Consider the following 40,664-nt stretch of genomic DNA (forward strand, 5'->3'; position numbering starts at 1 on the left):
GGTCAACGCTGCATTGCTGTCGGCCAGTATCCTTGGCGCCAAGTACCCGCAGTACCACGCGGCGTTGAAGCAGTTCCGCACGGAACAGACCGACACCGTGCTGGACAACCCAGACCCGCGCCAGGCTTGAGGCTCAACCCATGAAGATCGGTGTAATCGGTGGCGGCCAGCTGGGCCGCATGCTGGCCCTGGCGGGCACCCCGCTGGGCATGAACTTCGCCTTCCTCGACCCGGCGCCGGACGCTTGCGCCGCGCCCCTGGGCGAGCACCTGCGTGCCGACTACGGCGACCAGGACCACCTGCGCCAGTTGGCCGACGAAGTCGACCTGGTCACCTTCGAGTTCGAAAGCGTCCCGGCCGAGACCGTGGCCTTCCTCTCGCAGTTCGTGCCGGTGTACCCCAGCGCCGAAGCGCTGCGCATCGCCCGTGACCGCCTGTTCGAAAAGAGCATGTTCCGCGATCTGGGCATTCCCACCCCGGCCTTCGCCGACATCCTCTCGCAGGCAGGCCTGGAGGCGGCGGTGGCCAGCATCGGCCTGCCAGCCGTACTGAAAACCCGCACCCTGGGTTACGACGGCAAGGGCCAGAAGGTGCTGCGCACGCCAGAAGACGTGGTCGGTACCTTCGCCGAGCTGGGCAGCGTGCCATGCCTGCTGGAAGGCTTCGTGCCGTTCACTGGCGAGGTGTCGCTGGTGGCTGTACGTGCCCGCGATGGCGAAACCCGCTTCTACCCGCTGGTGCACAATACGCACGAAAGCGGCATCCTGCGCCTGTCGGTGGCCAGCCAGGCACACCCGCTGCAGGCCCTGGCCGAAGACTACGTCGGCCGTGTGTTGCAGAAGCTGGATTACGTTGGCGTGATGGCCTTCGAGTTCTTCGAGGTGGACGGCGGCCTGAAGGCCAACGAAATCGCCCCGCGCGTGCACAACTCCGGGCACTGGACCATCGAAGGCGCCGAGTGCAGCCAGTTCGAGAACCACCTGCGGGCCGTTGCCGGCCTGCCGCTGGGCTCGACCGCCAAGGTGGGCGAGAGCGCGATGCTCAACTTCATCGGTGAAGTGCCGGCCGTGGACAAGGTCGTCGCCATCGCCGACTGCCACCTGCACCACTATGGCAAGGCCTTCAAGGTTGGCCGCAAGGTTGGCCATGCCACCCTGCGCTGCCAGGACATGGCCACCCTTGAACGCAAGATTGCCGAAGTAGAGGCACTGATCAGCAACTGATCGGGCTGCAAATCGAACTTCTGCAAGCGGCTTGCCCTCTGAACATGGCAACAAGCCAAAGGCCGTCTAGGCTTTGGCTTGTTCCATATTCACTGCAGAGGGATTGCCATGGGCATCATTGGAACCATCTTCATCGGCCTCATCGTCGGCCTGCTGGCCCGCTTCATCAAGCCGGGCGACGACAGCATGGGCTGGATCATGACCATCCTGCTGGGTATTGCCGGCTCCCTGTTGGCCACCTATGGCGGCCAGGCGCTGGGCATTTACCAGGCTGGGCAGGCAGCAGGCTTCCTTGGCGCCTTGATTGGTGCGGTCATCCTTCTGGTGATCTACGGATTCATCAAGAAACGCTGAATACTGGTTAGAATGCCCGGCAATTCATCCGAGTTGCCGAGCATTTCCATGCGTGCCTTTTTCCTTGTCCCCCTGCTGTTGGCCAGCGCCCTGGCCCATGCTGAACTGCCTGAAACCGACTGGCTGGAGCTGATGCCCAAGTCGGACCAGAAGGCGCTCGAGCAAATGCCCGAAATCGACCACAACTCGCCAGAAGCCATGGGCACCTTTACCGACAAGGGTGGCCTCAAGCAGAGCAAGGGCTTGCCGGCGGTGATGTACTCGACCAAGACCGTGGCGGCCATGAACGGCAAAGACATCCGCTTGGGCGGTTACCCGGTGCCGCTGGAAAGCGATGCCAAGGGCAACAGCACGCTGTTTTTCCTGGTGCCGTACCCAGGTGCATGCATCCATGTGCCGCCACCGCCGCCGAACCAGTTGGTGCTGGTGCGCTACCCGAAAGGGTTGAAGATCGATGACATCTACACACCGCTGTGGGTCAGCGGCAAGCTGAAGGTGGAAAAGGTCAGCAACGACCTGGCCGATGCGGCCTATGCACTGGATGCGGGGAAGGTGAGGGTGGTGGAAGACGCAGACCTCTGATTATCTGCACGGGCCCCTTCGCGGGTAAACCCGCGAAGGGGCCCGAAAAACCACGGCAAAACTCAGATCATTTCACAACCGATCTGCAGTCCCAGCGAATGACTTGCCCCCGGCTTCAGTTCCACCAGGTCATCCCACACATTCGCCGTTTCGATGCACAGCATTCGCTGCCAGCCATCGTCGGCCATATCTGCCAGCTCCCGCGCCCGCTCGGTCCAGGGGTTCCAGATCACCGCCGAACGTGATCCATTGCTGGTCAAGGTAACTCGCCGGTTCCAATGCGGGTCGACAATGCTCAGTCGCGATGGAGTGTCGAGGTAAATCCGGTCAGTCTCCCCGGTAAACGCCAGTGCTCCCAGCTGCTGGCGCTGTTCCCAGTCCGCCAGGGTTTCGATATAACCCAGCCCCTCGACCCCTTCGACCCGTGCCTGGCGTACATCGCTGACGGCAAAGTAGCTGTGCAGGGCTTGGCTGATAGTAACGGAGGTATTGCCCATGTTGCGGCTGGTCAGGTTCAGCTTCAGCGCCTCGCCCAGCTCCACCACCAGCTTCAACTCGACGTCATGAGGCCAGCCGGGCAGGTCGCCCTGCGCTTCAGGCAGTTCGAATTCAATGCGCAGGCCGCCGCCCACCTCCTCGATGCCCAGCAACTGCCAGTCACGCGAGCGCGCCAGCCCGTGAGCAGGTGCCTGCTCAGCGTGGTACATGGCCTGCACGGCCTCGGGGTTGCGTTGCAGGTTGCCAAACCACGGCCAGCACACCGGTACCCCGGCGCGTACCGACTTGCCCTGGCGGAAGATGGCCTGGTCGCTCAGCCACAGCAGCGGTGGTTCGCCCACCCGCTGGTAGCTGAGGATCTGTGCGCCCTGCTGGGCGATCAGGAGTTCGGCGCGGTCGCTGCTGATACGCCAGCAGTTGAGTTCGCCATGTTGCTCGGTTACGACCTGGAAGGTAGCCATTGCGTTCATCTCATTGATTGCCAGTGGGCCTTGGACCCGGGCACATGCAATGAGTTTACCGCCGGCGTGGCTCAGCGACGAGGCACGGAGCGGGTGCGGCCACTGCCGTCGATGGCGACGAAGACGAATGCCGCTTCGGTGACCTTGCGCCATTCGCTGGACAGCGGGTCGTCGCTCCACACTTCGACCATCATCTGGATCGAGCTGCGGCCGATTTCCAGGGTCTGGGTGTAGAACGACAGCTGCGCGCCTACTGCCACCGGTACCAGGAAGGCCATGCGGTCGATGGCCACGGTGGCCACGCGGCCGCCAGCAACACGGCTGGCCATGGCGGTGCCGGCCAAATCCATTTGGGCAACCAGCCAGCCGCCGAAGATGTCGCCAAACCCGTTGGTCTCGCGCGGCAGTGCGGTGATCTGCAAGGCCAGGTCGCCTTGCGGGATCGGATCTTCTTGTTCGAGCTCAATCATGCGATGGGGCCTCTGACCCGTGACGCTTTCGTTGGTGTGGCGCAAAGGCCGGGTAAACGATTCAGCTTGAAACATACTACGCCGATTTCGTTTCACTGGGCGGCCGTAGGGAAACTCTGCGAAACCGCCTGACATAAAGACCGGAGTTTTCGCACAACATCCCACGCTAGCAGCAACCTTTTCCTACGAACTGCCAGTATATAGAGCATAACGGCCAGCGACGACCGTGCATTCATGAATATCTGTAGGGATTTTGTATCGCTTTCGGCGCAGCTCGGCAATTTGCTATCTTCGCTTGTCTCCCAATCCAGAAGCCGCGTGCCAAGCGGCCTGCATGCCCTACAAAGAGAACAACGAGCGATGACTTCCGTGCCGAGCAGTATCGAGCAGCCCTCGCGGCCGCTGACCCGCAGTGACTACAAGACCCTCTCACTGTCCGCCCTGGGCGGCGCGCTGGAGTTCTACGACTTCATTATTTTCGTGTTCTTCGCCACGGTGGTGGGCAAGTTGTTCTTCCCGGCCGACATGCCGGAGTGGCTGCGCCTGATGCAAACGTTCGGCATCTTCGCCGCTGGCTACCTGGCGCGGCCGTTGGGCGGCATCATCATGGCCCATTTCGGCGACCTGCTCGGGCGCAAGAAGATGTTCACCCTGAGCATTTTCATGATGGCCGTGCCGACCCTGATCATGGGCCTGCTGCCGACGTATGCACAAATCGGCATGTGGGCACCTATCCTGCTGTTGCTGATGCGCGTGATCCAAGGCGCGGCGATCGGCGGCGAGGTGCCGGGTGCCTGGGTGTTCGTCTCCGAGCATGTGCCAGCGCGCAACACCGGCTATGCCTGCGGCACCCTGACGGCAGGCCTGACCGCTGGCATTCTGCTTGGCTCGTTGGTAGCGACCCTGATCAACAGTGTGTACAGCGTGGAAGAAGTGGCCGATTACGCCTGGCGTATCCCGTTCCTGCTGGGTGGCGTGTTCGGCCTGTTCTCGGTCTACCTGCGCCGCTGGCTGCACGAAACCCCGGTGTTCGCCGAAATGCAGCAACGCAAGGCACTGGCCGAGGAGCTGCCACTGCGCGCCGTGCTGCGTGACCACCGTGGCCCGATCATCCTGTCGATGTTGCTGACCTGGATGCTGTCGGCCGGGATCGTGGTGGTCATCCTGATGACCCCGGCGCTGCTGCAGAGCTTCTACCACATCAGCCCGACCGACTCGCTCAAGGCCAACAGCCTGGCCATTGTGTTGCTCAGCTTTGGCTGCATCGGCGCCGGCAGCCTGGCCGACCGCTTTGGTGCGGGCAGGGTGTTCGTGATCGGCAGCCTGCTGCTGCTGGCCAGCTCCTGGACCTTCTACCACAGCCTGCCAACCCGGCCCGAGCTGCTGTTCCCGCTGTATGCCGTGACCGGCCTGTGCGTGGGCGTGATTGGCGCGGTGCCTTATGTAATGGTCAAGGCATTCCCGGCGGCGGTGCGCTTCAGCGGGCTGTCGTTCTCGTACAACGTGGCCTACGCGATCTTCGGCGGTTTGACGCCGATGGTGGTGACCGCGCTGCTGAAGGTGAGCCCGATGGCGCCTGCCTACTATGTGGCAGGCTTGTGCGCCGTTGGTCTGGCTGTGGGGCTGTACCTGCTCGCCAACAAGCGCTGATCTGCGCTGGGGCTGACTCTCGTTTGCTGCAACATGTTGAAAGACGTGAACAAGGACAGAGGAATAAGTAACGCAGTGACCGACGGCTAGATCGTCAGCCTGAGCCATACAGAGAAGGAGAATCTGTATGGCTCAAAACACACTTCATGACAGTTCCACGGGTGATGTTGTCATCACCCCTGGCTCCTCAGGTTCCAGTAGCGGCGGGGGCGGCTTCTTCAGCATTGGCGGCGGCGGTGGCTTCGGTGGTGGCTTTGGCGGTTCCAGCCGACGTCGCAAGAAGAAGCGTGCCAGAGCGCGTGCTGCTGCCTTGGCGCAAGCAAGAGCCCAGGAGCAGGCTCGCCAAGCGGCAGCCGCAAGGGCTCATGCCGAAATGCTGGCTGCATTACATAGGCAGCAAGTGGAGGCTCATAGCCAGGCACGTGAAGTTCGGCGCGTGCAGCTTGATGCGCATTTCGCTGGCCAGGCGCAAGGCTTGGCACAGGCGCTACAGCAGGAGATCAACGCAGCGCGCAAACGCCCGGAATACGACGGCAGTGAGCGTTGGCAGCTTTACCAGATCACCAAAGCGCAAAACGAAACCAAAGGGCTTATAGCCGCCAAGCAGCTTGAGTTGGCGAATCGGCAGGCGTTGGCCGGGGCTTTTGCTGGCCATGATGCTGATGCAGGTACATACGCCGCCCGACTGGCCGGGCTGGCGACCGCGCAACACATGCAGCAACTGCATCAGGGCTGGGAAACAGCGTACGTAGCGGCCTCAGAGGCTCGTTTGCTGCAGGAGGCAATTGCCCAGCTGTCGCAGCGCTCAGCCGAGCTGGCTGTGGAACATGCCCAACAGGAACAGCTCTGGCGCGCCAGGGAGGCGGAATGGGAGCGTCAGCGGCAATACGCTGAGCTGCGCGAATCCAGAATTCGCTACAAGCAGCAGGTTGACGAAGACCGGCGCCTTGTTCGGCTGAAGGAGGCCGCCACGCTGACCGTGCCAGTAGCGGCTGCGTCGGCTGGGGGCGTGTTGCTTGGTCAGGCAGGCGCGCAGGTTGCGGCTGAGCTGGCAACGGCTATCGAGCAGGCGATTGCTAGCGCGGCCAAGGAAGTGCTGAGGGTTGCAGCTATCCGCCTTGGTCAGGCGGTCGGTCTCTCGGCCACGGCCATGCTGTATTCGCCGGCGCTGGGGAATGGCGAACTGACCGAAGCCCAGCGCAGGCGTCACTTCGAAGGTTTGGGCATACATGCAGACCTGCTGGGCATTGCGCCAGGGCAGGATCTTCAGGCTATCGCCGATGCGGGTGGGTCGGCCCGCATGGGTCAGCGCATCAAGATCGAGCGTCTTCCAGGTGGCAGTGCGATAGCGGTGGCCGCCACAGGCGCCGGAATCGCCCCGGAGGTCCGGGTCAGGAATGCCGTTTACGACCCCGTCACCGATACCTACCGAGTCGAGGCACAGACGCCCGACGGGAAAACCATCGTTCTGGGTAACGCTACCCCGGTGGCGGAAAGCCCGTCCAACGGCCGGATGCTCGCGCTTGAGCCACAAGCTGCAGAGGTTGGCGCTGGCGTGGACCTTCGCTTCGATGACTGCATCGTCTGTATCCCTGGTCAACTGCCCCAGTACTTTTCATTCGTAGTTTCGCCGGCGGGTACTGGTGTTGTCAGCGGTAATGGCCAAGTCGCTGGCGCTGACTGGTGGCCCGCGAATGGCGCTGCCGCTGGCGTAGCAATGCCGGTGCAGGTTGGTAACCAGCTACGCGGCCGCTTGTTCACCGGCATGCCGGCATTCGAAAGCGCGGTATGGCGGGCCATTGCGGCGGAGCAGGGGTTGCTCGGTCAATTCGATGAGGTGAATCAGCGTCGAATCATCAGGGGTTTTCCACCCGTGGCCCCGCGAGCAAGTTGGAGCGGCGCGCGACACGAGTTTGAGCTTCGTCATGTTGGAGCTGTTGATGTTGGCTCTGGGTTGTACAACCTTGACCAGCTAAGAATCCACACACCAGCGGACACTCTAGGCGTGCCGGCAGTGGTCCTGCCGTTCGAGCCGTGGTTCGCCGCCAGTCTGGCCCTTGAGTTCGATGCTGGCATTGTTCAGGGCCAACCATCACGCACCTGGACGCCGTTGGTGGCCCCAGGCGCGGAGCTGCTCGGCCCGACACCCTTGCCGGAGGGGCCGTTACTGCCGGGCATTCTGCCAGGCGATACCTTGGATCCTGTGGGGCCAAGTCTTGAAATACTTCCTGGCGAGAATCCGGACGAGACAGGGGCCATAATTCCTGGATTCGGTGGTGATGTAGATCTGCCGGAGCCTGGGCTGGTTAATAATGAACCTGCAGAAGTCGGAGAAACTGGGAATTATAATGACTTGGAGCGTCGCAGCATAAGGGATGACATGGACGTGGACCACATTCCATCTCAATCCGCATTGAAACGATGGTTACAGAAAAATTTTCCAGACCTGCAACTGTATGAAATATACCAAATACTAAGGCGTGCACCTGCTGTCGTTATTCCTACAGAAGTGCATCGAAAGTACAGCGAAACGTACGGCGGGCGTAACACCAAAGCTAAACAAGCTCTAGATGCCAAAGATCCCTTGTCAGCTATTGGCAGTAATGTTGAAGCACTAAAGAAAGGTTTAATAGAAAATGGAATTTCGCCTGAACGTGTTGAGGGTATCAAGGTGGAGCTTACAGAATTGCTCAAAAAACTGATTAATAAAAGGTGACGCATGAAAAGGATTGTAGCAGTTGAGCCTTGGCTGGAAAGCGTTAACAGGACTTATGCTGATTTAGTTGAGAATGGGCTTGATCCGAATCTGCGACGTATCAAGCTTTACCCGGGGGCGGAGGATTTTTACCTAGAGCCGGAGCCGGGTGTTAGTTTTGAGTTTGATTCAGACAGCAAAATGTTAAAAGCGGTGGCTATAACTATCATAAGGCGAGTGGATTTGGCGCCTGAATTTAAAGATTTTTTATCTGAGCCCTACGGTTGCTTAGATAAGAGCGCTGTTAGAGCTGCTTGGGGTAGTCCTCTAAGAACGAGCGAGCCGTTGGTAATGCCGGAACCGATAGGTAAGACGGGTGGGTGGGATATGTATCGACTCTCCGGTGCGGGCTTTGGGTATATTGATTTGATTTATTCGTACACTAAGGATTTTGTTGTGTCCGGTCTGGTTTTAAGGGGCACGGAAGATGAAGCTTGAAAGTCGACTGCAAGATCACGACGAGCAAAGTTTCTTATCGCTAGTCACTACGCTATGGAACGTTGAGACTCAGAGGTCTGAGCACAACGCTCTCATCGATCATTTCGACCAGATAGTCGGCCACCCCGCCGGTAGTGACCTTTTGTTCTACTCAAACGCCGATGCCGTCGGCGCTATAAACTCGCCAGAGCATATCGTTGCAACAATCAAATCGTGGCACCAGAGAAATGGCCTTCCGGCCTTCAAGGGGCAGCATTTACAGCCGCGAAGAGAGCTTCGAAGCATGGCGAGCGAACAGCGTGCCAGCCAGTCTTCCACTCGCAACCTGGAGAAAGTGCGCAAGTTGGTGGCGCAGGTTCATGCCGCTGAGCAGCAGGCAACGCTGCAGCTTGCTGCACTTGAGCAACAGCTAACCATTGACCCAGTGGCCAGCACGCCGGAACAGCAACTGGCTTTCAGCCTTGCTACGCTGCGTGCTCTGGAATCCATTCAGCACCAAGCTGCGCAGGCAGTGTTTCAACTTGAGCGGTTGCACATGTCGGTCAAGTTCGCACTCGACGCTGCCGTGCGTGATGCTACCAGCCCCTTCCTGGACGCAGCGATTCAGGCCGTGGCGCTGCAAGAAATGAATGCCGGTAGCCAGCGTCATGCTGCGGCCTTGGCCGGCGCAAGGGCGTCATTCCGTGTTGTACGCTCGCGGTGTGACACTGATAGAACACCTGGAAGCACGTATTGCCCAGTTGGCCAAAGCGACCGGGGCTGGCCCAGGGCATGGGCCTTTGACGTTGGTAGCGGCAGCTGATGCCTCAAACCTGCACCCGGCATTGCTGATGGCGCAGGGCTTGAACGGTGACGTTGCCCAACAGCAACGCCATCTGATCAAGACCGTGCGCTCGGCGGTGGCAGAGCTGGAGTGGCAGGCGACCTCCTTGCAAGGTGACCACCCCGGTACGTATGCGGATTTAATCGAGTTTGTGCAGGGAACCCCGAGCGATGACCCGCGTTTCGGGCTGACGGTGCCACTTGCTGAAATACTCGACGAAGATCGGCAGGATTGGGCCGATCTGGCCGCTGAACGGGCAGAGGTGGATCTGCCCATGCGTCTGTGCTCGATGGTGCGTGGTGCCCGCTCCGGCAGCACCAAAGGTGTAAAACCCTTTACCCGTTACTGTCATGTGCTGATGACCTCGACGCAGGGCCCCATCGTGCCTTCGCGCGTGCGGGTGCGGGAAGCTGGTTGGGATGCGGGTCGGCGGGCTTTCGCATTCACTAGCGAGACCGGGGCGCCTGTTACCGTTCTGTGGCAGAAGGGCAGCGCGCCCTATCCGCCGATAGACATCTCCCGGCCGCCGAGCATTAGCTATCTGCACATGCCCAATGTGCCTATCATAGAGCGCTTCATGGACCTGACGCAGGTTCAATTCGATGACTACATCGTGGTGTTTCCGCCGCAGGCTGGGCTGGCACCGGTATACGTCATGTTCAGGGATCGCCGCGAGCTTTAGCGCCGCCAGTTTCCCAGCGATATCAAGTCAGGCCATCCCGGATAACCGATGATGGCCTTTCATCCAATTGTCACAATGAAGTCATATCGTGTTCATGCGGCCTGCCGATACTTGGGCCCGTTCCATCCAACACCCCAATATTCCTGCTAGGAGCAAGGCATGAAACTGAAGCGTTTGATGGCGGCCCTCACCTTTGCCGCCGCTGGCGTTGCAACCGCCAACGCGGTAGCCGCTGTCGATCCTGCGATCCCGACCTACACCAAGACCACCGGTGTATCGGGCAACCTCTCCAGCGTTGGTTCCGATACCCTGGCGAACCTGATGACGCTGTGGGCCGAGGCCTACAAGAAGGAATATCCGAACGTAAACATCCAGATCCAGGCAGCCGGCTCCTCCACCGCGCCACCCGCGCTGACCGAAGGCACCGCCAACCTCGGCCCGATGAGCCGCAAGATGAAAGACGTCGAGCTGCAGGCCTTCGAGCAGAAGTACGGCTACAAGCCGACCGCAATCCCGGTCGCCGTCGATGCCCTGGCCGTGTTCGTGCACAAAGACAACCCGATCAAGGGCCTGACCATGGCTCAGGTCGACGCCATCTTCTCCTCCACCCGCCTGTGCGGTGGCAAGGCCGAGATCAAGACCTGGGGTGACGTCGGTGTGACCGGCGACCTGGCCAACAAGCCAATCCAGCTGTTCGGCCGCAACTCGGTCTCGGGCACCTACGGCTACTTCAAGGAAGAAGCCCTGTGCAAAGGCGACTTCAAGCCTAACGTCAACGAGCAGCCTGGCTCGGCTTCGGTCGTGCAGTCGATCAGCTCTTCGCTGAACGGCATCGGTTACTCGGGCATTGGTTACAAGACTGCCAGCGTCAAGACCGTGGCCCTGGCCAAGAAGGAAGGCGGCGAGTTCGTCGAAGACAACGAAACCAACGCCCTGAATGGCAGCTACCCGCTGTCGCGCTTCCTGTACGTTTACGTCAACAAGGCGCCGAACAAGCCTCTGGCTCCGCTGGAAGCCGAGTTCGTCAAGCTGGTGCTGTCGCAAGCTGGCCAGCAGGTCGTGGTGAAGGATGGCTACATTCCGCTGCCGGCCAAAGTCGTCGACAAGACCCTGGCTGACCTGGGCCTGTCCCACGCGGGTAACGTTGCAAAGAAGTAAGTAATTAAGAAGAGGCCGGAGCCACTGCCCGGCCTCTTCCACGAATTTCCAGTCCGAAGCCAGGTTCCCTGTGCGGCGGGCTTTCGCGCGTCACCACTTTGTAATGTTTTTGTCACACGGGACCGCTAGGGTGTGCGCATGAATGATCTGGCCAATTCCAACATGACCCAAAACTCCCAGCCCGTGCGCATTGATTTCAATACGCCCGAGTTGCAACGCAAGCGCCGCATGCGCGCGCTCAAGGACCGCCTGACCCGCTGGTATGTGCTGGTCGGCGGTCTTGCCGTACTGGCGGCAATCACCCTGATCTTCTTCTACCTGGCGTACGTGGTACTGCCACTGTTCCAGGGCGCCCAGCTGACCAGCAAGAAAGCCCTGGAGCCGACCTGGCTGCAGCAGGATGCCGGCAACCCGCTGATGATCGCGCTTGAAGAGCAGAACCTGGTGGGGATGCGGGTTTCGGACAAAGGCCAGGCATTGTTCTTCGATACCAAAACCGGCAACGCGCTCAAGCGGGTCGACCTGCCGGTGCCGGCAGACACCCAGGTCACGTCGATCAGTACCGACCAGCCGGGCAGCCCGCTGGTGGTGCTTGGCTTGTCCAATGGCCAGGCGCTGGTGTTCCACCACACCTACAAGATCACCTATCCCGACAACAAGAAAACCATCGCCCCCGGCATCGACTACCCGTACGGCGAGCAGCCGTTCGTGCTCGACGAACAGGGCCGCGCGCTGGAGCACGTGAGCGTCAACGTCAATGGCGACACCTTGCTGCTGGCCGGTTCCACTGGCGCGCACCTGCAGGTGGTCGAGCTGACTCGCACGGAAAACATGATGACCGAAGAGGTCACCACCGAGCAGAACCGTATCGCCCTGCCGCAGATGACCGAAACGGTGAAGAACATCTTCATCGACCCGCGCCAGCAGTGGTTGTACGTGATCAACGGTCGCGCCACGGCTGACGTGTTCAGCCTGCGCGACAAGAGCCTCAACGGCCGTTACAAGTTGTCTGAAAGCGCCGACACTGAAATTACCGCCACGGCCCAACTGGTCGGTGGCATTTCGCTGATCATCGGTGACTCCAAGGGCGGCCTGGCCCAGTGGTTCATGGCCCGCGACCCGGATGGCGAATCGCGCTTCAAGCAGATTCGTACCTTCCAGATGGGCAAGGCGCCTATCGTGCAGATCGATGCCGAAGAGCGCCGCAAGGGCTTCATCGCCCTCGACGCCGACGGCAAGCTGGGCGTGTTCCACAGCACCGCGCACCGTACCTTGCTGGTCGAGCCGGCTGCCGAAGGCCCTGGCATCCTGGCCCTGTCGCCACGCGCCAACCGCATCATCATCGAAGAAGGCGGTAAGCTGCTGCCGCTGAGCCTGCGCAACCCGCACCCGGAGGTTTCCTTCAGTGCGCTGTGGGGCAAGGTGTGGTACGAGAACTACGACGAACCCAAGTACGTCTGGCAATCGACCGCTTCGAACACCGACTTCGAGCCCAAGCTCAGCCTGTCGCCGCTGACCTTCGGTACCCTCAAGGCCGCGTTCTACGCGATGATCCTGGCCGCCCCGCTGGCCATTGCCGCTGCCATCTACACCGCCTACTTCATGGCCCCTGGCATGCGCCGCAAGGTCAAGCCGGTGATCGAGCTGATGGAAGCGATGCCGACGGTGATCCTCGGCTTCTTCGCCGGCCTGTTCCTGGCCCCATACCTGGAAGGCCACTTGCCGGGTGTGTTCAGCCTGTTCCTGCTGATGCCGTTTGGCATCCTGCTGGCCGGCTTCGTCTGGAGCCGCCTGCCGGAGTCGATCCGCCTGCGTGTGCCGGATGGCTGGGAAGCGGCGATCCTGATCCCGGTCATCCTGTTCACCGGCTGGTTCGCCCTGACCATGAGCCCGCACCTGGAAAGCTGGTTCTTCGGCGGTGACATGCGCCTGTGGATCACCAACGACCTAGGTATCACCTACGACCAGCGCAACGCCCTGGTAGTGGGCATCGCCATGGGCTTCGCGGTCATTCCGAACATCTATTCCATTGCCGAAGATGCGGTGTTCAGCGTGCCACGCAGCCTGACCCTCGGCTCGCTGGCACTGGGCGCGACGCCCTGGCAGACCCTGACCCGCGTGGTCATCCTCACCGCCAGCCCAGGCATCTTCTCGGCGTTGATGATCGGCATGGGCCGGGCAGTGGGCGAGACCATGATCGTGCTGATGGCCACCGGCAACACCCCGGTGATGGAAATGAACCTGTTCGAAGGCATGCGCACCCTGGCCGCCAACGTGGCCGTGGAAATGCCGGAATCGGAAGTCGGTGGCAGCCACTATCGCGTGCTGTTCCTGGCCGCCCTGGTGCTGCTGATGTTCACCTTCATCATGAACACCTTGGCCGAGCTGATTCGCCAGCGTCTGCGCAAGAAATACTCGTCGCTTTGATAGAAAGGTAGCGATCCGTGAAAAAGGATTCCCTCAAAGGCTGGTTCAAGAGCGGCGCCCCAGGCGTCTGGATGAGCGGCGGCGCGGTGGCCATGGCGGTGATCATGACCGTCGGCCTGCTGGCGGTGATCGCCGTGCGCGGCCTGGGCCACTTCTGGCCGGCCGATCTTGTCCAGGCCACCTACAAGGTGCCGGGCCAGGCTGATCACATCGTTATCGGCGAAGTGGTGCAAAAGGAAGAGGTGCCGCGTGCCCGCCTCAAGGGCGCCGGCCTGCCGGTACCGGACCAAGGCCCGGAGTTCATGACCCGCGAGCTGATCAAGGTGGGTAACCGCGACCTCAACGGCAGCGACTTCACCTGGGTGGTTGGCGATTGGTTGGTCGACGAACAGCGCCCGGCCGACCTGATGGCCCTGGAGCGCCGCGAGTGGGGTAACTTCTACGGCTACCTGGTCAGCGTCAAGGAACAAGGCCGCGTGGTTGCCGAAGGCCCTGCAGCCTGGACCGAGCTGCAAGCCCGTCTCAAGCGTGCCAACCAGCTTAATGGCGAGCTGCAGCAACTGGAAAAGAAGGACATCGGTGCCATCAACCATGGCCTCGAACGCCTACGCCTGCAGGCCCGCAAGCTGGAACTGGACGGCAAGCTGGACGCTGCCGCCCAGGCCGACATGGACGCCGACCGCGCCGAGCTGAACAGCCGCTACAAGGCCATCGAAGACCGCCTGACCGGCCTGCACCAAGCCTTCGCCCGCGACAGCCTGGTGGCGCGCGATGGCAATGGCCGTGAAGTGGAAATCAACCTGAGCAAGGTGGTGCACGCCATCCAGCCGAACGGCATGTCCGGTTTCACCAAGCTGGGCACCTACTTTGCCAAGGTCTGGGAGTTCCTCAGCGACGACCCGCGTGAAGCCAACACCGAGGGCGGTATCTTCCCGGCCATCTTCGGTACGGTGATGATGACCCTGATCATGGCCGTGATCGTCACCCCGTTCGGCGTGCTGGCCGCTGTCTACCTGCGTGAATACGCAAGGCAAGGCCCGGTGACCCGTTTGATCCGCATTGCTGTGAACAACCTGGCCGGTGTGCCGGCGATCGTCTACGGCGTGTTCGGCCTGGGCTTCTTCGTCTACGTGCTGGGTGGCTCGATCGACCGCCTGTTCTTCCCCGAAGCACTGCCGGCGCCGACCCTGGGCACCCCTGGCCTGCTGTGGGCATCGCTGACCCTGGCACTGCTGGCGGTGCCGGTGGTGATCGTGGCGACCGAAGAAGGCCTGGCGCGTATCCCACGCACCGTGCGTGAAGGTTCGCTGGCGCTGGGTGCGACCAAGGCGGAAACGCTGTGGAAGATCGTCCTGCCAATGGCCAGCCCGGCCATGATGACCGGCATGATCCTCGCCGTGGCCCGCGCTGCCGGTGAAGTGGCGCCGCTGATGCTGGTGGGTGTGGTGAAGCTGGCGCCGTCGCTGCCGGTGGACGGGAACTACCCGTACCTGCACCTGGACCAGAAGATCATGCACCTGGGCTTCCATATCTATGACGTCGGCTTCCAAAGCCCGAACGTCGAAGCCGCGCGGCCGCTGGTATATGCCACGGCGCTGCTGCTGGTGCTGGTGATCGCCACCCTCAACCTGTCGGCCGTGTGGATCCGCAACCACCTGCGCGAGAAGTACAAGGCGCTGGACAGCTGACCCTGATTGCAAGCGTGCCGCCCGAACGCCGGGCGGCCCTTTGAAACGAATTGATAGCGTATGGAGTTGACCATGCAGCAAGATTCCCATACCCACGGCATCGACATGTCTGCCCTGGGCCGCAACAAGCAGAGCCTGCGCCTGGCCGAAGAAACCGTGGCCATCGAAGTACCGGGCCTGAGCCTGTTCTACGGCGACAAGCAGGCGTTGTTCGACGTCAGCATGAACATCCCCAAGCAGCGCGTGACCGCCTTCATCGGGCCGTCCGGCTGCGGCAAGTCGACCCTGCTGCGCACCTTCAACCGCATGAACGACCTGGTTGACGGTTGCCGCGTGGAAGGCGCCATCAACCTGTACAGCAACAACATCTACCGCAAGGGCGAAGACGTGGCCGAGCTGCGCCGCCGTGTGGGCATGGTGTTCCAGAAGCCCAACCCGTTCCCCAAGACCATCTACGAGAACGTCGTCTACGGCCTGCGCATCCAGGGCATCAACAAGAAGCGCGTGCTGGATGAAGCCGTCGAATGGGCGTTGAAGGGCGCGGCCTTGTGGGATGAGGTGAAAGATCGCCTGCACGAGTCGGCGCTGGGCCTGTCCGGTGGCCAGCAGCAGCGCCTGGTCATCGCCCGCACCATCGCCGTGGAGCCGGAGGTGCTGTTGCTCGATGAACCCTGCTCCGCGCTGGACCCGATCTCGACGTTGAAGGTCGAAGAGCTGATCTACGAATTGAAATCCAAGTACACCATCGTCATCGTGACCCACAACATGCAACAGGCGGCCCGTGTTTCGGATTACACCGCGTTCATGTACATGGGCAAACTGGTCGAATTCGGCGATACCGATACCCTGTTCACCAACCCGGCGAAGAAGCAGACCGAAGACTACATCACCGGGCGCTACGGCTAAGCCCGACCCGCCAGGGAACGAGACGAACTACTTGAAGCTTGCAGCTTCTTCGCGGAGCGAATGATGATCAACAAAGAAAGCCTTACCCATCACATTTCCCAGCAGTTCAACGCCGAGCTCGAAGAGGTGCGCAGCCACCTGCTGGCCATGGGCGGGCTGGTGGAAAAGCAGGTCAACGACGCGGTGACCGCGCTGATCGAAGCCGACTCTGGCCTGGCCCAGCAAGTGCGTGAGGTCGACGAGCAGATCAACCAGATGGAGCGCAACATCGACGAGGAGTGCCTGCGCATCCTCGCCCGCCGCCAGCCGGCGGCCTCCGACCTGCGCCTGATCATCAGCATTTCAAAGTCGGTGATCGACCTGGAGCGCATTGGTGACGAGTCGACCAAAATCGCCCGCCGCGCTATCCAGCTGTGCGAAGAAGGCGAGTCGCCACGCGGCTACGTCGAGGTGCGCCACATCGGCGACCAGGTGCGCAACATGGTCCGCGATGCGCTGGACGCCTTTGCTCGCTTCGATGCCGACCTGGCGTTGTCGGTGGCCCAGTACGACAAGACCATCGACCGCGAATACAAGACAGCGCTGCGTGAGCTGGTGACCTACATGATGGAAGACCCGCGTTCTATCTCGCGGGTGTTGAGCGTGATCTGGGTGCTGCGCTCGCTGGAGCGTATTGGCGACCATGCGCGCAACATCTCCGAATTGGTTATCTACCTGGTGCGCGGCACCGACGTGCGGCACATGGGCCTCAAGCGCATGACTGCAGAAGTGCAGGGCACTGCTGTCGTCGACGGCGAAAAGGCTAATGTTCCAGGTGAATCTGACGATAAATAAGGTTGCTCCCGAGCATCGACGCCCGGCCTTGGCCGGGCGTTTTCGTTTGCGGTCGAGAGCCGGCAGGCACCCGCGAACGATCCCGGCGTGACCAGGTTGTAGCAAATGGCCAGTACTTGGCAGTAGGCTAGTCGGGATTCAGAAGGAGTATCGATGAGTAAAGTGAATGTGCTGGTCGTGGATGACGCCCCGTTTATCCGTGACCTGGTCCGCAAGTGCCTGCGCAATGCCTTCCCGGGCATGGCCATCGACGACGCGGTCAATGGTCGCAAGGCCATGGCCATGCTCGGCAAGGAAGCGTTCGACCTGGTCCTGTGCGACTGGGAAATGCCGGAAATGTCCGGCCTGGAGCTGCTCACCTGGTGCCGCCAGCAGCCTGCGCTGAAGCACCTTCAGTTCATCATGGTGACCAGCCGTGGCGACAAGGAAAATGTCATTCAGGCGATCCAGGCGGGCGTTTCCGACTTTGTCGGCAAGCCGTTCACCAACGAACAACTGCTGACCAAGGTGAAAAAAGCCCTGACCAAGATCGGCAAGCTCGACAGCCTGATGGCTATTGGCCCGGCGCGTACCAATTCGGCGTTCGCGAACGATTCGTTGAACGCGCTGACCGCCGGCAAGCCGGAAGCGGTCAAGGTTTCGGCGCCTGCGCCAGCACCGGCTAAGCCTCTGGTCACGGCGCCCGCACCTGCTGCCTCCGCGCCGAGCGGCCGTGGTCAGGGCCAGCTGCGCCTGGCCAGTGGCATGCAGCCGTGCGTGATCAAGGCGCTTAGCCTGAAAGAAGCGCTGCTGGTGGTACGCCGCAGCGAAGCGCTGCCACAGGTGCTCGAAGGTGCGGTGCTGGACCTGGAGCAGGGCGAAAGCGCCGAAGTCGCTCGCCTGAACGGTTACCTGCATGCTGTCGCGGCGCTGGAGCCCAAGCCTGACAGTGACTGGCTGCAGTTGACGTTCAAGTTCGTCGACCAGGATGCCCAGAAGCTCGACTACCTGTCGCGGCTGATTGCCCGAGGGACTGCGCAGAAGCACTTCACCCCCGGCGCCTGAGGCAGGGGCAGGGGCAGCACAGGGCTGCTCCTGCGCCATCCGACCAACTGCAATACCCGCCACAAAACCCGCTGCTAGGCTTCGACAGATCATAACTGTCAAAAAGCCACTATCATGCCCGCGCGCCTGCTGCTGTTCTGTGCATTGCTCATGGCCTCGGCGTCGAGCCTGGGTGTGACGCTCTACAAGATCACCGACGAATCCGGTGTGATCTCCTACTCCGACCGGCCCGGCCCCGGCGCCAAGCCCCTGGTGTTGCTCGAACCCATGGTCGAAACGCTCGAAGGCCAGGTGCTGCTTAACGCAAAAACCTTCGACGGTGGTGTGAGCTTCTCGGCACGCAACGAGCTGCATGTGCCGGTAGAGGTCGAGTTACGGCTGGACAACCTGGTGAACGCACAAGGCGGCGATGCCCCGCGTATCGTGCGCCGGCTGCTACCGCCGCGCACCACGCAGATGCTCAGCGTGCTCAGGGGGCGGCCAGGGCTGCTGCTGAACTACCGTTCGACCCTGCTACAGGCCATGGGTGACCCAGGCAAACGGCCCCAGGGCTTTCGCTATGCGTTCCCGTGGATCGGCGGGCCGTTCCGCGTCACCCAGGGGCCCAATGGCCGTGTCAGTCATTTTGGACCCAAGGGGCGCTATGCCATGGATATCGCCATGCCCGAAGGCACGCCCATCATCGCGGCGCGGGAAGGGGTGGTGGTGAAGATGCAGAACAGCCAGAGCGGGCGCGAGCCCAACCCGTCGGGCAATTTTGTCAGGATCCTGCACCCGGATGGCACCATGGGCGTTTACCTGCACCTGATGCGTGGCTCGGTGGTGGTGGCGGAGGGGCAGCGGGTACGGCAGGGGCAGATGCTGGCCAAGTCGGGTAATACCGGCAACAGCACAGGGCCGCACCTGCATTTCGTGGTGCAGCGCAATGTGGGGTTGGCGCTGGAGTCGATACCTTACCGGTTCGACAGGCCAATCAGCGGGTTGCCCGACTTTACTGCGGGTAACCCCTGAGATGTTTGGGGCTGCAAAGCAGCCCCATGGCCCTCAATCCAGCTTCAGTACCTTGGCCAGCACGATCTTGGGCCCTTTCATCTTCTTGATGATGATGCGCAGCCCTTCGACCTCCAGCACTTCCTCTTCTTCAGGCACTCGCTTGAGGGTTTCGTAGATCAACCCGGCCAGGGTTTCTGCCTCGATGTGGTCGAGGTCGATGCCCAGCAGACGCTCGACCTTGAACAGCGGTGTGTCGCCGCGTACCAGTAGCTTGCCCGGCTGGTAGGCGAGGATGCCGCGTTCGGTCTTGCGGTGTTCGTCCTGGATATCGCCTACCAGCACTTCCAGCACGTCTTCCATGGTCAGGTAGCCGATTACCTTGCCGTCGGCTTCCTCCACCAGGACGAAATGCGCGCCGCCCTTGCGGAACTGCTCCAGCAGTTGCGACAGCGGCATGTGCCGCGATACGCGCTCCAGTGGCCGGGCTAGGTCTTCCAGGTCGATGGTCTCGGGCAAATGCTCAAGCTCAGCTAGCTCTAGCAGCAGGTCCTTGATGTGCAGCAGGCCGGTGAATTCTTCGCGCTCGGCGTCATACACCGGGTAGCGGCTGAATTTGTGGCGGCGCACCAGGGCCAGGATCTGCTTCAGCGGCGCATGCGCGTCGATGCTGATCATGTCCTCACGCGAGTTGGCCCAGTCGACCACTTCCAGCTCGCCCATTTCCACGGCCGAGGCCAGCACGCGCATGCCTTGGTCGCTTGGGTCCTGACCGCGGCTGGAGTGCAGGATCAGCTTCAGTTCTTCGCGGCTGTAGTGGTGCTCGTGGTGCGGGCCGGGCTCGCCCTGGCCGGCAATGCGTAGGATGGTGTTGGCGCTGGCATTGAGCAGGTAGATGGCCGGGTACATTGCCCAGTAGAACAGGTACAGCGGCACGGCCGTCCACAACGACAGCAGTTCTGGCTTGCGAATGGCCCAGGACTTGGGGGCCAACTCGCCAACCACGATGTGCAGGTACGAGATGACGAAGAAGGCGACGAAGAACGAGATCGCCTTGACCAGCTCGGCGCTGTCCACGCCAAAGTAGGCCAGCAGCGGCTCCAGCAGGTGGGCGAAGGCGGGCTCACCCACCCAGCCAAGGCCCAGCGAGGCGAGGGTGATGCCCAACTGGCAGGCCGACAGGTAGGCGTCGAGCTGGTTGTGTACCTTGCGCAGGATGTTGCCGCGCCAGCCGTGCTGCTCGGCGATGGCCTCTACGCGGGTGGCGCGCAGCTTGACCATGGCGAACTCGGCGGCAACGAAGAAGCCGTTGAGCAGCACCAGCAGGAAGGCAAAGATGATCATGCCGAAGTCGGCGAATAACGAGGTGAGGCTGATACCAGGGGAAGGGTCCATGATGGAGTTTTTACGGGGTCCGTCTTTGAGATAGAGAAAAAAAGTGCCAGCTTTTGCTGGCACAGGGGATCCAATGTAGCGGCTGGGGCCGCAAAAGCAAAGGGCGATGGATTCTTTGGGGGCGCTTTGCGCCCCATCGCGACACAAGGCCGCTCCTACAGGAGACCGCGATCCCGTGTAGGAGCGGCCTTGTGTCGCGATGGGCTGCAAAGCAGCCCCCGAGGCCCTCAAGCCTTGCCGTTGGCCAATTGTGCCGGCGCAAAGTGACAGGTAAAGGTGCTGCCATGCCCCGGCACGCTGCTGATTTCCAACTTGCCGCGGTGGCGCATCAGCACATGCTTGACGATTGCCAGCCCCAGCCCGGTACCGCCGGTGTTCGACGCACGGCTGGAATCTACACGGTAGAAACGCTCGGTCAGGCGTGGCAGGTGCTTGGCATCGATGCCCACCCCCGAATCCTGCACCGACAGATGCGCACCCTGGGCATCGGCCCACCAGCGGATGCGGATGTTGCCTTCGTCCTGAGTGTATTTGACCGCGTTGAATACCAGGTTGGAAAAGGCGCTGCGCAGCTCCGACTCGCTGCCCTTGAGCTTCAAACCAGGCGCAGCTTCCAGGCTGATGCGCTGGTTGCGCGGCCCGGACAGGGCCTGGGCGTCGCCCTTGATGGCAGTGAGCAGGGCATCGACCGCCACCGGCTGGTTGTCCGAGGGGTAATCGGTGGCTTCCAGCTTGGCCAGCAGCAACAGGTCGTTGAGCAGGGTCTGCATGCGCGAACCTTGCTGGCTCATCTGCTGCAGTGCGCGGCTCCAGCGTGGGTTCACGTCTTCGACGTTGTCCAGCAGGGTTTCCAGGTAGCCGGTGATCACCGTCAGCGGCGTGCGCAGCTCGTGCGACACGTTGGCGACGAAGTCCTTGCGCATCTGTTCCAGCTGGTGAATGCGGGTGACATCGCGCACCAGCATCAGGTGTTCGTTGTTGCCGTAACGGGTGATGTGCAACTGCACACGCATGCGGTCATTGATTGGCGAAGGGATTTCCAGCGGCTCGAGGTAGTTTTCTGCCTCGAAGTATTCCTTGAAGCGCGGGTGGCGTACCAGGTTGGTCACTTGCTGGCCGCCGTCCTGCGGGGTCTTGAAGCCCAGCAGGGTCTCGGCAGCGCGGTTCCACCATTCCAGGTTACCGTCGCTGTCGAGCATGATCACTGCGTCACGTAGCGCGGCGGTGGACTCCTGCACCCGGTCGATCACGGCCTGTAGGCGGCCCCGAACACGTTGGTCGCGGCGTTGCAGGTGGTAGATGCTGTCGAACACCTCGCCCCACAGGCCGTAACCATCGGGCGGTGCTTCGTCGGGCTGGTGATTGCGCAGCCAGTCATGCAGGCGCAGCAGTTGCTTGAGGGTCCAGCCCAGGTAGAGCGCCAGGCCAATGGCCAGGCTCCAGCCATAGTAGCCGCTGACCAGCCCGCCGATCAGGCAGACGGTAATCAGCAACAGCAGATGGCGAATCAGGGTTGCATGCCAGTTCTGGTTCAATTGACGGTCCTTGTACAACGACGTGCAGCTTGGCGCTTTTGAACTCGATCAGCTCTTGGTCGAGAAGCGGTAGCCAGTGCCACGGACGGTTTGTACCAGATTTTCGTAGGCTTCACCCAGCGCCTTGCGCAGGCGACGGATGTGCACGTCAACGGTGCGCTCCTCGACGTAGACGTTGCCGCCCCACACCTGGTCCAGCAGTTGGCCACGGGTGTAGGCGCGCTCCTGGTGGGTCATGAAGAATTGCAGCAGGCGGTATTCGGTCGGGCCCATCTCGGCCGGCTTGCCGTCGATGGTCACGCGGTGGCTGATCGGGTCGAGCAGCAGGCCGCCGACTTCGATCGGTGCTTCGCTGTCGCTCGGGCCGGTACGGCGCAGCACGGCTTTCAGTCGTGCAACCAGCTCACGCGGCGAGAACGGCTTGGTGATGTAGTCGTCGGCACCCACTTCCAGGCCCTGGATCTTGTTGTCCTCTTCGCCCTTGGCGGTGAGCATGATGATCGGGATGTCGCCCGTCAGCTCATCGCGCTTCAGGCGGCGGGCCAGCTCGATGCCGGAGGTGCCCGGCAGCATCCAGTCGAGCAGGATCAGGTCCGGCTTGCGGTCGACGATGATCGCGTGGGCCTGTTGGGAGTTTTCCGCTTCCAGGCAGTCATAGCCGGCCATTTCCAGGGCAACGGCGATCATCTCGCGAATGGGCGCTTCGTCGTCGACGATCAGAATGTTCCTGCCAACCATGCTCAAAACCTCTCCTGGATTCGGTGTCTTGGCCCGCATTAGATAACGGAATTATTGCAGCTGTGTGACAGGGTGTTGGCCGTTCTGGCGACATTCCATGACTGAACTAGGCTTGAAAGGGCCGCAATCGCGGCAACCCGAACTCAATTCCCCCGAAACAATGGTGAATCCAATGACACGACAAACGCTGAGCTGGATGGCCCTTTTCGCTGCGCTGGCGCTTCCGGGGGTGGCGTCCGCCCACCATGCCATGGAGAAGGACGGCATGTGGGTCGATCATGCCGGCATGACCCTTTACACCTTCGACAAGGATGCCGGTGGAAAGTCGATGTGCAATGGCGATTGCGCCACCAACTGGCCGCCGCTGAAAGTGATGGATGGCGAAAAAGCCGAGGGCAAGTGGACGCAGATAAAGCGTGATGACGGCTCGATGCAATGGGCCTATGACGGCAAGCCGCTGTATACCTTCGTCAAGGACAAGAAGGCTGGGGACATGACGGGTGATGGCGTCAAAGACGTGTGGCACGTCGCCAAGCCTTGAAACTGCCGGGGCCGCACAGCGGCCCCAACCTATTCAGCGAAACGCGTAATCCAGCACTACCCCAATGAACACCAGCAACCCCGCCCAGTGATTGTGCAGAAACGCCTTAAAGCACGACTCCCGGTCCAGCTTGCGTGTCGACCAGTATTCCCAGGCAAAGCACGCCGCAGCGCCCAGCAGCCCCAGGTGGAACCAGCCCCCCAGGTCAAAGCGGCTACCCGCCAACAACAAGCACCCCAGCGACAGCAACTGCAAGGTCAGGATGATGTTGCGGTCCGCGTCACCGAACAGAATCGCTGTGGACTTCACGCCAATCTTCAGGTCGTCATCGCGGTCGACCATGGCGTAGTAGGTGTCGTAACCCACCGTCCATAACAGGTTGGCGATGTACAGCAGCCAGGCGCTGGCCGGCAATTCGCCACCTGCGGCGGTGAAAGCCATGGGAATACCCCAGGAGTACGCCGCCCCCAGCACCACCTGTGGGTAGTAGGTGTAGCGCTTCATGAACGGGTAGCAGAACGCCAACGCCACCGCGCCGAACGACAGCCAGACCGTGCGGCTGTTGGTGCACAGCACCAGCAGGAAACTCACCCCGACCAGCATCGCAAACAGTGCCAGCGCCTCGCGTGGCCGCACGCGGCCACTGGCCAGGGGGCGGTCGGCGGTGCGCTTGACGTGGCCATCCACCTTGCGGTCAGCGAAGTCGTTGATGCAGCAGCCGGCCGCGCGCATCAGCACCACGCCAAGGCCGAAGATCAGCACATTGGCCAAGGTCGGTGAACCGTTGCCGGCAATCCACACTGCCGACAGCGTCGGCCATAGCAGCAGGTAGATGCCGATCGGGCGGTCCATGCGGCTGAGCTGGACAAAGTCCCAGGCCCGCGGGTGCAGGCGGTTGAGCGACTTGAGCAGTTGCAGGTACATCAGCGGTTTTCCTCCTTGGCCGCTTGCCACAATGCCGGCAGGAACACTTCTGCCACCAGCAGGTCCAGGCCGTCACGCTCGAAGCGCGAGCGGCGGCCCCAAAGCGCCGCATGGGCGGCTTCGGGCGGCAGCCAGGCCTGTGGATAACTGCACACTTCGAGCGGGTGGCGGATGAATGCCTGGTCGCAGAACAGCAACTCGCCCAGCGAGCGGCTGCCCAGGGTTTCCAGGTCCAGGCCACCACGCTCCAGGGCGCTGCGACTGGCCACGCTGCGGGCGAACACCCAAGGTTGGCCATGGCCGCGCAAGTACACCTCGCGCACCCAGCCTTCGGCGCCGGCGGCGATACCCAGCGCCTGGCATTCGTCATCGCGCAGCGGCTGCCAGCCCTCGAACAGCGGGGTGACGGAGAAGTGATCGAAGGACAGGCGGGTCAGGCGGCGAGTCAGCGAGCCCTCGTCGAACAGCCAGTCAAGAGTAGGCTGGTCGATGTCGGTCGCCAGCTGTGAATACGGCAGCCACGCGACAGCGGCTGCTAGCGGGGATTCGTACGACACGTCGGTCTGCTTGTTACAACCAGAGAGGCGGCGAGCTTAGCATGATTGCCCCGAGTGCTTGCATACTGCGGGCAGGGCCGATAAAAAGCCCCCCATGAATTGCGCGTCGGCACCTGCGACAGGGCCCTCAGCAGCAACACGAAACCAAGCCTGAACCGAGGAAATCCACCCCCATGAAAAAGTGGCAATGTATTGTCTGTGGCCTGATCTACGACGAAGCCGAAGGCTGGCCCGACGACGGTATCGCCCCTGGCACCCGTTGGGAAGATGTGCCTGAAGACTGGCTGTGCCCCGACTGCGGCGTCGGCAAAAGCGATTTTGAAATGATCTCCATCGGCTAATCGAGGAAAGCACGACATGACGTCCCCTGTGGTAATCATTGGTACCGGCCTTGCGGGCTACAACCTGGCCCGTGAATTTCGCAAGCTCGATGCGCAGACGCCGCTGCTGCTGATCACCGCCGACGACGGTCGTTCGTACTCCAAGCCCATGCTGTCCATGGGCTTTGCCAAGCAGAAGGACGCCGACGGCCTGTGCATGGCCGAGCCGGGCGTCATGGCCGCACAGCTGAACGCTGAAATCCGCACCCACACCCGCATCAGCGGCATCGACCCGGGCCACAAGCGGCTGTGGATCGGCGAAGAGGCCGTGGAATACCGCGACCTGGTGCTGGCCTGGGGCGCACAGACCGTGCAGGTGCCGATCGAGGGTGATGGCAGCCACCTGGTGTTCCCGATCAACGACCTGGAAGACTACGCGCGCTTCCGTGCCGCCGCCGTCGGCAAGCAGCGTGTGCTGATTCTCGGTGCCGGCCTGATCGGCTGCGAATTCGCCAACGACATGAGCCTGGGCGGCTTCAAGGTCGATGTAGTGGCGCCATGCGAACAAGTCATGCCGCCGCTGCTGCACCCGGCTGCCGCAGCGGCGGTGCAGGCTGGGCTGCAGGGCCTGGGCGTAAGCTTCCACCTGGGGCCGGTGCTGACCCGCCTGCAACAGGTAGCTCAAGGCCTGGAGGCGCACCTGTCGGATGGCAGCGTGATCGCGTGCGACCTGGTGGTATCGGCCATCGGCCTGCGCCCGCGTACCGACCTGGCCGCCGCAGCCGGCTTGCGGACCAATCGTGGTGTCAGCGTAGACCGCGAATTGCGCACGTCCCACGCCAACATCTTTGCCCTGGGTGACTGTGCCGAAGTGGATGGCATCAACCTGCTCTATGTGATGCCGCTGATGAGTTGTGCGCGGGCACTGGCCCAAACCCTGGCAGGCAAGCCGACCGCGGTTGCCTACGGGCCGATGCCGATTACCGTGAAAACCCCGGCCTGCCCGCTGGTGGTTTCGCCACCGCCTCTGGGCAACGAAGGGACTTGGCAGGTGGAGGGGCAGGGCAGTGACCTCAAGGTGCTCTGCCATGGCGCTGACGGCAAATTGTTGGGCTATGCCCTGACCGGGGCAGCCGTGATGGACAAGCTGTCACTGAATCGCCAGTTGCCACCGGTAATGGCGTAAATAGAGGGCGTTCTGTCGGATTTATCCTGTTGTTGCCCGCACAATGGCCGGCCTGATACTGGCGCGGCCTCTGAGCACGTGCCATTCTCACTCCCGTCTGCCGCAGATTAGAGCCTGCGGTGCCTTGAGCGCTGCTCCTAAAGGCAGCACGGCATAACAACAAGAATTCCGTCAAAGAGGCTTCACTATGCGCAAACCAGAACTCGCCGCCGTCATCGCCGAAAAGGCCGATCTGACCAAGGAAAAGGCCAATCAGGTTTTGAACGCGATTCTCGACAGCATCACCGGTGCCCTGGACAAGGACACCGTGACCCTGGTCGGTTTCGGCACCTTCGAAAAACGCCATCGCGGTGCACGTACCGGCAAGAACCCTCAAACCGGCGAGCCGGTCAAGATCAAGGCCAGCAACACCGTGGCCTTCAAGCCAGGCAAGAACCTCAAGGACAGCGTCAATCCCCCAGCCGCGCCTAGCAAGGCCGCCAAGAAAAAGTAAGCTTGCGCTGACGACGCGTTGATCCCGAACGGGCGCCTTCATGGCGCCCGTTGTGCTTTACACGCAGTAACTGCTGCGAACTTGCATAATCAGGTCGTTAAGAGGATAAACTGCGCAACTTAGTCACTTTTCAATCGAGGCGCGTCGATGAAGTTCCGCTTTCTTCTCTGGGCCATGGGGCTGCTGATGGCCAGGGCCAGCCGTAACAATCCGGCATTCCAGCAGCAGCTCAAGGGCAAGGACCTGGTGTTCCAGATGCAGACGCTGGATGGCAAGGTTGCCAGGCACTTCGTCGTCAACAACGAGCGCATCAGCAGCAAGGGCGGGGCCCATCCGCAGCCTGCCTTTGCCATTGCCTTCAAGGACGCGGCCTATGGCTTTGCCACGATGCAGGCGGGCAACAAGCAGTTGGCGTTCATGCAGGGGATTCAGGACAAGAACATCCAGATCAAGGGCAATCCGGCGCTGGTGATGTGGTTCCAGGGGCTGATGAAGTACCTGAAACCCAAGAAGAAAGGCTGAAATTGCCGGGGCCGCGATGCGGCCCCAGAAGTCTCAATGCGGTGCGTGGAACTGCGAAGCCAGTTCTCGCAACAGGTTCTCGGCCTCGAGCACCTTGTTCACCACATCCTCGGCCTTGTCCCGGGTAATCCCCAAACGCTCCAGTAGCTCGTCAGGGATCTCTTCCTGCGGCCCAGTGCCGATCCCCCGTGAGCGCAGCAGGCGAGTGGCCAGGCACACCAGGTTGGGGAACGCCGAGTACTCGCCGTCATAGGCCGGGTCGTGCTGGAAGCGCAGGGCGGTCGACAGCTCTTCGGGCATGTCCCACAGCTTCATCAGCCAGGCCCCGATCTGCTCGCGGCTGATGCCCAGCAGGTGCTGCTCCACGTAGGTGTGGTTCAGGTGCGGGTTGACCTCCAGGTGGCGGCAGATCAGCGAGAAGTGCGGCGGGAACACATGCGCCAGCAGCAAGTAGCCAAAGTTGTGCAGCAGCCCGGCCAGGTAGGTGAGCCCGGCTTCGGGGCGCTCTGCCCGAGGCATGGCGCGGGTCAGGCCTTCGATGATTGCAGCGGTGTAGATCGACTGCTGCCAATAGGGCGTTGCCTGCTGTGGGTGGTCTTTTGGCAGGCTCAAGGTTTTGCCCAGTGCCAGGCCAAGGGCCAGATTGATCACCAAGTCGAAGCCCAGCACGCGGACAATGGCGTCTTCCACCGAGCGGATCTTGCCCGGCGAGGCGTAATAGGGCGACGCGGCCCAGCTCACCACTTGCGCTGCCAGCGCCGGGTCTGTTTCGACCACGCCCGTGATGTCATCGATACTGGCGTTGGGGTCTACCCGTAGCTTGATGATTTTTTGCGCGGTGTCGGCCAGCGGTGGGATTTCGATGGTTTCTTCCAGGCGCTTCTGAATGCGTCGGGCAGTGAAGGCCTGGACGGCATTGGTGATTTCCCGGGTGTCGTCATCGGGGCGGTCGAGGTTGGGGCTGATGGCCTCGACTTCCTGACCGAAGTTGCTGGCGCTGGCTTTGGCCAGCATACGCTTGAAGTTCGCGCGTTCGATTTCCAGCAGCAGGCCGGCTTCGCCCGACTGGATATAGACGGTCTCGGCGTCGAGCAAGCTCTTTTCGTACTGGCACGGCGAGCTGGTCAGCGCCGGGATACCCGGCAAGGCCTTGAGCTGGTGCTTGTCGAGCATCTGCTTCAGTCGCGGCACCGACACAGCGGTGAGCTTGCGCCCGGTCAGCTCGGCCAGGCGGTTGAGGTCCAGCAGTTGGCTCTGCGGGAACAGCACCATGAGGGCGCCGACCTCGTCGTCGAGAAGCACCGCCTGCACCCGCGAAGCCGCAGGCAGCTGCGGGTGTTCGACCACCTCGCGGTAGGCCACGCCGAGTTTGTCGAGCAGCAGCCTGATGACAGAGGGGGCGTGTGGGGTTGCGGTGTCCAGGGCAACTTCAGTCATGGTCCGTATCCACTGTTTCTTTTAAACGCGAAGTATAACCAGCCTGCGAGCAAATCTGGATCCATTCTGGGACTAGCGTCACACTTGGCCATATTGCTGGCCATGGCGCAGCCAGCGGTCGAGTAGCGGGCTGACATGATCCGGCCAGCGCGCGACCAGGGCTTGAGCGGCGTCTCGCACAGCCGGCAGCAGGTCGGCGTCGCGCATCAGGTCGGCGACCTTGAACTGCAGCAGGCCGGTTTGGCGGGTGCCCAGCATCTCGCCCGGACCACGCAGCTCAAGGTCCTTTTCGGCGATGATGAAGCCATCGTTGGTTTCGCGCATGATCCCCAAGCGCTCGCGACCGATCTGCGACAGCGGTGGGTGGTACAGCAGCACGCAATGGCTGACGGCGCTGCCACGGCCAACCCGGCCGCGCAGCTGGTGCAGTTGGGCAAGGCCCAGGCGTTCGGGGTTTTCGATGATCATCAGGCTGGCGTTGGGTACGTCCACGCCGACTTCGATGACAGTGGTCGCGACCAGCAACTGCAACTCACCGGCCTTGAACTGCGCCATGATCTCGGCTTTTTCCGCAGGTTTCATGCGGCCGTGAATCAGGCCCACACGCAGTTCGCCCAAGGCGCTGCCGAGTTCTTCATAAGTGCTTTCGGCTGCCTGACAGGTCAGCTCTTCAGACTCTTCGATCAGGGTGCACACCCAATAGGCCTGGCGCCCCTCGGCGCAAGCGGCGCGAACCCGCTCCACCACCTCGAAGCGGCGGCTGTCGGCCACCAGCACCGTGTTCACCGGGGTACGCCCAGGCGGCAGTTCGTCGAGCACCGAGGTGTCCAGGTCGGCATAGGCGCTCATGGCCAGGGTGCGCGGAATAGGCGTGGCAGTCATGATCAGCTGGTGTGGGCACAGCTCGCCGGCCACGCCTTTTTTGCGCAGGGCCAGGCGTTGCTGTACGCCGAACCGGTGCTGTTCGTCGATGATCGCCAGGGCCAGGTGCTTGAACTTGACCTCTTCCTGGAACAGCGCGTGGGTGCCGACCACCATGGGTGCACCGTTGGCGATCTGCTCCAACGAGGCTGCCCGGGCCTTGCCCTTGAGCTTGCCAGCCAGCCACGCCACTTCGATGCCAAGCGGTTCGAGCCAGCGTTTGAAGGTGATGTAGTGCTGTTCGGCGAGAATCTCGGTGGGTGCCATCAGCGCCACCTGGTAGCCCGCTTCCAGGCCCTGCAACGCAGCCAGGGCGGCAACCACGGTCTTGCCCGCCCCCACATCGCCTTGTACCAGGCGCATCATTGGCGCGTGCTGGCTGAGGTCGTAGGCAATTTCGTTGGCTACCCGCTGCTGCGCGCCGGTCGGCTGGAAGCCTAGGTTGGCCAGGTATTGCGCCTGCAGGCGCGTGGCCTTGGGCAATACCGGTGCACGCAGGCTGCGCAGGCTTTCGCGCAGGCGTTGTTGCGACAGCTGATGGGTCAGCAGCTCTTCGAAGGCCAGGCGGTGCTGGGCCCAGTGCTGGCCTTCGGCAAGCTCGTCGAGGTCGGCGTCGGCCGGTGGGTTGTGCAGGTAGCGAATGGCTTCGTCCAGCGGCGCCAGCTGGTAGTCCCGCGCCAGTTCGTCCGGCAACCAGTCGGGCAGGCTGCGTGGGCCGAGCAGGCCAAGGCTCTGTTGGCACAACAGGCGCAGGCGTTGCTGGGTAAGGCCTTCGGTGGAGGGGTAGATCGGCGTCAGGGTCTGCTCGACCGGTGGCGGCGGCTCGTCGCCGTTCAGTGCGCGGTACTCTGGGTGGTAGATTTCCAGGCCCGAAGCGCCGGGGCGGGCTTCGCCGTAGCAGCGCAGGTGAGTGCCGCGCTTCAGGCCCTCCTTCTGCGCGTTGCTGAAGTGGTAGAAGCGCAGTGTCAGCACGCCGCTGCCATCACCCAGGCGCACCACCAGGCTGCGGCGCTTGCCCATGGTCACGTCGCTACCACTGACCACCCCCTCGATCACCGCATCCTGGCCGGGGCGCAGTTGGCCAATCGGTACCACTCGGGTGCGGTCCTGGTAGCGCAGGGGTAGGTGGAACAGCACGTCTTGCAGGTTTTCCAGGCCGACCTTGGCGAGCTTTTCCGCCATGGCCTCACCAACACCTTTCAGTACCGTGACCGGGACTTTCGACAGCTCACTCATGACTCAGGCCGGCTGTTCCGCAGGGTTTTTTGCGACCGAGCACAGGCGGATCGAGTCAGCGAGGATCTCGATGGCCTTGGGCCGAGGGAAGCTGGCGCGCCAGGCGATGGCCACGGTACGGAACGGTGCCGGTGCCGTCAGCGGGCGCACTTCGATGACGCCGGGGGCGTAGTGATGGCTGTGCACGGCCGACAGCGGCAGGATCGACACGCCAAGGCCCGAGGCCACCATGTGGCGGATGGTTTCCAGCGAACTGGACTCGACCGTGGTGTGCCTGGAGCCTTCTCCCCCCTTGTTCAAGGTTGGGCAGGCTTCCAGTACCTGGTCACGGAAGCAGTGGCCTTCACCGAGCAGCAACAGGCTCTTGTCGTTGAGCATGGCGGTGTCGATGGTCTTCTTCGCCGTCCACGGGTGGTCGGCAGGCATCAAGGCGCAGAACGGTTCGTCGTACAGCGGCAAGGTCAGCACGTCGGCTTCGTTGAACGGCAGGGCGATGATCACCGCGTCCAGTTCGCCGTTGCGCAGCTTTTCGCGCAGTACGTGGGTGAAGTTTTCTTCGATGTACAGCGGCATCTGCGGCGCCACGCGGTGCAGTTGCGGGATCAGATGCGGGAACAGGTAGGGGCCGACGGTGTAGATGGCACCGACCTTGAGCGGGGCGGTCAGCTGGTTCTTGCCGGCCTGCGCCAGTTCGCGAATGCCTTGGGCCTGCTCCAGTACCTTCTGCGCCTGGGCAACGATGCTTTCACCGACCGGGGTCAGGCGTACCGCGCTTTTGCTGCGCTCGAAGATCAGAACGCCAAGCTCATCCTCGAGCTTCTTCACACCGACCGACAGGGTCGGCTGGCTCACGTGGCAGCGCTCGGCGGCGTGGCCGAAGTGCTGTTCCTGGGCGAGTGTGACGATGTAGCGTAATTCTGTGAGGGTCATAACGTGCGTCCATGAAGTTGCGGGCCCAGCATAGCGGCTGCAATCGATAGACGCACGTTATCAGACTTGCCGATTTGTGACAGAAACAAAAGTCTCAGCGGCGGTCCAGTGAGTAGACGAACGGTGCCACGACTTCGATCGTGCCATTGTTCAGCAACTCGGGTGGCGGCTTGGGTACCGTGCCGGCCCGACGGATCATTTCCAGGGTCGCCCGGTCCAGTGCGGCGCTGCCCGAACCACCGGCCATGGAGTACGACACCACCTTGCCTTCGGCGTCGACCACGAAGCGCAGGCGGTTGATGCCTTGCAGGCCGCGACGGCGCGCGTCTTCCGGGTAACGCTTGTATTTGGCCAGGTGGCGCAGCAGGTCGCTCTGCCAGGTGGGCAGGGCGTTGCTGTTGGACGCAATGCTCGGTGCCGGTGCCGCGGACTTCTGCGGTGGCGTGTTGCTGGGCGGTGCGTCTACCGTTTGCTCGGTTGGCGGCGCTTCCTTCGGCGGCTCAGGCTTTTTCTCGGGCTTGGGCGGCTGTGGCTTGGCCTTCGGCTTGGGCGGCTTGTGGACGGCGATCTTGGGCTTGGGCGCTTCCACCAGCTTCGGCAATGGCAGTTCTTCGACCGGTGCCGGTGGCTGTGGAGCCGCTTTCGGTGGTGGTGGTGGCGCAGGCTCCGGTAGCGGTGCCAGTTCGACCATCATCGCTGCCGGGGGCAGTTCGATGGCCTGGGGCACCGACCAGTTGAGCGTCAGCAGCACGGCGACCACGTGCACGCCCAGCACGATCGCCAGGCTGCCACCGTAGCGCGCCATGTTCGAGCGCGTTTTCGTCATTTCTTGGCTGCCGTCTCGAGACCTACCAGACCGACCTTGAGGTAGCCGGCCGCGCGCATGTTGTTCATCACTTCCATCAGGTCACCGTAATCCACGCCTTTGTCGGCCTGGAAGAAGATGGTGGTTTCCTTGTCACCCTTGGTCTTGGCGTCGAGCATCGGGCCAAGCTGTTCGGGCGCAGCAACCTGATCGTCGCCGACGTACAGCTTCTGGTCGGCCTTGACGCTGACGAACACCGGCTTCTCGGGCCTCGGCGCCGGTTTGGCGGTCGAGGCCGGCAGGTCGACCTTGATGTCGACCGTGGCCAAGGGGGCTGCGACCATGAAGATGATCAGCAGCACCAGCATTACGTCGATGAACGGCGTAACGTTGATTTCGTGGTTTTCGGCGAGGTCGTCGCCACCTTCGTTGAGATGCAGGCCCATGGTTTACCCCACTTTCACCATGTGCGGGGCAGCGCGCTCGCTGCCCTGGTGGTCCAGGTCACGGCTGACCAGCAGCAGTACCTGTGCGGAGGCGTCGGACACCTGGGCCTTGTAGCCGGCAATGGAACGGGCGAAGACGTTGTAGATGACCACAGCCGGGATTGCCGCGACCAGACCCAGGGCGGTGGCCAGCAGGGCTTCGGCGATACCTGGGGCAACCACGGCCAGGTTGGTGGTCTGGGTCTTGGCGATGCCGATGAAGCTGTTCATGATGCCCCATACGGTACCGAACAGACCGACGAACGGCGCGGTGGAGCCGATGGTGGCCAGGACGCCGGTGCCGCTGCTCATGGTGCGGCCGCTGGCATGCACCAAGCGCTCCAGGCGGAAGCTGACGCGTTCCTTGATACCCTCTTTTTCACGGGCGTTGGCCGACAGACGCATTTCTTCGAGGGCATCGTGGACCAGCGTGTGGGCCAGGGTGCCTTCCTTGTTGGAGACTTCGCTGGCTTCTTTAAGGGTGGTGGATTTCTTCAGCTGGGCAATTTCACCCCGCAGGCGACGTTTGGCGCCCATCAGCTCGAAGCCTTTGGCGATCCAGATGGTCCAGGTGATGATGGAGGCGATGGCCAGGCCGATCATGACGATCTTCACCACGATGTCGGCGTTCTTGTACATGCCCCAAGGGGACAGGTCGTGCGCCATGCCCAGCGAGGTGTCTTCAACCAGTGTATCGGTGGCGGGGTCGACCAGTACCTGCGAATCTGCCGGGGCGGCAGCTTGCGCTTGGCCTGCAGGTGCCTGGCCTTCCACGGCAGGTGCTGCCGGAGCGGCCGGAGCAGAGGCAGCGGCAGGCGTGGCGGCATTGGCAGTTGGCTCATCGGCCATGGCCACCGGGGCCAGCACCAGGCTGAGCGTCAGCGCGGCGATGGCGCGCCAGGCGCGCGACGGGGTTGGCGAAGCGGAAGGTTGAGTACGTGTCATGCTGGCCGGACCTGATGAAGAAAAAAGTGAGCGTTCTCCAAGGCCTCGAGGTAGGCCGAGAACAAATTGGCCGCCATTATTGCAAGTAATTCTTGTTAACAAAAGTAATCTTGTTGCTTTTTTCGCCTATGGTCTAGCCGCCCATCGTGTAGCGTGGCCGGGATGATCAATTGGTCTAGGGAGTTTAAAGATGTCAGACCTTTCCGTGATGGTGGTGGGTTGTGGTGATGTGGGTGGGCGTCTTGCCCTGCAGATGCTGGCTAAAGGTTGGCAGGTGAGTGGCCTGCGCCGTTCGGTCGAGCAGCTGCCAGCGGGCGTTCAACCAGTCGCCGCGGACCTGGCCGAGCCTTCGATCCCGCAAGCCTGGCCACAAGGCCCACTGGACTACCTGGTTTACTGCGTGGCGGCCAGCCAGCACGACGAGGCGGGTTACCAGGCGGCCTATGTTGATGGCTTGCGTCATGTGTTGGCCTGGCTGGTCGAGCGTGGCCAGCGCCCGCGTCGGCTGCTGTTCGTCTCCAGCAGCAGCGTGTATGCGCAGAAGGATGGCGAGTGGATCGAGGAAGGCGCGGCCACCGAACCGGAGGGCTATTCCGGGCGGGTGATGCTGGAGGCGGAACAGCTGGCGCGGGCCAGTGGCATCCCGGCGAGCGTGGTGCGCCTGACCGGTATCTATGGCCCAGGCCGCGAGTGGCTGTTGAGCCAGGTTCGCCAGGGCTACCGTGTGGCCGAGGAGCCGCCGCTGTATGGCAACCGCATTCATGCCGAGGATGCTGCCAGCCTGCTGGCGTTTCTGCTGCAGGCTGATGCCGATGGCATGGCGCTGGACGAATGCTACATCGGTGTCGACGACGACCCTGCGCCGCTGGCCGATGTGGTGGCCTGGCTGCGGGCGTACATGGGCGTTACCGAGTGGTCCGATGAGCAGCGGGTACGGCGCACCGGCAGCAAGCGCTGCAGCAATGCCCGGGCGCGCGCGTTGGGCTGGGCGCCGGTGTACCCAAGTTACAAGGAAGGCTATGCCGCGATCCTTCAAGGAAAAAATCAGTCTCAGGCCTGATGCGGTCCCTGTAGGAGCGGCCTTGTGTCGCGATGGGGCGCGCAGCGGCCCCAGGATTTCAGCGTCGCCGCATAGAATGCGGGGGCTGCTTCGCAGCCCTATCGCGACACAAGGCCGCGCCTACAGGAACCGCGCTCGATTTCAGCTGCGCTCCAGCACCCACTGACGCTTGCCTGCTGCCAGTTCCGGCATGTCGTCCGGCTGAGCACGGTTAACCGCCTGGAAAATCTCCAGCTTGTCGCCATCACGCTTGATGATGAACGGTGCACCACGCTGGTTGCGCTCCAGCCACAGGCTGTCATTGCTGCCGCCCATGGTTGCGCAATCGCCCGCCAGGCACAGGGCGAAGCGGTCCGGACCGGGCAGGCCGGTGACGCTACCGGTGTCGCTGAAACGTACATTGGCACCTTTGCCCTGGCCTTCGACGATCTTCCAGTCGCCGCCCAGGTAAGCCTGGTACAGCGCCTTTTCGAAGCTGCTGCCCAGTGGCGCATTGGCTGCAGCTGGCGCCTTGGCACGCACGAAGGTCTGCTTGGCGCCGCGCTGGTCGACAGCCAGCAACGCGTCACCATCAAGCGACAACTGCTCGGTCTGGCCGCCCTCGAAGCTGGCCTGCCATTGCTTGTCATTGGCGCTCAACTGGCCGTCAGCGGCCTCGAAACCATTGCTGTAGCTGGCTTGCTGGCTGGCAACGTCGAGTTTCCACTCGAATACCGGGCCGTGCTCGTTCAGTGCTTGGCGCAGGCTGCCGCCTTTGACCGCCGCAGTGATGGCGTCCTGGTTGATCCAGGTGCCGTTGAAATCTTCGGGTTTGTGGCTGGCGCAGCCGCCCAGTAGCAGGGCTGCCAGCGCGAGGGGCAGTGCTTGACGCATGACGGGTTGACCTTGCAGAGGAGAGAGGGTGACGGGCAGGGCGCCCGTCACCAGGGGCATCATTCGATGACCAGGATGGCGTCCATTTCGACCTGGGAGCCTTTCGGCAGCGCGGCTACGCCGATGGCGGCGCGGGCTGGGTAGGGCTGTTCGAAGTAGCGGCCCATCACCTCGTTGACCTTGGCGAAGTGGCTCAGGTCGGTGAGGAAGATGTTCAGCTTGACGATGTCCTTGAACGAACCACCAGCGGCTTCAGCCACGGCCTTGAGGTTCTCGAACACTTGCACGGTCTGGGCTTCGAAGCCTTCGACCAGTTCCATGGTCTTCGGGTCCAGCGGGATCTGGCCCGACATGTACACGGTGTTGCCGGCCTTGATCGCTTGCGAGTAGGTACCGATGGCGGCTGGGGCCTTGTCGCTGGTGATGACGGTCTTGCTCATGATGACTCCTTGCGGTTGGCGGACTACGTACGCATGCGGGTGATGCGGACCACACCGGTCAGGGTACGCAGCTTCTTGATCACACGCGCCAGGTGCACGCGGTCGTGCACGCTGACCACCAGTTGGACCACGCTGATACGGCCGTCGCGTTCGTCCATGCTGATTTTCTCGATGTTGCCGTCGGCGGCGTTGACACTGCTGGCCAGCAGGGCGATCAGGCCGCGCTGGTGTTCCAGTTCGACACGCAGTTCGACATTGAACTCGCCGGTGATGTCCTTGGCCCAGGAGAGCTGTACGCACTTTTCCGGGTTATGGCGGATTTCACTGATGTTGCGGCAGTTTTCCAGGTGCACGACCATGCCCTTGCCTGCCGACAGGTGGCCGACGATCGGGTCACCTGGGATCGGTGTGCAGCACTTGGCGTAGCTCAGCACCAGGCCTTCGGTACCGCGGATCGCCAGCGGGCCTTCCGGCGCCGGCAGCTGTTCGCCTTCGGCCGACAGCAGGCGACGGGCGACCACGTAGGCCATGCGGTTGCCCAGGCCGATGTCCTCGAGCAGGTCTTCGATCAGCTCCAGGCGGTACTCGGCCAGAATCGCTTGAATGCGCTCCTGGGGGATTTTTTCCAGGCTGCTGTCGAAGCCGGTGAGGACCTTGTTCAGCAGGCGCTCGCCCAGGCTGATGGACTCGGAGCGGCGCTGCTGCTTGAGCGCGTGGCGGATGTGCGTGCGCGCCTTGCCGGTGACCACGAAGTTGAGCCAGGCCGGGTTCGGTCGGGCGCCCGGGGCACTGACGATTTCCACTGTCGAGCCGCTTTGCAGCGGTTCGGACAGCGGCGCCAGGCGACGGTTGATGCGGCAGGCGATGCAGCTGTTGCCGACGTCGGTGTGCACCGCGTAGGCGAAGTCGACGGCCGTGGAGCCTTTGGGCAGCTCCATGATGCGGCCCTTGGGCGTGAACACGTAGACCTCGTCCGGGAACAGGTCGATCTTCACGCTCTCGATGAATTCCAGCGAGTTGCCGGCACGTTGCTGCAGCTCGAGGATGCCTTTGACCCACTGACGCGCGCGGGCGTGGCTGCCCTTGGGCTGTTCGTCGTCGTTGGACTTGTACAGCCAGTGCGCGGCGATGCCATTGTTGGCCATCTCTTCCATCTCGCGGGTGCGGATCTGGATTTCGATGGGCACGCCGTGCATGCCGAACAGCGTGGTGTGCAACGACTGGTAGCCGTTGGCCTTGGGGATCGCGATGTAATCCTTGAAGCGACCGGGCAGCGGCTTGTACAAGTTGTGCACGGCGCCAAGCACGCGGTAGCAGGTATCGACCTTGTCGACGATGATGCGGAAGGCATACACGTCCATGATCTCGTTGAAGGCACGGCGCTTGCCGCGCATCTTCTTGTAGATGCCATAGAGGTGTTTCTGCCGGCCGCTGACCTCGCCCTCGATACCATCGGCGGCCAGGCAGTTGGCCAGCGAGTGCTCGATCTTGGCGACGATCTCTTTACGGTTGCCGCGTGCGCTTTTCACCGCTCGGTGAATCAGCGACGAGCGCATCGGGTGCATGGCCTTGAAACCGAGGTCTTCGAACTCCACGCGCACGGTGTGCATCCCCAGGCGATTGGCGATGGGGGCGTAGATTTCGAGGGTTTCCTTGGCGATGCGCCGACGCTTTTCGCCGGACAGCACTTCCAGGGTGCGCATGTTATGCAGGCGGTCGGCCAGCTTGACCAGGATCACGCGGATATCGCGAGCCATGGCCATGGCCATCTTCTGGAAGTTCTCGGCCTGCGCCTCGGCCTTGGTCTCGAAGTTCATCTGGGTCAGCTTGCTGACCCCATCGACCAGCTCGGCCACGGTCTCGCCAAACTGCTGGCTGAGGGCTTCCTTGGCGATGCCGGTGTCTTCGATCACATCGTGCAGCATGGCCGCCATCAGGCTCTGATGGTCCATGTGCATGTCGGCGAGGATGCTGGCCACGGCCAGCGGATGCGTCACGTAGGGCTCGCCACTGCGGCGGCGCTGCCCATCGTGGGCCTGTTCGGCATAGAAATAGGCGCGCCGGACCAGGTTGACCTGTTCGGGGCCAAGATAGGTCGACAGCCGTTCGGCCAAGGCTTCTATACCCGGCATGGGTTCACCTCCTGCCGAGGAAGAGGGCCTTGCGCCGTGCGACGTCGACCTGGCATCAATCAGACAGCCTCGTTGTTCTCGTCCTCGAACGCGGCGAACACCGGATCCTCGGTGACGATCTCTTCAGCGGCGATGAATTCGTTGGTGACGATGCCTTCGGCGATTTCGCGCAGGGCAACAACGGTCGGCTTGTCGTTTTCCCACGCAACGCGTGGCTCTTTGCCGCCGGTCGCCAGCTGGCGAGCGCGCTTGGTCGAGAGCATGACCAGCTCGAAGCGGTTATCCACGTGTTCCAGGCAGTCTTCAACAGTTACGCGGGCCATGGTCTTCCTCAGTAGCAATTGCGGTGGGCGTGCAGCCCAATAATGGGCAGGCGGACTCGATAGTATAAAAATTCACCAGCCAATAGGGAAGCGCTGTTTTGCCGGGCGGTCACCTAGAAGCCCTGTGTTTGCTTCTTTGTGGCCAACCCGCTCGCTCAGGCATCGCCTGCCCCGTGGAAGTGGGTTGGCCCGCGAAAGAGCCGGAACAGACAGCCGCGATACTTGAGCCTGACGATAACCTCAGAGCATCGCGTCACGCAACCGCGGGGTCAGTTCCTCGAACAGGGTCTGAACCGAGCGCAATGCACGGCAATCCGGCCGGGTCAGCAGCCACAGCTGGGTGTCGCAGCCGGGCAGCGGGCCGCTCAGTGCATCCACCCCAGGCAGCGCGTGCACCATGTAGTCCGGCAATGCCGCCACGCCCAGGCCTGCGGTGACCAACTGGGCGATGGTCGACATGCTGCTGCACTGGTAGCGTGGGCTCAGCCCTGGGTGCTGCTGGTTGCGCCAGACCACCGTGGGGTGGTCCTGCATCGAGTCGTCAGGGGCGATCCACGGCACGCTGCCGGGCGACTCGGTCAGGCGTTCGCGCCACTGCGGCTGGCCGCAGACGACATAAGAAGTAGAGCCCAGGTTGCGGCCCACCAGGTGCTCTGGTGGCGTGTTGGTCAGGCGCAAGGCGATGTCGGCGTCGCGCCGGCTGAGGTTGGCGAAGGTGTTGGAGGTGCCCATCTCCAGCGACAAGGCCGGGTAGTTGGGCATGAACTCGGCCAGTGCCGGCAGCAGCAGGCTGTGCATCACCGCCTCGGTACAGGTCACGCGCACCGTGCCGCTGACCACTTGCTCGCCACTGGTCATGGCAATGCGCGCCGCCTCCAGCGCCTGCTCGGCGCGCTCGGCCTGCTCGGCCAGGGCCTGGGCGGTGTCGGTCGGCAAGTAGCCCTTGCGGCTCTTGACGAACAAGGCTGTGCCCAGCGCCGACTCCAGCCGGCGGATCGAGCGGAACACCGTCGAAACGTCGACTTTGAGTAGCTCGGCGGCTTTGGCCAGCGAGCGGCCACGTTCCAGTGCCAGGACCAGAGAGAGGTCGGCGTGGGTAATCTGATATTGCATTGGTGCACGCTCTGCTTGCCGAATTGCCAATGTCTGTTGCGTCGGAGCCATTTTATAGTGAAACGGCCCCCCGGAATCAATGCGCCCGGTCGGGTAACCAATCCCCACGATGGGAAAGTGAAAAGAACAACAGCTGCAACCATCGTCGCCCGTGAGGCGCCAGCCGTATCCCCACATCGCCGCAGCACATCAAAGGATGTACACCATGACGTCGGTAACCCCGTGCGCCAGTTCTTCCAGCGAGATGAATGACTTCCTCCAGGCCCATCCGGACACGCAGTATGTAGACCTGCTGATCTCCGACATGAATGGCGTGGTACGTGGCAAGCGCATCGAGCGGGCCAGCCTGCACAAGGTGTACGAGAAGGGCATCAACCTGCCGGCTTCGCTGTTCGCCCTGGACATCAACGGCTCCACGGTCGAGAGCACCGGCCTTGGCCTGGACATCGGCGATGCCGACCGCATCTGCTTCCCGATCCCCGGCACGCTGTCGGACGAGCCCTGGCAGAAGCGCCCCACCGCGCAGTTGCTGATGACCATGCACGAACTGGATGGCCAGCCGTTCTTCGCCGACCCGCGTGAAGTGCTGCGCCAGGTGGTGAGCAAGTTCGACGACCTGGGCCTGGATATCTGCGCGGCGTTCGAGCTGGAGTTCTACCTGATCGACCAGGACAACCTCAACGGTCGTCCACAGCCGCCGCGCTCACCGATTTCCGGCAAGCGCCCGCAGTCAACCCAGGTGTACCTGATCGACGACCTCGACGAATACG

General features: G+C 62.3%; 39 protein-coding genes and 2 pseudogenes. 23 read left to right on the forward strand and 18 right to left on the reverse strand.

All coding sequences use genetic code 11. The features are described from left to right. The 4 genes and pseudogenes from APH42_RS18475 to APH42_RS18490 all read left to right on the forward strand — a co-directional run. Positions 1–130, forward strand: a pseudogene (locus APH42_RS18475) (5-(carboxyamino)imidazole ribonucleotide mutase); the annotation flags it as partial. A gap of 10 nt (positions 131–140) precedes the next feature. Next, entirely contained in the window at positions 141–1,223 is a 1,083-nt protein-coding gene (locus APH42_RS18480) for a 5-(carboxyamino)imidazole ribonucleotide synthase (RefSeq protein ID WP_060493963.1), read from the forward strand. 108 nt (positions 1,224–1,331) lie between these two features. After that, a complete protein-coding gene (locus APH42_RS18485) occupies positions 1,332–1,577 on the forward strand; it encodes a GlsB/YeaQ/YmgE family stress response membrane protein (protein WP_012274863.1) in 246 nt (81 codons plus the stop codon). A gap of 48 nt (positions 1,578–1,625) precedes the next feature. Next, entirely contained in the window at positions 1,626–2,159 is a 534-nt protein-coding gene (locus tag APH42_RS18490) for a DUF3299 domain-containing protein (RefSeq protein WP_012274862.1), read from the forward strand. A gap of 62 nt (positions 2,160–2,221) precedes the next feature. On the opposite strand, the gene APH42_RS18495 is transcribed toward APH42_RS18490, so the two are convergent. Together APH42_RS18495 and APH42_RS18500 are read right to left on the reverse strand one after the other, a co-directional pair. Next, complete coding sequence (locus tag APH42_RS18495) at positions 2,222–3,118, reverse strand: D-hexose-6-phosphate mutarotase (protein WP_060493964.1); 897 nt, start codon at positions 3,116–3,118, stop codon at positions 2,222–2,224. Positions 3,119–3,189: 71 nt separating this feature from the next. Then, positions 3,190–3,588: an acyl-CoA thioesterase gene (locus tag APH42_RS18500; protein WP_012274860.1), complete on the reverse strand. Its 399-nt coding sequence runs from the start codon at positions 3,586–3,588 to the stop codon at positions 3,190–3,192. Positions 3,589–3,948: 360 nt separating this feature from the next. Between APH42_RS18500 and APH42_RS18505 the strand changes: the two genes are divergently transcribed. From APH42_RS18505 to APH42_RS18560, 12 genes are all read left to right on the forward strand, one after another. Next, positions 3,949–5,238 (forward strand): MFS transporter, encoded by a 1,290-nt coding sequence (locus APH42_RS18505; RefSeq protein ID WP_012274859.1) that lies wholly within the window; start codon positions 3,949–3,951, stop codon positions 5,236–5,238. A 127-nt stretch (positions 5,239–5,365) separates the two neighbouring features. Further along, positions 5,366–7,954, forward strand: coding sequence for an S-type pyocin domain-containing protein (locus tag APH42_RS30515; protein WP_060493965.1), 2,589 nt, complete (start codon positions 5,366–5,368; stop codon positions 7,952–7,954). 3 nt (positions 7,955–7,957) lie between these two features. Beyond that, positions 7,958–8,431: a DUF6392 family protein gene (locus tag APH42_RS18515; protein ID WP_060493966.1), complete on the forward strand. Its 474-nt coding sequence runs from the start codon at positions 7,958–7,960 to the stop codon at positions 8,429–8,431. Then, complete coding sequence (locus tag APH42_RS30520) at positions 8,421–9,233, forward strand: bacteriocin immunity protein (RefSeq protein ID WP_060493967.1); 813 nt, start codon at positions 8,421–8,423, stop codon at positions 9,231–9,233. The genes APH42_RS18515 and APH42_RS30520 overlap by 11 nt, the downstream gene beginning before the upstream one ends. Next, the gene (locus APH42_RS30525; RefSeq protein ID WP_256217836.1) at positions 9,211–9,936 is read left to right on the forward strand and encodes an S-type pyocin domain-containing protein; all 726 of its coding nucleotides are present in this window, start codon (positions 9,211–9,213) and stop codon (positions 9,934–9,936) included. Before APH42_RS30520 ends, APH42_RS30525 begins: the two co-directional genes overlap by 23 nt. A 159-nt stretch (positions 9,937–10,095) precedes the next feature. After that, positions 10,096–11,094: a phosphate ABC transporter substrate-binding protein PstS gene (locus tag APH42_RS18530; protein WP_012274856.1), complete on the forward strand. Its 999-nt coding sequence runs from the start codon at positions 10,096–10,098 to the stop codon at positions 11,092–11,094. A gap of 138 nt (positions 11,095–11,232) precedes the next feature. Then, positions 11,233–13,521: an ABC transporter permease subunit gene (locus APH42_RS18535; protein WP_012274855.1), complete on the forward strand. Its 2,289-nt coding sequence runs from the start codon at positions 11,233–11,235 to the stop codon at positions 13,519–13,521. A 71-nt stretch (positions 13,522–13,592) separates the two neighbouring features. Further along, positions 13,593–15,209 (forward strand): phosphate ABC transporter permease PstA, encoded by a 1,617-nt coding sequence (pstA, locus tag APH42_RS18540; protein WP_176729470.1) that lies wholly within the window; start codon positions 13,593–13,595, stop codon positions 15,207–15,209. A gap of 72 nt (positions 15,210–15,281) precedes the next feature. Beyond that, entirely contained in the window at positions 15,282–16,115 is an 834-nt protein-coding gene (pstB, locus tag APH42_RS18545; RefSeq protein WP_060493972.1) for a phosphate ABC transporter ATP-binding protein PstB, read from the forward strand. 63 nt (positions 16,116–16,178) lie between these two features. Continuing rightward, entirely contained in the window at positions 16,179–16,949 is a 771-nt protein-coding gene (phoU, locus tag APH42_RS18550) for a phosphate signaling complex protein PhoU (protein WP_012274852.1), read from the forward strand. Between the two features lie 153 nt (positions 16,950–17,102). Further along, positions 17,103–17,993, forward strand: a complete 891-nt coding sequence (locus APH42_RS18555; RefSeq protein WP_012274851.1) for a response regulator — start codon at positions 17,103–17,105, stop codon at positions 17,991–17,993. A 114-nt stretch (positions 17,994–18,107) separates the two neighbouring features. Then, positions 18,108–19,004, forward strand: a complete 897-nt coding sequence (locus APH42_RS18560; protein ID WP_012274850.1) for a peptidoglycan DD-metalloendopeptidase family protein — start codon at positions 18,108–18,110, stop codon at positions 19,002–19,004. Between the two features lie 33 nt (positions 19,005–19,037). On the opposite strand, the gene APH42_RS18565 is transcribed toward APH42_RS18560, so the two are convergent. From APH42_RS18565 to phoB, 3 genes are all read right to left on the reverse strand, one after another. Continuing rightward, positions 19,038–20,378 (reverse strand): hemolysin family protein, encoded by a 1,341-nt coding sequence (locus tag APH42_RS18565; RefSeq protein WP_012274849.1) that lies wholly within the window; start codon positions 20,376–20,378, stop codon positions 19,038–19,040. A 227-nt stretch (positions 20,379–20,605) separates the two neighbouring features. Then, complete coding sequence (gene phoR, locus APH42_RS18570) at positions 20,606–21,913, reverse strand: phosphate regulon sensor histidine kinase PhoR (RefSeq protein ID WP_012274848.1); 1,308 nt, start codon at positions 21,911–21,913, stop codon at positions 20,606–20,608. 48 nt (positions 21,914–21,961) lie between these two features. Beyond that, positions 21,962–22,651: a phosphate regulon transcriptional regulator PhoB gene (phoB, locus tag APH42_RS18575; protein WP_003253341.1), complete on the reverse strand. Its 690-nt coding sequence runs from the start codon at positions 22,649–22,651 to the stop codon at positions 21,962–21,964. Positions 22,652–22,823: 172 nt separating this feature from the next. On the opposite strand from phoB, the gene APH42_RS18580 reads away from it, so the two are divergent. Beyond that, positions 22,824–23,192 carry a hypothetical protein gene (locus tag APH42_RS18580; RefSeq protein WP_060493970.1) on the forward strand — a complete coding sequence of 123 codons (369 nt, stop codon included), beginning with the start codon at positions 22,824–22,826 and terminating at the stop codon, positions 23,190–23,192. 33 nt (positions 23,193–23,225) lie between these two features. On the opposite strand, the gene ubiA is transcribed toward APH42_RS18580, so the two are convergent. After that, the gene (ubiA, locus tag APH42_RS18585; protein ID WP_012274846.1) at positions 23,226–24,116 is read right to left on the reverse strand and encodes a 4-hydroxybenzoate octaprenyltransferase; all 891 of its coding nucleotides are present in this window, start codon (positions 24,114–24,116) and stop codon (positions 23,226–23,228) included. Then, positions 24,116–24,673: a chorismate lyase gene (locus APH42_RS18590; RefSeq protein ID WP_012274845.1), complete on the reverse strand. Its 558-nt coding sequence runs from the start codon at positions 24,671–24,673 to the stop codon at positions 24,116–24,118. The genes ubiA and APH42_RS18590 overlap by 1 nt, the downstream gene beginning before the upstream one ends. A gap of 173 nt (positions 24,674–24,846) precedes the next feature. Between APH42_RS18590 and APH42_RS18595 the strand changes: the two genes are divergently transcribed. The 4 genes from APH42_RS18595 to APH42_RS18610 all read left to right on the forward strand — a co-directional run bounded on the left by APH42_RS18595 (position 24,847) and on the right by APH42_RS18610 (position 27,194). Beyond that, complete coding sequence (locus tag APH42_RS18595) at positions 24,847–25,014, forward strand: rubredoxin (protein WP_003253349.1); 168 nt, start codon at positions 24,847–24,849, stop codon at positions 25,012–25,014. Between the two features lie 16 nt (positions 25,015–25,030). After that, positions 25,031–26,179, forward strand: a complete 1,149-nt coding sequence (locus APH42_RS18600) for an NAD(P)/FAD-dependent oxidoreductase (RefSeq protein WP_060493971.1) — start codon at positions 25,031–25,033, stop codon at positions 26,177–26,179. A 187-nt stretch (positions 26,180–26,366) separates the two neighbouring features. Beyond that, complete coding sequence (locus tag APH42_RS18605; RefSeq protein WP_012274843.1) at positions 26,367–26,672, forward strand: HU family DNA-binding protein; 306 nt, start codon at positions 26,367–26,369, stop codon at positions 26,670–26,672. Between the two features lie 147 nt (positions 26,673–26,819). After that, positions 26,820–27,194 (forward strand): SCP2 sterol-binding domain-containing protein, encoded by a 375-nt coding sequence (locus APH42_RS18610; RefSeq protein WP_012274842.1) that lies wholly within the window; start codon positions 26,820–26,822, stop codon positions 27,192–27,194. A 33-nt stretch (positions 27,195–27,227) separates the two neighbouring features. On the opposite strand, the gene APH42_RS18615 is transcribed toward APH42_RS18610, so the two are convergent. The 6 genes from APH42_RS18615 to exbB form a co-directional block, all read right to left on the reverse strand. After that, positions 27,228–28,631 (reverse strand): aminoacyl-tRNA deacylase and HDOD domain-containing protein, encoded by a 1,404-nt coding sequence (locus APH42_RS18615; protein WP_012274841.1) that lies wholly within the window; start codon positions 28,629–28,631, stop codon positions 27,228–27,230. A gap of 78 nt (positions 28,632–28,709) precedes the next feature. Next, positions 28,710–30,788: an ATP-dependent DNA helicase RecG gene (recG, locus tag APH42_RS18620; protein WP_012274840.1), complete on the reverse strand. Its 2,079-nt coding sequence runs from the start codon at positions 30,786–30,788 to the stop codon at positions 28,710–28,712. A 3-nt stretch (positions 30,789–30,791) separates the two neighbouring features. After that, a complete protein-coding gene (locus tag APH42_RS18625) occupies positions 30,792–31,718 on the reverse strand; it encodes a hydrogen peroxide-inducible genes activator (protein WP_012274839.1) in 927 nt (308 codons plus the stop codon). A gap of 94 nt (positions 31,719–31,812) precedes the next feature. Beyond that, complete coding sequence (locus APH42_RS18630) at positions 31,813–32,544, reverse strand: energy transducer TonB (protein ID WP_012274838.1); 732 nt, start codon at positions 32,542–32,544, stop codon at positions 31,813–31,815. Beyond that, complete coding sequence (gene exbD, locus APH42_RS18635; protein ID WP_012274837.1) at positions 32,541–32,969, reverse strand: TonB system transport protein ExbD; 429 nt, start codon at positions 32,967–32,969, stop codon at positions 32,541–32,543. Before exbD ends, APH42_RS18630 begins: the two co-directional genes overlap by 4 nt. A gap of 3 nt (positions 32,970–32,972) precedes the next feature. Continuing rightward, the gene (gene exbB / locus APH42_RS18640) at positions 32,973–33,953 is read right to left on the reverse strand and encodes a tonB-system energizer ExbB (protein WP_012274836.1); all 981 of its coding nucleotides are present in this window, start codon (positions 33,951–33,953) and stop codon (positions 32,973–32,975) included. A 190-nt stretch (positions 33,954–34,143) separates the two neighbouring features. Here exbB and APH42_RS18645 point away from each other — a divergent pair, with 190 nt between their 5' ends. Continuing rightward, positions 34,144–35,013, forward strand: coding sequence for an SDR family oxidoreductase (locus APH42_RS18645; RefSeq protein WP_012274835.1), 870 nt, complete (start codon positions 34,144–34,146; stop codon positions 35,011–35,013). A gap of 141 nt (positions 35,014–35,154) precedes the next feature. On the opposite strand, the gene APH42_RS18650 is transcribed toward APH42_RS18645, so the two are convergent. The 5 genes from APH42_RS18650 to APH42_RS18670 all read right to left on the reverse strand — a co-directional run bounded on the left by APH42_RS18650 (position 35,155) and on the right by APH42_RS18670 (position 39,894). Further along, positions 35,155–35,886 carry a hypothetical protein gene (locus APH42_RS18650; protein WP_041166619.1) on the reverse strand — a complete coding sequence of 244 codons (732 nt, stop codon included), beginning with the start codon at positions 35,884–35,886 and terminating at the stop codon, positions 35,155–35,157. Positions 35,887–35,945: 59 nt separating this feature from the next. Next, positions 35,946–36,326, reverse strand: coding sequence for a RidA family protein (locus APH42_RS18655; RefSeq protein ID WP_012274833.1), 381 nt, complete (start codon positions 36,324–36,326; stop codon positions 35,946–35,948). Between the two features lie 23 nt (positions 36,327–36,349). Beyond that, a complete protein-coding gene (gene spoT / locus APH42_RS18660; protein WP_019471052.1) occupies positions 36,350–38,458 on the reverse strand; it encodes a bifunctional GTP diphosphokinase/guanosine-3',5'-bis pyrophosphate 3'-pyrophosphohydrolase in 2,109 nt (702 codons plus the stop codon). A gap of 59 nt (positions 38,459–38,517) precedes the next feature. Then, positions 38,518–38,781, reverse strand: coding sequence for a DNA-directed RNA polymerase subunit omega (gene rpoZ / locus APH42_RS18665; RefSeq protein WP_003253383.1), 264 nt, complete (start codon positions 38,779–38,781; stop codon positions 38,518–38,520). Between the two features lie 240 nt (positions 38,782–39,021). After that, entirely contained in the window at positions 39,022–39,894 is an 873-nt protein-coding gene (locus tag APH42_RS18670; protein WP_012274831.1) for a LysR family transcriptional regulator, read from the reverse strand. Between the two features lie 205 nt (positions 39,895–40,099). On the opposite strand from APH42_RS18670, the pseudogene APH42_RS18675 reads away from it, so the two are divergent. Then, positions 40,100–40,664: pseudogene (locus APH42_RS18675) on the forward strand (glutamine synthetase); the annotation flags it as partial.

The sequence above is a fragment of the Pseudomonas sp. NBRC 111140 genome (genome assembly GCF_001320885.1).
Taxonomy (GTDB): Bacteria; Pseudomonadota; Gammaproteobacteria; order Pseudomonadales; family Pseudomonadaceae; genus Aquipseudomonas; species Aquipseudomonas putida_P.

Coding starts and splice junctions, on each gene's coding strand:
- APH42_RS18480 (WP_060493963.1), top strand. CDS start 141: ATGAAGATCGGTGTAATCGGTGGCGGCCAGCTGGGCCGCATGCTGGCC.
- APH42_RS18485 (WP_012274863.1), top strand. CDS start 1,332: ATGGGCATCATTGGAACCATCTTCATCGGCCTCATCGTCGGCCTGCTG.
- APH42_RS18490 (WP_012274862.1), top strand. CDS start 1,626: ATGCGTGCCTTTTTCCTTGTCCCCCTGCTGTTGGCCAGCGCCCTGGCC.
- APH42_RS18495 (WP_060493964.1), bottom strand. CDS start 3,118: ATGGCTACCTTCCAGGTCGTAACCGAGCAACATGGCGAACTCAACTGC.
- APH42_RS18500 (WP_012274860.1), bottom strand. CDS start 3,588: ATGATTGAGCTCGAACAAGAAGATCCGATCCCGCAAGGCGACCTGGCC.
- APH42_RS18505 (WP_012274859.1), top strand. CDS start 3,949: ATGACTTCCGTGCCGAGCAGTATCGAGCAGCCCTCGCGGCCGCTGACC.
- APH42_RS30515 (WP_060493965.1), top strand. CDS start 5,366: ATGGCTCAAAACACACTTCATGACAGTTCCACGGGTGATGTTGTCATC.
- APH42_RS18515 (WP_060493966.1), top strand. CDS start 7,958: ATGAAAAGGATTGTAGCAGTTGAGCCTTGGCTGGAAAGCGTTAACAGG.
- APH42_RS30520 (WP_060493967.1), top strand. CDS start 8,421: ATGAAGCTTGAAAGTCGACTGCAAGATCACGACGAGCAAAGTTTCTTA.
- APH42_RS18530 (WP_012274856.1), top strand. CDS start 10,096: ATGAAACTGAAGCGTTTGATGGCGGCCCTCACCTTTGCCGCCGCTGGC.
- APH42_RS18535 (WP_012274855.1), top strand. CDS start 11,233: ATGAATGATCTGGCCAATTCCAACATGACCCAAAACTCCCAGCCCGTG.
- pstA (WP_176729470.1), top strand. CDS start 13,593: ATGAGCGGCGGCGCGGTGGCCATGGCGGTGATCATGACCGTCGGCCTG.
- pstB (WP_060493972.1), top strand. CDS start 15,282: ATGCAGCAAGATTCCCATACCCACGGCATCGACATGTCTGCCCTGGGC.
- phoU (WP_012274852.1), top strand. CDS start 16,179: ATGATCAACAAAGAAAGCCTTACCCATCACATTTCCCAGCAGTTCAAC.
- APH42_RS18555 (WP_012274851.1), top strand. CDS start 17,103: ATGAGTAAAGTGAATGTGCTGGTCGTGGATGACGCCCCGTTTATCCGT.
- APH42_RS18560 (WP_012274850.1), top strand. CDS start 18,108: ATGCCCGCGCGCCTGCTGCTGTTCTGTGCATTGCTCATGGCCTCGGCG.
- APH42_RS18565 (WP_012274849.1), bottom strand. CDS start 20,378: ATGGACCCTTCCCCTGGTATCAGCCTCACCTCGTTATTCGCCGACTTC.
- phoB (WP_003253341.1), bottom strand. CDS start 22,651: ATGGTTGGCAGGAACATTCTGATCGTCGACGACGAAGCGCCCATTCGC.
- APH42_RS18580 (WP_060493970.1), top strand. CDS start 22,824: ATGACACGACAAACGCTGAGCTGGATGGCCCTTTTCGCTGCGCTGGCG.
- ubiA (WP_012274846.1), bottom strand. CDS start 24,116: ATGTACCTGCAACTGCTCAAGTCGCTCAACCGCCTGCACCCGCGGGCC.
- APH42_RS18595 (WP_003253349.1), top strand. CDS start 24,847: ATGAAAAAGTGGCAATGTATTGTCTGTGGCCTGATCTACGACGAAGCC.
- APH42_RS18600 (WP_060493971.1), top strand. CDS start 25,031: ATGACGTCCCCTGTGGTAATCATTGGTACCGGCCTTGCGGGCTACAAC.
- APH42_RS18605 (WP_012274843.1), top strand. CDS start 26,367: ATGCGCAAACCAGAACTCGCCGCCGTCATCGCCGAAAAGGCCGATCTG.
- APH42_RS18610 (WP_012274842.1), top strand. CDS start 26,820: ATGAAGTTCCGCTTTCTTCTCTGGGCCATGGGGCTGCTGATGGCCAGG.
- APH42_RS18615 (WP_012274841.1), bottom strand. CDS start 28,631: ATGACTGAAGTTGCCCTGGACACCGCAACCCCACACGCCCCCTCTGTC.
- recG (WP_012274840.1), bottom strand. CDS start 30,788: ATGAGTGAGCTGTCGAAAGTCCCGGTCACGGTACTGAAAGGTGTTGGT.
- APH42_RS18625 (WP_012274839.1), bottom strand. CDS start 31,718: ATGACCCTCACAGAATTACGCTACATCGTCACACTCGCCCAGGAACAG.
- APH42_RS18630 (WP_012274838.1), bottom strand. CDS start 32,544: ATGACGAAAACGCGCTCGAACATGGCGCGCTACGGTGGCAGCCTGGCG.
- exbD (WP_012274837.1), bottom strand. CDS start 32,969: ATGGGCCTGCATCTCAACGAAGGTGGCGACGACCTCGCCGAAAACCAC.
- exbB (WP_012274836.1), bottom strand. CDS start 33,953: ATGACACGTACTCAACCTTCCGCTTCGCCAACCCCGTCGCGCGCCTGG.
- APH42_RS18645 (WP_012274835.1), top strand. CDS start 34,144: ATGTCAGACCTTTCCGTGATGGTGGTGGGTTGTGGTGATGTGGGTGGG.
- APH42_RS18650 (WP_041166619.1), bottom strand. CDS start 35,886: ATGCGTCAAGCACTGCCCCTCGCGCTGGCAGCCCTGCTACTGGGCGGC.
- APH42_RS18655 (WP_012274833.1), bottom strand. CDS start 36,326: ATGAGCAAGACCGTCATCACCAGCGACAAGGCCCCAGCCGCCATCGGT.
- spoT (WP_019471052.1), bottom strand. CDS start 38,458: ATGCCGGGTATAGAAGCCTTGGCCGAACGGCTGTCGACCTATCTTGGC.
- rpoZ (WP_003253383.1), bottom strand. CDS start 38,781: ATGGCCCGCGTAACTGTTGAAGACTGCCTGGAACACGTGGATAACCGC.
- APH42_RS18670 (WP_012274831.1), bottom strand. CDS start 39,894: ATGCAATATCAGATTACCCACGCCGACCTCTCTCTGGTCCTGGCACTG.